This window comes from Nonomuraea sp. bgisy101, from assembly GCF_057708945.1.
This window is the reverse complement of record NZ_JBYITD010000013.1, coordinates 226758-277211: the sequence shown is the minus strand read 5'-3', so window position 1 is coordinate 277211 and position 50454 is coordinate 226758. Positions and strand designations below refer to the sequence as shown.

50 protein-coding genes (1 of these 50 cut by a window edge) are annotated in these 50454 nt (G+C 70.5%); 35 read left to right on the top strand and 15 right to left on the bottom strand.

Annotated features, from left to right (window positions below):
* Positions 1-218: 218 nt before the first annotated feature.
* A complete protein-coding gene (locus AC3EO4_RS25635) occupies positions 219-1145 on the bottom strand; it encodes an MBL fold metallo-hydrolase (RefSeq protein WP_431898214.1) in 927 nt (308 codons plus the stop codon).
* Positions 1146-1279: 134 nt separating this feature from the next.
* On the opposite strand from AC3EO4_RS25635, the gene AC3EO4_RS25630 reads away from it, so the two are divergent.
* Positions 1280-1705, top strand: coding sequence for a single-stranded DNA-binding protein (locus AC3EO4_RS25630; RefSeq protein ID WP_431898212.1), 426 nt, complete (start codon positions 1280-1282; stop codon positions 1703-1705).
* Between the two features lie 206 nt (positions 1706-1911).
* Here the strand turns inward: AC3EO4_RS25630 and AC3EO4_RS25625 are convergent, their stop codons facing one another.
* Positions 1912-2754 (bottom strand): NAD(P)H-binding protein, encoded by an 843-nt coding sequence (locus AC3EO4_RS25625; RefSeq protein WP_431898210.1) that lies wholly within the window; start codon positions 2752-2754, stop codon positions 1912-1914.
* 81 nt (positions 2755-2835) lie between these two features.
* Here AC3EO4_RS25625 and AC3EO4_RS25620 point away from each other — a divergent pair, with 81 nt between their 5' ends.
* Positions 2836-3330: a MarR family transcriptional regulator gene (locus tag AC3EO4_RS25620; protein WP_431898209.1), complete on the top strand. Its 495-nt coding sequence runs from the start codon at positions 2836-2838 to the stop codon at positions 3328-3330.
* Positions 3331-3531: 201 nt separating this feature from the next.
* Here the strand turns inward: AC3EO4_RS25620 and AC3EO4_RS25615 are convergent, their stop codons facing one another.
* The gene (locus AC3EO4_RS25615) at positions 3532-5034 is read right to left on the bottom strand and encodes a DUF1015 family protein (RefSeq protein ID WP_431898207.1); all 1503 of its coding nucleotides are present in this window, start codon (positions 5032-5034) and stop codon (positions 3532-3534) included.
* A gap of 119 nt (positions 5035-5153) precedes the next feature.
* On the opposite strand from AC3EO4_RS25615, the gene AC3EO4_RS25610 reads away from it, so the two are divergent.
* Positions 5154-5588 carry a tetratricopeptide repeat protein gene (locus AC3EO4_RS25610; RefSeq protein ID WP_379581496.1) on the top strand — a complete coding sequence of 145 codons (435 nt, stop codon included), beginning with the start codon at positions 5154-5156 and terminating at the stop codon, positions 5586-5588.
* A gap of 259 nt (positions 5589-5847) precedes the next feature.
* Here the strand turns inward: AC3EO4_RS25610 and AC3EO4_RS25605 are convergent, their stop codons facing one another.
* Positions 5848-6267, bottom strand: a complete 420-nt coding sequence (locus AC3EO4_RS25605) for a TipAS antibiotic-recognition domain-containing protein (protein WP_431898205.1) — start codon at positions 6265-6267, stop codon at positions 5848-5850.
* A gap of 89 nt (positions 6268-6356) precedes the next feature.
* Between AC3EO4_RS25605 and AC3EO4_RS25600 the strand changes: the two genes are divergently transcribed.
* Positions 6357-7316: an HAD-IIA family hydrolase gene (locus AC3EO4_RS25600; protein WP_431898203.1), complete on the top strand. Its 960-nt coding sequence runs from the start codon at positions 6357-6359 to the stop codon at positions 7314-7316.
* Positions 7317-7406: 90 nt separating this feature from the next.
* Here the strand turns inward: AC3EO4_RS25600 and AC3EO4_RS25595 are convergent, their stop codons facing one another.
* On the bottom strand, positions 7407-7754 hold the full coding sequence (locus AC3EO4_RS25595; protein ID WP_379581501.1) for an SCP2 sterol-binding domain-containing protein: 348 nt from the start codon (positions 7752-7754) through the stop codon (positions 7407-7409).
* Positions 7755-7909: 155 nt separating this feature from the next.
* On the opposite strand from AC3EO4_RS25595, the gene AC3EO4_RS25590 reads away from it, so the two are divergent.
* The 13 genes from AC3EO4_RS25590 (at position 7910) to AC3EO4_RS25530 (ending at position 20647) form a co-directional block, all read left to right on the top strand.
* A complete protein-coding gene (locus tag AC3EO4_RS25590; protein WP_379581503.1) occupies positions 7910-8068 on the top strand; it encodes a hypothetical protein in 159 nt (52 codons plus the stop codon).
* On the top strand, positions 8065-8877 hold the full coding sequence (locus AC3EO4_RS25585; RefSeq protein ID WP_431898201.1) for a TlyA family RNA methyltransferase: 813 nt from the start codon (positions 8065-8067) through the stop codon (positions 8875-8877). The genes AC3EO4_RS25590 and AC3EO4_RS25585 overlap by 4 nt, the downstream gene beginning before the upstream one ends.
* Positions 8874-9773, top strand: coding sequence for an NAD kinase (locus AC3EO4_RS25580; protein WP_379581506.1), 900 nt, complete (start codon positions 8874-8876; stop codon positions 9771-9773). Before AC3EO4_RS25585 ends, AC3EO4_RS25580 begins: the two co-directional genes overlap by 4 nt.
* A 74-nt stretch (positions 9774-9847) precedes the next feature.
* The gene (gene recN, locus AC3EO4_RS25575) at positions 9848-11557 is read left to right on the top strand and encodes a DNA repair protein RecN (RefSeq protein WP_379581508.1); all 1710 of its coding nucleotides are present in this window, start codon (positions 9848-9850) and stop codon (positions 11555-11557) included.
* Between the two features lie 73 nt (positions 11558-11630).
* Positions 11631-12827, top strand: a complete 1197-nt coding sequence (steA, locus tag AC3EO4_RS25570) for a putative cytokinetic ring protein SteA (protein WP_379581510.1) — start codon at positions 11631-11633, stop codon at positions 12825-12827.
* On the top strand, positions 12824-13786 hold the full coding sequence (locus tag AC3EO4_RS25565) for a copper transporter (protein WP_379581512.1): 963 nt from the start codon (positions 12824-12826) through the stop codon (positions 13784-13786). The genes steA and AC3EO4_RS25565 overlap by 4 nt, the downstream gene beginning before the upstream one ends.
* A 1-nt stretch (position 13787) precedes the next feature.
* Positions 13788-14621, top strand: a complete 834-nt coding sequence (locus tag AC3EO4_RS25560) for a hypothetical protein (RefSeq protein WP_379581514.1) — start codon at positions 13788-13790, stop codon at positions 14619-14621.
* 31 nt (positions 14622-14652) lie between these two features.
* Positions 14653-16350, top strand: a complete 1698-nt coding sequence (gene murJ, locus AC3EO4_RS25555; RefSeq protein WP_379581516.1) for a murein biosynthesis integral membrane protein MurJ — start codon at positions 14653-14655, stop codon at positions 16348-16350.
* The gene (locus AC3EO4_RS25550; RefSeq protein WP_379581518.1) at positions 16350-17582 is read left to right on the top strand and encodes a glycosyltransferase family 4 protein; all 1233 of its coding nucleotides are present in this window, start codon (positions 16350-16352) and stop codon (positions 17580-17582) included. Before murJ ends, AC3EO4_RS25550 begins: the two co-directional genes overlap by 1 nt.
* A 184-nt stretch (positions 17583-17766) precedes the next feature.
* A complete protein-coding gene (locus AC3EO4_RS25545; protein WP_379581520.1) occupies positions 17767-18759 on the top strand; it encodes a TerC family protein in 993 nt (330 codons plus the stop codon).
* Positions 18760-18856: 97 nt separating this feature from the next.
* Positions 18857-19507, top strand: a complete 651-nt coding sequence (locus AC3EO4_RS25540; RefSeq protein WP_379581522.1) for a phosphatidylserine decarboxylase — start codon at positions 18857-18859, stop codon at positions 19505-19507.
* Positions 19494-20324, top strand: a complete 831-nt coding sequence (pssA, locus tag AC3EO4_RS25535) for a CDP-diacylglycerol--serine O-phosphatidyltransferase (protein ID WP_379581524.1) — start codon at positions 19494-19496, stop codon at positions 20322-20324. Before AC3EO4_RS25540 ends, pssA begins: the two co-directional genes overlap by 14 nt.
* A 50-nt stretch (positions 20325-20374) precedes the next feature.
* The gene (locus AC3EO4_RS25530) at positions 20375-20647 is read left to right on the top strand and encodes a hypothetical protein (RefSeq protein ID WP_379581526.1); all 273 of its coding nucleotides are present in this window, start codon (positions 20375-20377) and stop codon (positions 20645-20647) included.
* 51 nt (positions 20648-20698) lie between these two features.
* Here the strand turns inward: AC3EO4_RS25530 and AC3EO4_RS25525 are convergent, their stop codons facing one another.
* Both AC3EO4_RS25525 and AC3EO4_RS25520 read right to left on the bottom strand, forming a co-directional pair.
* Positions 20699-21355: an MBL fold metallo-hydrolase gene (locus AC3EO4_RS25525; protein ID WP_379581528.1), complete on the bottom strand. Its 657-nt coding sequence runs from the start codon at positions 21353-21355 to the stop codon at positions 20699-20701.
* Positions 21352-22140, bottom strand: a complete 789-nt coding sequence (locus AC3EO4_RS25520) for a maleylpyruvate isomerase family mycothiol-dependent enzyme (RefSeq protein ID WP_431898198.1) — start codon at positions 22138-22140, stop codon at positions 21352-21354. The genes AC3EO4_RS25525 and AC3EO4_RS25520 overlap by 4 nt, the downstream gene beginning before the upstream one ends.
* Positions 22141-22318: 178 nt before the next feature.
* Here AC3EO4_RS25520 and uvrA point away from each other — a divergent pair, with 178 nt between their 5' ends.
* Entirely contained in the window at positions 22319-25159 is a 2841-nt protein-coding gene (gene uvrA, locus AC3EO4_RS25515) for an excinuclease ABC subunit UvrA (RefSeq protein WP_431898196.1), read from the top strand.
* Positions 25160-25207: 48 nt separating this feature from the next.
* Here the strand turns inward: uvrA and AC3EO4_RS25510 are convergent, their stop codons facing one another.
* Complete coding sequence (locus AC3EO4_RS25510; RefSeq protein ID WP_379569155.1) at positions 25208-25900, bottom strand: DUF2306 domain-containing protein; 693 nt, start codon at positions 25898-25900, stop codon at positions 25208-25210.
* A 168-nt stretch (positions 25901-26068) separates the two neighbouring features.
* On the opposite strand from AC3EO4_RS25510, the gene AC3EO4_RS25505 reads away from it, so the two are divergent.
* The 7 genes from AC3EO4_RS25505 to whiA all read left to right on the top strand — a co-directional run bounded on the left by AC3EO4_RS25505 (position 26069) and on the right by whiA (position 33065).
* Positions 26069-26506, top strand: coding sequence for a Rieske (2Fe-2S) protein (locus AC3EO4_RS25505; protein ID WP_379569154.1), 438 nt, complete (start codon positions 26069-26071; stop codon positions 26504-26506).
* 109 nt (positions 26507-26615) lie between these two features.
* On the top strand, positions 26616-27095 hold the full coding sequence (locus AC3EO4_RS25500) for a Rieske (2Fe-2S) protein (protein ID WP_379569152.1): 480 nt from the start codon (positions 26616-26618) through the stop codon (positions 27093-27095).
* A 49-nt stretch (positions 27096-27144) separates the two neighbouring features.
* The gene (locus AC3EO4_RS25495) at positions 27145-27612 is read left to right on the top strand and encodes a Rieske (2Fe-2S) protein (protein ID WP_431898193.1); all 468 of its coding nucleotides are present in this window, start codon (positions 27145-27147) and stop codon (positions 27610-27612) included.
* A gap of 133 nt (positions 27613-27745) precedes the next feature.
* Entirely contained in the window at positions 27746-29653 is a 1908-nt protein-coding gene (gene uvrC, locus AC3EO4_RS25490) for an excinuclease ABC subunit UvrC (RefSeq protein ID WP_379569148.1), read from the top strand.
* Between the two features lie 8 nt (positions 29654-29661).
* The gene (gene rapZ, locus AC3EO4_RS25485) at positions 29662-30549 is read left to right on the top strand and encodes an RNase adapter RapZ (protein WP_379569146.1); all 888 of its coding nucleotides are present in this window, start codon (positions 29662-29664) and stop codon (positions 30547-30549) included.
* A gap of 413 nt (positions 30550-30962) precedes the next feature.
* Positions 30963-32012, top strand: a complete 1050-nt coding sequence (locus AC3EO4_RS25480; RefSeq protein WP_379569197.1) for a gluconeogenesis factor YvcK family protein — start codon at positions 30963-30965, stop codon at positions 32010-32012.
* 72 nt (positions 32013-32084) lie between these two features.
* Positions 32085-33065 (top strand): DNA-binding protein WhiA, encoded by a 981-nt coding sequence (whiA, locus tag AC3EO4_RS25475; RefSeq protein ID WP_358138997.1) that lies wholly within the window; start codon positions 32085-32087, stop codon positions 33063-33065.
* Positions 33066-33961: 896 nt separating this feature from the next.
* On the opposite strand, the gene AC3EO4_RS25470 is transcribed toward whiA, so the two are convergent.
* The gene (locus tag AC3EO4_RS25470; protein ID WP_431898190.1) at positions 33962-34462 is read right to left on the bottom strand and encodes a hypothetical protein; all 501 of its coding nucleotides are present in this window, start codon (positions 34460-34462) and stop codon (positions 33962-33964) included.
* A 186-nt stretch (positions 34463-34648) separates the two neighbouring features.
* On the opposite strand from AC3EO4_RS25470, the gene gap reads away from it, so the two are divergent.
* From gap to AC3EO4_RS25445, 5 genes are all read left to right on the top strand, one after another.
* Positions 34649-35653 carry a type I glyceraldehyde-3-phosphate dehydrogenase gene (gap, locus tag AC3EO4_RS25465; protein ID WP_431898188.1) on the top strand — a complete coding sequence of 335 codons (1005 nt, stop codon included), beginning with the start codon at positions 34649-34651 and terminating at the stop codon, positions 35651-35653.
* On the top strand, positions 35653-36831 hold the full coding sequence (locus tag AC3EO4_RS25460; protein ID WP_431898186.1) for a phosphoglycerate kinase: 1179 nt from the start codon (positions 35653-35655) through the stop codon (positions 36829-36831). The genes gap and AC3EO4_RS25460 overlap by 1 nt, the downstream gene beginning before the upstream one ends.
* A 48-nt stretch (positions 36832-36879) precedes the next feature.
* On the top strand, positions 36880-37662 hold the full coding sequence (gene tpiA / locus AC3EO4_RS25455; protein ID WP_431898184.1) for a triose-phosphate isomerase: 783 nt from the start codon (positions 36880-36882) through the stop codon (positions 37660-37662).
* A gap of 98 nt (positions 37663-37760) precedes the next feature.
* Positions 37761-37991 (top strand): preprotein translocase subunit SecG, encoded by a 231-nt coding sequence (gene secG / locus AC3EO4_RS25450; protein WP_358139007.1) that lies wholly within the window; start codon positions 37761-37763, stop codon positions 37989-37991.
* A 69-nt stretch (positions 37992-38060) separates the two neighbouring features.
* Entirely contained in the window at positions 38061-38405 is a 345-nt protein-coding gene (locus AC3EO4_RS25445) for an RNA polymerase-binding protein RbpA (protein WP_183661989.1), read from the top strand.
* A gap of 839 nt (positions 38406-39244) precedes the next feature.
* Here AC3EO4_RS25445 and AC3EO4_RS25440 read toward each other — a convergent pair.
* Positions 39245-40882 (bottom strand): amidohydrolase, encoded by a 1638-nt coding sequence (locus AC3EO4_RS25440; RefSeq protein WP_431898182.1) that lies wholly within the window; start codon positions 40880-40882, stop codon positions 39245-39247.
* A gap of 10 nt (positions 40883-40892) precedes the next feature.
* The gene (locus AC3EO4_RS25435; RefSeq protein ID WP_431898180.1) at positions 40893-42287 is read right to left on the bottom strand and encodes an NAD(P)/FAD-dependent oxidoreductase; all 1395 of its coding nucleotides are present in this window, start codon (positions 42285-42287) and stop codon (positions 40893-40895) included.
* Positions 42288-42479: 192 nt separating this feature from the next.
* Between AC3EO4_RS25435 and AC3EO4_RS25430 the strand changes: the two genes are divergently transcribed.
* Positions 42480-43511 (top strand): GNAT family N-acetyltransferase, encoded by a 1032-nt coding sequence (locus AC3EO4_RS25430; protein WP_431898178.1) that lies wholly within the window; start codon positions 42480-42482, stop codon positions 43509-43511.
* Between the two features lie 89 nt (positions 43512-43600).
* Here the strand turns inward: AC3EO4_RS25430 and AC3EO4_RS25425 are convergent, their stop codons facing one another.
* Both AC3EO4_RS25425 and AC3EO4_RS25420 read right to left on the bottom strand, forming a co-directional pair.
* Positions 43601-44368, bottom strand: a complete 768-nt coding sequence (locus AC3EO4_RS25425; protein WP_431898177.1) for an intradiol ring-cleavage dioxygenase — start codon at positions 44366-44368, stop codon at positions 43601-43603.
* 114 nt (positions 44369-44482) lie between these two features.
* Positions 44483-45061, bottom strand: a complete 579-nt coding sequence (locus AC3EO4_RS25420; protein WP_488186356.1) for a Clp protease N-terminal domain-containing protein — start codon at positions 45059-45061, stop codon at positions 44483-44485.
* 71 nt (positions 45062-45132) lie between these two features.
* On the opposite strand from AC3EO4_RS25420, the gene AC3EO4_RS25415 reads away from it, so the two are divergent.
* The 4 genes from AC3EO4_RS25415 to add all read left to right on the top strand — a co-directional run bounded on the left by AC3EO4_RS25415 (position 45133) and on the right by add (position 48392).
* Positions 45133-45849: a hypothetical protein gene (locus AC3EO4_RS25415; protein WP_431898176.1), complete on the top strand. Its 717-nt coding sequence runs from the start codon at positions 45133-45135 to the stop codon at positions 45847-45849.
* 39 nt (positions 45850-45888) lie between these two features.
* Complete coding sequence (locus AC3EO4_RS25410; RefSeq protein ID WP_431898175.1) at positions 45889-46725, top strand: oxidoreductase; 837 nt, start codon at positions 45889-45891, stop codon at positions 46723-46725.
* A gap of 10 nt (positions 46726-46735) precedes the next feature.
* Positions 46736-47308 (top strand): TetR/AcrR family transcriptional regulator, encoded by a 573-nt coding sequence (locus AC3EO4_RS25405; protein ID WP_379569124.1) that lies wholly within the window; start codon positions 46736-46738, stop codon positions 47306-47308.
* A gap of 73 nt (positions 47309-47381) precedes the next feature.
* On the top strand, positions 47382-48392 hold the full coding sequence (gene add, locus AC3EO4_RS25400; protein WP_379569122.1) for an adenosine deaminase: 1011 nt from the start codon (positions 47382-47384) through the stop codon (positions 48390-48392).
* A gap of 52 nt (positions 48393-48444) precedes the next feature.
* Here the strand turns inward: add and AC3EO4_RS25395 are convergent, their stop codons facing one another.
* Positions 48445-49659, bottom strand: coding sequence for a S8 family peptidase (locus tag AC3EO4_RS25395; RefSeq protein WP_379569120.1), 1215 nt, complete (start codon positions 49657-49659; stop codon positions 48445-48447).
* 123 nt (positions 49660-49782) lie between these two features.
* Positions 49783-50454, bottom strand: the 3' portion of a protein-coding gene (gene pgl / locus AC3EO4_RS25390; protein WP_379569118.1) for a 6-phosphogluconolactonase. It continues 105 nt past the right edge of the window; the window shows 672 of its 777 coding nt (coding positions 106-777); its start codon lies beyond the right edge, outside the window — the gene reads right to left on this strand; the stop codon is at positions 49783-49785.

Here is a 50454-nt window from a genome sequence, read left to right as displayed (position 1 = left end):
GATCGATCTGTCGCGGCGCGAGCCGAGCAGCGTCGAGGAGGTCTGAGCGCCTCACGGCTTCTGGGCGCATTGTGGGCTGTCGAGCCACGGCCACGATCGCCATCCGGGGCACCTCCGCCACGAAAGAGCCGTCCCGCCGGTACCCGACCGGCCGGGACGGCATGGCGACGTCCACCCGAAACTCGTACGACGCGTGGTCGACGCGGCGTAGGAAGTGACTACGGAGAGACCTTGTCGAGCCAGTGGAGGATGCCCGCGACGTTGGACGGGGCGCCGCTGAGCAGTTCGAAATGCTCGGCTGTCTCGTCCTCCGCCTTCAGCGCCGTGTAACGCTCGCGGGTGCGGTCACGGACCATGGCGACCGCGTGGTCGAGGTCCATGCCCTGCTCGTGGGCCTGCTTGGTGAGATCGACCCAGATGCGGAGCTCTTCGGCCGACCGCTCGAGGGTCTCCTGTACGGCGCCGACCGGACCGTAGTGACTGAACAGCAGCCTTTGCGGGCCCAGCGCCTGGAACAGGGCGATCGAGTCGAGCGCCGTCTGGAGGTCGAAGTCCGGCGGTGGCGTGGCGGGGCGCAGGTCGCCGGTCTGGGGAAGGTAGACGCCTGCGGCGTCGCCGACGTACAGGTCACCGGTGCCGGAGTCGATCAGGCCGACGTGGTGCTTGGCGTGGCCGGGGGAGTAGTGGCTGGCGAGGGTGCGGCCGTTGCCCAGATCGATGGCGCCGGTGTCTCCGAGGGCGACGATGCGTTCGGCGTCGGTGGGGGACAACTCGCCGAACAGTGTGTCGAGCTGGTCGCCCCACACCATCCTGGCGCTCTTCATGAGCCTGGACGGATCGGCCAGATGCCGCGCGCCCTTCTCATGCACCACGATCTGCGCCTGAGGGAAGTACGCGGCCATGTCGCCCACGCCACCCGCATGGTCGAGGTGAATGTGCGTGACGACGACGGTGGCCAGGTCGTTCGGGCCGACGCCGAGCGATGCCAGGGCGTCGCGCACCACCGGGGCCGAGGTTGACGTGCCTGTCTCCACCAGGCATGGGCGATCGCCGAGGATGAGGTAGCCCGCCGTGATCCCGGCGTAGCCAGCCATCCGCGTGTCGATCTCATAGACGTCGCCGCCGAGCGCGGTGATGTTGTCCACAGGCACCCTCCCGAGCTGAACCACTGTCCCCAGAACGGCATTCTGTCCGCTCCGGTCTTCCCCACATCGTAAAGAGTGGTCCTCCCGACAAGCGCAGGCCCTGCGCGGCTCTGCCGAGTGAGGAGAAGGATCACGTGGACCGCAATGAGGTGACGCTGGTGGGGCGGCTGTCCGCCAAACCGGAGGAGCGGCCGATGCCGAGCGGCGACACTCTCACCAAGTGGCGGATCATCGTCCGCCGCCGTCCTCGGGCACGGCGAGGAGGGCTCGTCGACACCATCCAGTGCGTGACCTTCGATCCGGAGGTGGCCGCTGCGGTGACAAGGATGGCGCCCCGGGAGGGGATGGAGGTGAGGGGGGCGTTGCGCTGCCGGATATATGGACCGCCGGTGGCCAAGAGCTGGCGGTACGAGGTCGAGGTGCACTCCGTCGTCCTGGTGCCGGCCGCTCTGCCTTCGGATCCGGAGTCCATCGCGGAGCAACTTCCGGTGTCGGAGACGCCTGAGGACCTCGCGAGCGCGCCACCTCGCCCGGTGACGTACCTGGCCGCCGTCGGTTGACTCCTTCTCCTCCTCAGCCGATCGGGTCGCCCGGTCCTGTTCGTGCCGGGTTCTCGGCCCATCTGTCTGTACGGCCGCGCATGCCCATGGCCGGCGCCGTCGACGTGGCGGCGACGCCCGCCGGTTTGGCGGTGATCAGGAATGCGCGGAAGGCGGGGCCATCCCCCCAGGGACGACGACCCCCGGTCGCCGCCTGGGGTCGCCGGCTAGGAGCGGAAGGCGTCGGCGTGTTCGGCGGCCCATTCGGCGAAGGTGAGGGCGGGCCTGCCCAGGAGTCTGTCCACCGTGTCCGTGGACGGCCCGGCCTGCTTCGCGAAGTCGGCCAGCGACCCGAGCAGGCGCTCCGGCACGTCCTCGGGCACGCCTTGCGCGAGCATGCTCTGCCGCACCTGTTCGGGGGAGACCTCCTGGAAGGTCAGCTCTCTGCCGATCGCCAGGCCGATGAGGCGCACCTTGTCGCGCTGGGTGAGCGACTGCGGCCCCGTGAGCAGGTAGTGGCGGCCCGCGTGGGCTGTGTCGGTGAGCGCCTTGACGGCCACGGCCGCGATGTCGCGTTCGTGGATGGGAGAGGTGGCCGCGTCGCCGTACGCGCCTCGCACGATGCCCGTCGAGCGGATCTGCGGCGCCCAGCCCAGGGCGTTGGCGGCGAAGTCGCTGCAACGAAGGAAAGTCCATTGCAGTCCGGAAGCCTTGGCGGCGTCCTCGACCGCCTTGAAATGAGCCGCGAAACGTTCCTGTCCTGCGGGGTGCTCGACGGTCGTCGCCGACAGCACCACCACCCGCGTCACGCCGTGCTCGGCGGCGAGTGACAGCAGTTCGGCACCGGCGTCCGCCACGGCGCGCGGGCTGAGGAGGATGGCGTCGACGCCGTCCAACGACGTGGCGAGACTCTGGGGGGCGGAGGGGTCCGCGACCACCACGTGCGCTTCGAGCGGCAGGTCGGCGGCTGGTGCGTTGCGGGTGACAGCCGCCACCTGGTTGCCGTTGTCCAGCAGCAGTCTGATCGCGTGACGTCCTACGTTTCCCGTCGCTCCCGTAACCAAGATCATGGTTGGTCCTCTTCTCCTGCGCGGGTGTACTTCGCGGGTAGCCTGTCCTCTGCAGGCCATACAATACGAGGAACATATCATATGAATTCCATACGATCTGGCGCGGGGGGCGGCGAGGCGCGCCAACGGCGTCGGCTCAACACGGCGATCAGGGAGTCTCTGCGCGAGCTGAGCATCCAGCTGTCCCTGCTCAACCACCAGGTCGGCAGTCAGCTCGCTCTGAAGGACGTCGACATCGACTGCCTCGACCTGGTCAACCGGTACGGCCCGCTCAGCCCGAGCGCCCTCGCGCGGCAGGCCGGTCTGCACCCCGCCACGCTCACCGGCATCCTCGACCGGCTCGAACGCGGCGGCTGGATCGCCCGCGACCGTGACCAGTCGGATCGCAGGGCCGTGCAGGTACGGGCGCTGCGGGAACGGAACGCTGAGCTGGTGGGGCTCTATGCGGGGATGAACGCGTCGTTGGAGGAGATCTGCTCGGGGTACGGTGAGGCGGAGCTCGAGGTGGTGGCTGACTTCTTGAAGCGCACGGCCAACGCGGGCCGCACCGCGGCGGAGGAACTGGCCGGAGACTGACGGCTTCCCGTGCGTGCCTGGCTGTCCGACGTGAGGGCGTTGGCGTTCGCACCCCGGTATTCGTCGTGAGGGGATGGAACCGGCGCCTCGAACGACCCCTACCAGGCACCAAGCACGGTGATGTCGGCCGGTGGAAGGCGCTTGTGGAGCGGCCCCGCCCTCGTGAGGCGGTAGACGCTCTCGCGAGGGAGGGGCGGGGGATCAGACGAAGGTGCGGAGAACCAGGCCGGTGCGGGGCTTGGGACCGAAGGAGGTGGACTTGCGGGGAACACGCTCGCCCCCGGCGGCCACCGCGAGCACGGCTTCGACGGCCAGCGGCTTGAGGATGACAGCGGTGCCGCCGGAGAGGGCCGCCTGCCGTACCGCGGCCTGGGCGTCGTGGTGGACGATGCGGACGGCCTGCTCGTCGTCCTGCATGCCCCACACCCTCGGGAGGACGAACTCCGTCAGGACGGAGGTGTTGAGGGCGTTCCAGCGGTCGGAGCGGTCGGTGGGCATGGCGCGGGCGAGTTGCAGCGGGTCGGGGTCGCTGAGCAGGTGGCTGGCACCGCTGTCGCCGGCGAGCAGGAAGGCGGGCTCGGTGGTGGAGTCGAGGGCGGCGAGGCCCTCGGCGAGGGTGGTGAAGTCGCGGATCCGCCAGGAGCCTCTGGCCCGGGTGACGGCCTCGTCCAGGGGCAGGGAGGGGATGACGCGGTGGATCGCCTTCAGATCGGGCGGGTAGGCGGTCGAGTCGACCAGGAGGGCCAGGCCGAAGTCCCACGGGCCGTCCGTGCGGCCCGCGGCGTGTTCCTGACGCTGCAGGACGCGGTAGGTGGCGTAGCGGTGGTGGCCGTCGGCGATCAACGCCTGCCTGTCGCGCAGGTCGGCGTTGATGAGGCCGATCTCCTCCGTGGCGGTGACGGCCCACAGGCGGTGCCGTACGCCGTCGTCGGTCTTCGCCTCGACGAGCGGCGAGCGGGTGGAGGCGACGGTGTCGACGAGGTGGCTCGCCGGTCCGCCGCCGTCGTAGAGCAGGAAGATGGGCTCCAGGTTGGCCTGGGTGGTGCTCATGAGGGCCAGGCGGTCGGCGACGGGGCCCGGCATGACGTTCTCATGCGGCAGGATGACGTGCTGCTCGGGGGCGGTCAGGCCGATGTCCCCGATGAGACCGCGCTGCATGACACCAGGACCGGCCTGCTCGTAGACGTAGATCGCGGGGGCGGGGTCGCGGGTGAGGACGCCGGTGTCGAGCCAGGTGCGCAGGGTGTCTCTGGCCTGTCCGTATCGGGCGTTGGGCGCCACGCCGTCCAGCGGGCGGCCAGGGGGGTGCGGAGCCGCCGGCTGGGCGGAGGCGCCGGGGCCGGGGACGGCTTGGGCCGTGGAAGCCCCCGGGTGCGCGGACGCGCCGTGCGCCGGAGAGCGTGAACCGTCGGCCAGGGCTTCGGAGGCGTCGAGAGAGCGCGCGCCGACGGCCGGGCGCGCGGAGGCGTCGAGCGGGGGCGGCGGATCGGGTGGGCCGGAGTCCTTCGGCTGCGTAGGCGTGCGGGGAAGGATGAGACGGACGACGTTGTTGGGGTGAGCGTCCAGCAATGACTGCACGTCACCGTCGGAGATCAGGTCATAAGGCGGAGAGGTCACCTTCGCCGGATCGTCGACAGCGAAACGGACGCCACGGAAGGGGCGCAGCACCAGCCCATCAGGCACCGGCAGTTCAGGACTCGCCATACCGGGCATGCTCCCATAAAGGCCTGAATCACCAAGGGACTGCTCCAACGGCGCAGCGGTGCCCGGTTCATCAGGGAATCGGTCGGATCTGTCGTCTGTCGATTGAGGAGGCCTCACACATGACCCAAGGGAAAAACGACCCCGAAGATTCCCCATCCCCTGGTCAGGGGGCTCCCGTAGGGGATGTGTACGACTGGTACCAGCGCGGAGTCGGCCTGTTGAAGGACGGCAGTCCCGCGGCCGCGGCGGCGTTGCTCGAGCGGGCGGCCGAGGCGGAGCCCGAGTCGCGCAGCATCCGGGAGGCGCTGGCGAGAGCGCAGTTCAACTCGAGGCAGTACGCGGAGGCGGCGGACACCTTCAGGTGGATCGTCGATGCCAACCCGGCCGAGGACTACGCGTATTTCGGGCTGGGACTGGCGTTGTGGCGGACGGGGGACATGGAGGCGGCTCAGGAGCCGCTGGCCATCGCGGTGGCCATGCGGCCCGATGAGCGTCATTACGTATCGGCGTTGAAGAGCGTGCGCGCCACGCTGCGCGCCCGGCGAGAGGCCTGACCGAACAGCACGGGAAACAGCCAGGCGCCTGACGAGACGGCCGGGCGCGGAGGAAACAGCCAAGCGCCTCGCCGCGCAGTCGGGCGCTGACGAAGCGGCCGGGCGACCAAACGGCCGGGCGCTGACGAGACGATCCGATCCCTACGAAGCGACCAAACGGTCGGGCGCTGACGAGACGATCCGATCCCTACGAAGCGACCAAACGGTCGGGCGCTGACGAGACGATCCGATCCCTACGAACCAGTCGAATCCCGACGACCTAGCGGGCGGCGTTGGCGTTGATGGCGTCGCGGAGGTAGTGCGCGAGCCCCTTCGCCGCCTGGTCGAGGGAGGCGGTGAACCGGGCGTCGGTGACGTACAGCTCACCGAGCCCTTGGTGGATCTCGCTGGTGCAGTCGTAGAACCAGCGGGTGATGTGCCGGCGGTGCTCCTCGGCCAGGTCCATGGCCTCCTTGCTGGAGGCCGGGACCTGCGCGGCCATCAACGCGGCCAGCCCGCGGGAGATCTCGCCCGACTCGGCGAGGCACCGCCGCCACTCGTCCTTGCCGTAGGAGGACGTCCTGCGTTGCGACTCGGTCCACGCGGGCGTTCCGCCCCAGTTCGCGGCGGCCTCTTCGGCGTGCCCGTCGACGTCGAAGCCGCCGAACAGCTCGGCCTTGTCCGCTGGCGTCAGCGCCATGGGAGCTCACATCCTTCACTCGTGGGTAGGTGCAGCCAAGACGCTAAAGTCTCACGCGGCGTGAGAGTCAAACCGGGAGAAGAGACGCGGTGCTGATCGACGGATACGACACGTTGCTGCTGGATCTCGACGGCGTCGTCTACCTGGGTAAGCGGGCCGTTCCTCACGCCCCGCAGGCCCTGGCGAAGGCGGCGGAGCGGGCGAGGCTGGCGTACGTGACGAACAACGCATCGAGAACGCCGGCCGCGATCGCCGACCATCTCACCCATCTCGGTGTCCCCGCAACGGCGGAGGACGTGGTCACCTCGGCGCAGGCGGCGGCCCGGCTGATCGCCGAACGCGTGGAACCCGGCGCGTCCGTGCTGGTCGTGGGGGGCATGGGGCTGCGGATGGCGGTGAGGGACCGGGGGCTGCGCCCGGTGAGCGTGGCCGCGGACGATCCCGTGGCGGTGGTGCAGGGCATCGCGCCCGATCTGTCCTACGCCCTGCTGTCGGAGGGCGCGCTGGCCGTACGGCGGGGCGCGTGGTTCGTGGCCGCCAACGCAGACGCCACCATGCCCACGGCACACGGGGAGCTGCCCGGAAACGGCGCCATGGTGCGGGTGATCGCCGCCGCGACCGGCGTCGAGCCCGTCTATGCGGGCAAGCCCGCGCCGCCGCTGCACCGCGAGTCGATGATCCGCACCGGCGCCGAGCGGCCGCTGGTGGTGGGCGACCGGCTCGACACCGACATCGAGGGCGCGACGAACGCGGGCGTCGACAGCCTCCTCGTGCTCACCGGGGTCGCCACGCCACGGGAGGTGCTGACCGCCGCTCCCGAGCAGCGGCCGACGTATCTGGCGGAGGACCTGTCGGCGCTCCACCGGCCCTATCCGTCCGAGCGGCAGGGCTGGCGGGCCTGGTGGTCGGACGGCAGGCTGCACCTCGAGGGCGACGGCGAGTGGATCGAGGGGCTCAGGACGGCCTGCGAGGCGGCGTGGGCGGCGGCGGGTGAGGGCCGGCTCGACGAGGACCGGCTCAAGCCCGCCCTCGACACCCTGCGCGTCTGATTCCGGACGCGGCACGTCTCGCGGGGACACGTCGGGCGTGCCTGATGGACGGGTGAACGCGGTGGCCTCGCGTGCCTGCCGTACGGACGGTCAGAGCAGGCGGCGCAGCCGCAGCAGGTCGCCGAAACTCGCGTCGATCTTGACGCGGCCGCCCAGCAGCGCGCGCGCCAGGTCGAGCTCGCCCTCGACCAGCGCGATGAGGTCGTCGCTCATGATGGTCAGCTTGACGTCGGCTGGTCTGCCGCTCGCGGGTGGTTCGTCATGGAACGGGTCGAGGCCGTCGTGATGGATGCGGCCGTAGAACATGACGTCGAGGTCAGAGATGCGGCAGCTGAGCGTCCGTTCGACCACGTGCTTGGCCCTGGACTCGTCGTCGATCTCGTCGAACTGCTCGACGAGCTTGCCGAGCGCCGCCCTGCACTCCTCGAGGGTAGCCATGCTGGTCGTCCTCTCCGTTCTCGCCCGTTTCTACGGACGGTAGCGTTCCACATGAGGAGCCCGTGAAGTCCGGCACGCCAGAAAACCCGCTCCCACACTGCCTAACGCGCCAGGGGGTCCGCATAGTGTCGGCGGCGTCCGATACCGTCGAGAACATGAGTGAGCTGCCGGTGGAGACCGGTGACGAGCGGGTCGACGCGGTCGTGGGAGGCCTGGCCGCGACGGGCGACCTGCCTGTGCGCGATCATGTGGCGGTGTTCGAGGAGGCGTTCTCGGCTCTGGAGGAGACGCTCGCCTCCGTGGACGACCAGTGAGCCGTCGCGTCAGGCTCGACAGCGAGCTCGTACGGCGCGGCCTGGCCAGATCGCGCGAGCAGGCGGCCCAGCTCATCACCGACGGCAGGGTCAGCGTCGGCGGTCAGGTGGCGGGAAAGCCCGCGACGCAGGTCGACACCGCCTCGGCGATCGTCGTGGCCGAGTCGTCCGGCGGCCCCGACTACGTCTCGCGTGGCGCCCACAAGCTGCTCGGCGCGCTCGAAGCCTTCCCAGGGCTGCGGGTGGCGGGCCGGCGGGCGCTCGACGCCGGCGCCTCGACGGGCGGGTTCACCGACGTCCTGCTGCGCCACGACGTGGGCCACGTGCTGGCCGTCGACGTCGGCTACGGCCAGCTCGCCTGGTCGTTGCGCACCGACGAGCGCGTCACGGTGATGGAGCGGGTCAACGTCCGAGACCTGACGCCCGAGATGGTCGGGGAGGCGCCCTCGCTCATCGTGGGCGACCTGTCGTTCATCTCGCTGCGCCTGGTGCTGCCCGCCCTCGCCGACGTGGCGGCGGCCGAGGCCGACTTCGTGATGCTGGTCAAACCGCAGTTCGAGGTGGGCAAGGAGCGTGTCGGCGCCGGCGGTGTGGTGCGCGACCCTGAGCTGCGGGCCGGAGCCGTGCGCGATGCCGCGGCCAAGGCCATGGAGCTGGGGCTGACCGTGCGCGGCGTGACCGCGAGCCCGCTGCCCGGGCCTTCGGGCAACGTCGAGTACCTGTTGTGGCTGGGCAAGGGCGAGGGAGAGCCCGCGGTCGAGGATCTCGAGGCCGCGATCGGACGGGCAGTGTCGGAGGGGCCGCAATGAAGCGCACGGTGCTGGTCACCGCCCACACAGGGCGTGAGGCCGCTATCGAGAGCGCCCGCCTGGTGGTCGACAGGCTGCTCGAGGCAGGTCTGGCGGTCAGGGTGCTCGAGTCGGAGGCCGAGGACATCGGCCGTGACGGCGTCGAGGTGATGCCGTCCGACCCCACCGCCGCCAAGGACGCCGAGATGATGATCGTCCTCGGCGGTGACGGCTCGCTGCTGCGCTCGGCGGAGATCGCCAGGCCCGCGGGCACGCCGCTGTTCGGCGTCAACCTCGGCCACGTGGGCTTCCTCGCCGAGGCCGAGGTCGACGACCTGGCCGCGGCCGTCGACTCGGTGGTGCAGGGCCGCTACGACGTCGAGGAGCGCATGACGCTCGAGGTCACCGCCCGGCAGAACGGTCAGATCATCGCCGACACCTGGGCGCTCAACGAGGCGACCGTCGAAAAGCGCGACCGCATGCTGGAGGTCGTCGTCGAGATCGACGGCCGTCCGCTGTCGCGATGGGGCTGCGACGGGGTGATCTGCGCGACGCCGACCGGTTCGACCGCCTACGCCTTCTCCGCGGGAGGCCCGGTGGTCTGGCCCGAGGTGGAGGCGCTGCTGCTGGTGCCGATCAGCGCGCACGCCCTGTTCGCCAAACCGCTGGTGGTCTCGCCGCGTGCCACGCTCGCCGTGGAGATCCTGCCGAACACGCCGGGCGGGGTGCTGTGGTGCGACGGCCGCCGCCGCTTCGATCTTCCCTCCAGCACGAGGGTCGAGGTTCGCAGGTCCACCCATCCGGTACGGCTGGTCCGCCTGCACGGCCTGGAGGAGACCGGCGCGCCCTTCACCGACAGGCTGGTCGCCAAGTTCGAATTGCCTGTACAGGGCTGGCGCGGAAGGGTGCGTCCCTGAGTCAATAGGGGCGGGAGCGCGTAGGATCGCATGCGCACAGGTGTTCGGCAATGTCGATGGAACGGGAGTGACCAGTGCGACCAAGGGTCGAGGAGGTCCGCATCCAGGGGCTCGGCGTCATCGACGAGGCCGTCCTCGAGCTCTCGCCGGGCTTCAACGTCGTCACGGGCGAGACGGGTGCCGGCAAGACGATGGTCGTGACCGGGCTCGGGCTGCTGTTCGGTGGCAGGGCCGACCCGTCGAGGGTGCGTCCCGGCGCCGACAAGGCCACGGTGGAGGGCACGCTCGTCGTCGAGGCGGACGGCAGGGTCGCCCAGCAGGTCGAGGACGTCGGCGGCGAGGTCGAGGAGGGCGAGCTGATCATCTCTCGCACCGTCTCGGCGGAGGGGCGGTCCAGGGCGTGGCTCGGCGGCCGCACGGTCCCCGTCGGCACGCTCACCTACCTGGCCGACGACCTGGTGGCCGTCCACGGGCAGATGGATCAGCAGCGGCTGCTCCAGCCCGGCAGGCAGCGCGCCGCCCTCGACCGCTACGCGGGCGACGACCTGGTCAAGCCGCTGCGCGCCTACTCCCAGTCCTACAAGCGCCACAAGCAGGTCGCCGCGCTGCTGGAGGAGTTGACCACCAAGGCGAGGGAGCGCGCCCAGGAGGCCGACCTGCTGCGCTTCGGCCTGGAGGAGATCGAGAAGGTCGATCCCAAACAGGGCGAGGACGTCGAGTTGCGCGCGGAGGAGGAGCGGCTGTCCCATGCCGACGCGCTGCGCGGCGCCGCGACCACCGCGCACACCGCGCTGCTCGGCGATCCGATGGACCCCTCGGGCGGCGCCCGCGACGTCGTCTCCCTGCTGGGCGAGGCGCGTTCGGCCGTCGAGGCCGTGCGCGACTTCGACCCGCAGCTGGCCAGCGTGGCCGACCGGCTGGCGGAGGCCGGCTACCTGATCTCCGATGTGGCGACCGACCTGGCGGCCTACGCCGAGTCGATCGAGGCCGACCCCGCCAGGCTGGCCGTGGTGCAGGAGCGTCGCGCCGCGCTGGGCGCGCTGATCAGGAAGTACGCCGAGGACAGCGCGGGCGTGCTGGCGTGGGCGCAGAACTCGGCCGCCCGCCTGACCGAGCTCGAAGGCGACGACGACCGCATCGAGGAGCTCACCCGTGAGCAGGAGGAGCTGGCCAAGCGGCTGAACGAGCTGGCCGCCGAGCTCACCAGGGTCAGGACCGCCGCCGCCGAGCGGTTCGGCGCCGCGGTCACCGAGGAGCTGACCGCGCTGGCGATGCCCCACGCCAGGGTCGTGGTGCAGCTCACGCAGAGCGAGGAGTTCGGCCCCGAGGGCGTCGACGAGGTCGAGCTGCGCATGGCCGCCCATCCCGCCGCGCCGCCGCTGCCGCTCAACAAGGGCGCCTCCGGCGGTGAGCTGAGCCGCGTCATGCTGGCCATCGAGGTGGTCTTCGCCGGCGCCGACCCTGTCCCGACGTTCGTGTTCGACGAGGTCGACGCGGGGGTCGGCGGCAAGGCCGCGGTCGAGATCGGCCGCCGTCTTGCCAGGCTGGCCCGCACGGCCCAGGTGATTGTCGTCACCCACCTGCCCCAGGTGGCCGCCTTCGCCGACCAGCATCTGGTGGTGGAGAAGGCCGGCGACGGCAGTGTGGTGCGCAGCGGTGTGGTCACGCTCGACCACGACGGCAGGGTCCGCGAACTGTCGCGGATGCTGGCCGGATTGGAAGATTCCGAACTGGGCAGAGCACACGCCGAAGAACTCCTGGGAATGGCCGCGGCTGATCGGTGATCCTCCGTGACAAATCTGACACGCCGTGCAGTCCACGACCACCCCGCCCGTTCGCTCTGGCAGGATGGTCTTGATGAAGGTTCCGGCGAACAAGATTCCGGGCCTCCGCGGGAAGAAGGTCAATGACCTTCCTGGTGTCACGGCAGTGGCGAGAATCGACCGCAGGACGAAGAGACTGACAAAGCGTCTCAAGTCCGGTGAAATCGCGATTATCGATCACGTCGATGTTGACCGGGTGAGCGCGGAGGCGCTGGTCGCGTGTGGCGCGGCGGCTGTGGTCGACGTGGCTGCCGGTATCAGCGGCCGCTATCCCAACCTGGGTCCCCAGATCATCGTGGAGTCCGGTGTCCCCTTCGTGGACAACGCCACGCCCGAGCTGTTCGAACGGGTCAGGGACGGCGACATCGTCAGGATCCACGACGGCGTCGTCTACCTCGAGGACGAGGTCGTCGGCAAGGGCGAGGTGCAGAGGTCCGAGACGATCGAGGCCGCCATGGCGGAGGCGAGAGCAGGGCTTTCGGTGCAGATCGAGGCCTTCGCCGTCAACACCATGGAATACGTCAGAGGCGAGGGCAAGCTCCTCATCGACGGCGTCGGCGTGCCGGACATCCGCACGGTCATGGAGGACAGGCACGTCCTCATCGTGGTGCGCGGCTACCACTACAAGGAGGACATCGCCACGCTCCGGCCGTACATCAGGGAGTACCGGCCGGTGCTGGTCGGCGTCGACGGCGGCGCGGACGCGCTGCTGGAGGCGGGCTACCTGCCCGACCTGATCGTCGGCGACTTCGACTCCGTCTCCACCAAGGCGCTGACCTGCGGTGCCGAGCTGGTCGTGCACGCCTACCGCGACGGCCGGGCGCCGGGGCTCGAGCGGGTCCATCAGCTGGGCCGCGACGCGGTGATCTTCCCCGCCACCGGCACGAGCGAGGACATCGCGATGCTGCTGGCCGACGACAAGGGCGCCGAGCTGATCGTCGCGGTCGGCACGCACGCGACACTGGTCGAGTTCCTCGACAAGGGACGTTCGGGCATGGCCAGCACCTTCCTGACCAGGCTCAGGGTCGGCGGTAAGCTGATCGACGCCAAGGGCGTCAGCCGCCTCTATCGCAGCCGCATCTCCACCCCCCAGCTGATCCTGCTCGTGGTCACCGCGATGATCACCATGGGTGTGGCGATCTTCATGTCGCCCATCGGGCAGACCTGGCTGATCAGCGTGCAAGACGCCTGGAACTCCTTCATCTTCTGGTTGGTCGGACTCTTCTCGTGATCGATTTCCGCTATCACCTCGTCTCCATCGTCGCGATCTTCCTGGCGCTGGCCGTCGGCATCGTGATGGGCACCACCCTGCTGTCCAGCCCTGCGATCGAGTCCGCGCTGCAGACCGCGCAGGACCTGCGCAAGTCCAACAACGACTACCGCGAACAGCTGGGCGCGCTGCAGGCGAGGGAGACAGGCAACGACTCCTTCGTCACCGCCGAGATGCCTGCCGTCATCAGGGGGCAGCTCACCGGCGAGAGGGTGGTGCTGGTGGCGGCGCCGGGCAGCTCGGGCACGCTGCGCGAGCAGGCCGAACAGGTGCTGGTCGAGGCGGGCGCCACGATCAGCGGCCAGGTCACGCTGACCGAGAAGTACGTCGAGCCGAGCCAGGCCAACTTCATCGACCAGCTGACCAGCGGGCTCACCAGCCTCACCTCGCCCGGCACCGACCCCTACAAGAACGCGGCCTCGCTGCTGGCCGCGTCCCTCGTCACCGCCGACGACACCCAGGCCGGCACCGAGAACACCGCCACGGTCGGCGTGCTCGACGGCTTCGAGAAGGCCGGGCTGCTCACCGTCGACGGCACGCCGGCCAAGCGGGCCACGCTCGCGCTCGTCTTCGCCCCCGAGACGCTCTTCACGGGCGAGAAGGCGCAGGAGCAGGCGGGCGCGCTGGTCTCGCTGGCCGCCGGGCTCGACGCCGGAGCGCAGGGCGCCGTGGTGACCGGCACCATCGCCTCGACCCAGCCCGGCGGGCTCATCGCCGCCCTGCGCGACACCAGCGACGCCGCGGCCAAGGTCTCCTCCGTCGACACCCTCGACATGCCCGCGGGCCGTGCCGTCATCGTCTTCGCGGCGCGCGAGCAGCTCAGCGGGCGCTCGGGGCAGTACGGCATCGGCGCCGACGCGGCCGAATTCCAGCCGGCCTCGTCCGCGGCCACTCCTTCCCCATCCACCTCAGGGAGCTGACATGGCTCGTGCTCTGCTCGGTGCCCTCGCGGGCGTCGCCCTCGGCGTCGTCGCGGCCAGGGCCGCCTACGCCGCCCTCACCGCCAAGGCCGCGTCCAAGGAGTGGGAGCGCAACAACCACAGGGGCGAGACGCTCACCCTTCTCGAGGGGCCCGCGTTCGTGGCGGGCGCGAGCGGCGCCCTCGCCCTCACTCCAGGGCTGCCTCCCAAGGTACGGCTGGCGGCCGTGCTCGCCGGTGCGGGCAGCGGAGCGCTCGGCGCCTACGACGACCTGTTCGGCGGGACGTCGTCCAAGGGCTTCAAGGGTCACCTGTCGGCCCTGGCCAAGGGCCAGGTGACCAGCGGCGCCATCAAGATCCTCGGCATCGGCGGCACCGGGCTCGCCGCCGCCACCCTCGTCTCGCGCGGCGCTGTCGACACGCTCGTCAACGGCGCGACGATCGCGGGCAGCGCCAACCTGGCCAACCTGTTCGACCTGCGACCGGGGCGCGCCATCAAGGTGGGCCTCCTGGCGGGCGGGCCGCTCCTGGCGCTCTCGGTGCTCAGGCGCGACCCGGTGACCGCCGCGCTGGTGGCCGTGCCCCTCGGCGCGGGCGCCGCACTGCTGCCAGAGGATCTCGGCGAGAAGGCGATGCTCGGCGACGCGGGCGCCAACGCGCTCGGCGCTCTCCTCGGCCTGGCCGCGGTGACCACGCTCGGCAGGCGGGGACGGCTCACGCTGCTCGGCACCGTCGCCGCGCTGACCGCCGCCTCGGAGAAGGTCAGCTTCACCAAGGTCATCGCGGGCAACCGGGTGCTCAACACGATCGACATGCTCGGCCGCCGCCCGGCCTGACGCTGTCGGTGCGCTCTGCCATGATGGCCCCTTGAGATCGACGCGGAGGGGGGAGACGGTGGCTCGGGGCGTGGCGGGGGCTGCCCTGCTCATCGGCGCGATCACGATCCTCGCGAGGATCACGGGTTTCGCCAAGCAGTACGTGTTCGCCCAGACGGTCGGCCACACGAACAACTGCCTGGGCACCGCCTACATGACCGCCAACCAGATCCCCAACATCGTCTTCGAGATCGTGGTGGGCGGCGCGCTCGCCGGAATGGTCGTGCCCGTCGTGGCCGGAGCGGCGGGCCGCCTCAACGTCGGCAGGATCACCTCGGCGCTGCTCAGCTGGGTGCTGGTCGTCCTCGTCCCGCTGGGCGTCCTGACCGCCCTGCTCGCCGGACCGATCATCGGGCTGTTCCCCGTGGACGAGTGCGGGCCCGCGTTCGTCGACATCGCCACCCGCATGCTGGTGGTCTTCGCCCCGCAGATCCCCCTGTACGGCCTCGCCGTCGTCCTCTACGGCGTGCTGCAGTCCCACGGGCGTTTCGCCGGGCCCGCCCTCGCGCCGCTGGTGTCCAGCATCGTGGTCATCGTGGCCTACCTGCTGTTCGTGCCGCTCAGCGAAGGCCGTACCGCCCTCGACGAGATCCCCTCCGCCGCCGAACTGGCCCTGTCGGTCGGTACCAGCCTCGGCGTGCTGTCGCTGGTCCTCACCGTGATCGGGCCGGCCCTCGGGCTGGGGCTCCGGCTCAGGCCGACGCTGCGCTTCCCCGACGGCGTGGCCGTCAAGGTGCGCAGGCTCGCGCTGGCGGGGGTGGCGGCGTTGATCGCCCAGCAGGCCACGATGATCGTGGTGATGCTGCTGTCCAACAACTGGATCGGCGAGCCCGCGCTCCTCGTCTACAACTACGCGTGGGCGATCTACCTGGTGCCCTATGCGGTGCTCGCCGTGCCCCTCGCGACCAGTGCCTTCCCCGGCTTGTCCGCTCACGCGGCCGACGGGTCGTGGGAGGACTTCGCCGGCCTCGCCGCGCGCACGACGCGGGCGGTGGTGCTGATCTCCGGGCTGGCCGCGGGGGCGCTCGCCGCGGCGGCGGGGCCTGGATCGATCGTCTTCCTCGGCGCGGCGACCCGCGTGCCGCCGATCGAGATGGCGCGCACGGTGGCGCTCTTCGCGCCAGGCCTGATCGGCTACGGGCTGATCGCGCAGCTGAGCAGGGTCCTCTACGCGGAGGGCAGGGGCAGGGCGGCGGCGACCGGCACGGTCGTGGGCTGGCTGGTGGCGATGGCCGCGCAGACAGTGCTCGTGCTCACGCTGCCCGACGGGTGGAAGGTGGGCGGACTCGCGCTCGGCATGACGGTCGGCATGACAGCAGGCGGAGCGTGGCTGCTGGTAGAAGTGATGCGCGGTCCTGCGCGGCGCGCGGCGGTCCCTGAGGAGGGCCGGGCGCGTGCCGCGGTCACGCAGGCGCCTGCTCGCGCGGGCGAGCCCGCAGGCGGGGTCGCCCGCGCGCTGCTCGCCGCCGTCGTCGGGGGCGGGCTCGGGTTCCTGGCGGGCTCGGGGGTCGTGGCGCTGCTGCCCGTGACCGGTCTGCCCGCCCAGGCGGGGGTCGCCGTCCTGGCCGGGATCGTCGCACTGGGCGCCGGCGCTCTCGCGATCGCCGTGCTCGACAGGCCGGACGCAGTGGCGCTGGCGGCCATGGTGGCGCGACGCCGTCGCGCCGGTTCCAGGACGGGTGGTGAGTGATGCGGGTGGCCTTCGTGCTCGGCACGACCTCGGGCGGCACGGGCAGGCACGTCGGGATGCTCGCCGAAGGGCTGCTGCGGCGCGGACACCAGGTCCTGGTCGTCGGCCCGGCCGGCGTGGAGGAGCAGTTCGGCTTTCGCGCCATGGGGGCGGCCTTCGCGGCCGTGCCCGTCTCCGACCGGCCGCAGCCGATCAACGACGCCAAGGCGGTGCTGCGGATCAGGCGCCACCTGCGAGGGGCGGACGTGGCGCACGCCCACGGGCTGCGGGCGGGGGCGCTGGCGGCGCTGGCGGGAGCAAGGACGCCGCTGGTCGTGACGCTCCACAACGCGCTCACCGCGGGCGGGCTGATCGGCGCGGTCTACGGGACGCTCGAACGGATCGTGGCCAGGAGAGCCGATCGGGTGCTGGTCGTCTCGCCCGACCTCGGTGACAGGATGCGGGCACTGGGGGCTCGCGAAGTGGCGCCCGCGGTGGTGCCGGCGCCGCCCCTGCGCGCGGCGATCAGGTCCGAGGCGGCGGTGCGGGAGGAACTGGGGGCGGGGGAGCGGCCCCTGGTGCTGACCATCGCCAGGCTGGCCCAGCAGAAGGGTCTGGAAACCCTTCTCGACGTCGCCGCCACCTTTCCCTCGACAGGACACGCGGGCACCCCGGCGACCGAGACCTCGGGCGCACGCTCGACGGCTCCGGACCCCGGCGGGCAGGAGGCGAGCCGCGGCGTACCCGCGGGAGTCGCGGCTTCCGGTGGTCATGAGGGAGCTTCACGGTCTGGAGATCTCGGGGCGGGGCGGCCGCTGTTCGTCGTCGCGGGGGAGGGGCCGCTCAGGCAGGAGTTGCAGGCCAGGATCGAGGCGGAGAAGCTGCCCGTCCTCCTGCTCGGCAACAGGGACGACATCCCCGACCTGCTCGCCGCCGCCACTCTCGTGCTGTGGCCGAGCCGCTGGGAGGGCCAGCCGCTCAGCCTGAGCGAGGCGCTCATGGCGGGAAAGCCCGTCCTCGCCACCGACGTGGGCGGCATCCCCGCGCTGACAGGCGGGGCGGGGGTGCTGGTGCCGTACGGGGATGTGAGGGCGACACGCGCGGCCGTGCGCGAGCTGATCGACGATCCCGGCGCGCGGTCGCGGCTGGCGGAGGCCGCCAGGGCAAGAGGAGCGCGGCTTCCCCGCGCCGACGACGCGGTCGAGGCGGCGCTGACCGCCTACCAGGAACGATCACGCCCGGCGAAGGGATGATTAGGCGGCGCTAAGTCGTTCTCCTATACTGCTTTGGTTAGGGAGGGGAGTATCCCTTCGCGACAGCCTCGTCATCACGGTTCGCCCCGCGCCACGGGGCTCCCGGGGCTGCCGGTCCGGCTCGGTGAGTGGGCGGGAGAGACCTCCGGTCGTCTGTCATGCGCACCGGAGGGTTGGAACCACTGTGGGTGTACCTGTTTGGGCTTGGATCGCCGTCATCGCGGGACTGCTACTCGTCATCGCCGTAGACCTGTGGATCGTCGACAGGGGCGAGGCGCGGGAGTTCTCCATGAAGCAGGCAGGCTTCTGGGTCTCCTTCTACGTCATCCTTGCGATGCTCTTCGGGGTGATTCTCTGGGTCACCAGTGGAGGTGAAACGGCGGGGCAGTTCTTCGCCGGCTACATCACCGAGTACAGCCTGAGCGTCGACAACCTGTTCATCTTCTTCATCATCATGGGGCGCTTCGCCGTTCCCAAGGTCTACCAGCACAGGGTCCTTCTCGTCGGCATCCTGATGGCGCTGGTGATGCGCGGCATCTTCATCGCGCTCGGCGCGGCGGCGCTGCAGCGCTTCAGCTGGCTCTTCTACGTCTTCGGCGCCTTCCTCATCTACACGGCGATCAACCTGATCCGCCAGCACGGTCACGACGACGACGAGTTCAAGGAGAACGCCCTGCTGCGGTGGGTGCGCAGGGCCTTCCCGACCACGCCCGACTACGTCGGCCACAAGGTGACCGTCAAGATCGACGGCAAGCGCATGGTCACCCCGATGCTGATCGTCATGGTGGCCATCGGCACCACTGATCTGCTGTTCGCGCTCGACTCGATCCCCGCCATCTTCGGCCTCACCCAGGACCCCTTCATCGTCTTCACCGCCAACGCGTTCGCCCTGATGGGCCTGCGTCAGCTGTACTTCCTCCTCGGCGGGCTGCTGCAGCGCCTGGTCTACATCAGCTACGGCCTGGCGTTCATCCTTGGCTTCATCGGGGTTAAGCTGATTCTCGAGGCCCTGCACGCCAGCGAGGTCTCGTGGGCGCCGGAAGTGCCCATCTGGGTGTCCCTGACCGTGATCGGCATCACGATGGTCGTCACCACCGTGGCCAGCCTGCTCAAGTCCCGCAGCGATGCTCGGAAGGGGAAGGAAATTCCCACCTCCGCGAGCGCGAACGAAGGCTAGCGCGACGGTGGTCCAGGCGCTTTGCTTCGTGTAACAGTTGCGAATTATGTAACATCTCGACAAAGCGCCCGTCCGTAGTCACCATCAAAGGTTGTCAGTGTCAGACGATTCCGCAAGCCGCCAGCAGGGCCGCCGTGTACGGCTGGCCCGTGGCGTCTCTCCGTGGCTCTTCCCGACCGTGGCCGCCGCGGCGGCCACGACGTTCCTCAGCCGCCGTGACCGGCGCTGGGGCTTCGCGGCCGTGCCGCTGACCGCGCTCACCGGCGCCATGCTCTGGTTCTTCCGCGACCCCGACCGCGAGCCGGGAGAGGGCACGATCCTCTCGCCGGCCGACGGCGTCGTGCAGAGCATCGACCCGTGGCCGGACGGCCGCACCCGGGTGGCGATCTTCATGAGCCCCCTGAACGTGCACGTCAACCGGGCACCCCTTGCGGGAACTGTCACCTCCGTGCAGCATGTGGCGGGTGGGTTCCTGCCGGCTTTCAACAAGGACAGCGACCAGAACGAGCGCGTGGTGTGGCATTTCGAGACCGCGCTCGGCGACATCGAGATGGTGCAGATCGCGGGCGCTGTGGCGCGCAGGATCGTGCCGTACATGACCTCCGGCGTCAAAGTCTCGCAGACCGAGCGCATCGGGCTCATCAGGTTCGGTTCGCGGGTGGACATCTACCTTCCCGAAGGGATCTCGCCCGCGGTGAGCGTCGGCGAGAAGACGGTGGCGGGGGTGACTCGAATTGACCGCGGCTGAGGCTGGAGGCTGGCAGGCCGAGGAGGAGGAGCCGCGCGGTCCTGTGGGCAAGGCCTTCAGGCTGTCGGCGGCAGACTCTCTGTCCCTGGGCAACGCCCTGTGCGGCTTCCTGGCCGTCTGCGTGCTCGCCTCGTCGGCGATCCAGGCGCTGAAGGCGGGCGCCGGGTTCGTACCCGACCCGCGCTACTTCGCCACCGCCGTGGTGCTGCTGCTGATCGGCGCCACGTGCGACCTGTTCGACGGCCTGGTGGCGCGGCGCTTCCGTGCCTCCGCGATGGGCGCCGAGCTCGACAACCTGGCCGACGTGATCAGCTTCGGCTTCGCGCCCGCCTTCATGGTGGTGATCTGGGGCGGCTTCACCGGCAAACTCCCGCTCACGGCCGTGATCGTCGCGGCGGCGTCCGTGCTGATCGCCGGATGCGTACGGCTGGCCCGCTTCGCCTGCGTCAAGACCAAGAGCGGCGACTTCATGGGCCTGCCCATCCCGATGGGCGCGATGACGGTCGTCTCGATCGTGCTGCTGTTCCAGCCCAACTGGTTCTCGCTGGCGGCGGTGCTCGGCGTCGCGTGGCTGATGGTCAGCCGCATCGAGTACCCCAAGCCCAAGGGGCAGCTCGCGGCCGTGGTGCTCGCCTGGATCATGATCAACGTGGCCTGCCTCACCGCGTGGGCCGCCTGGCCGCAGGGCGGCGACACGCTCATCCAGGTCGGCGCCACCATGCAGATCACGCTGGTCGCCGCGATCCCGCTGAGGGTGCTGTTCTTCAAGCGCGAGCAGCGCAAGGAGCGCAAGGACGCCGCCCGCGTGGGCGACTGATCGAGGCTTTCCCCTCCTGCGGGTGGGCTCGCCCGGGTTTCAATGGAACCATGCGCGAGCACACCCGCACCTATTTTCTCGGCCGGTTGGCCAGGGAGTTGGAGCTTCGCGGCCTGGCGACGAGCCTGCGCGCCGAACCGCCTTCGCTGCGGGTCGGCGGCGAGCAGGGCTCGGGCCTGCTGACGGAGACCGTCGACTGCGTCGCGCTGGCCGACGGCTGGTTCTACCGGTGGTCGTGGGGTGAGGTGCTGGCCAGCACCGCCGATCCCGCGGCCGCGGCCGAGAAGGTGGTCCGCATCCTGTCCGCGAGGGAGGGCCCGTGACCGGCCCGGGATGAGCCCGGTACGGTGGGTGCCCGCCGTACCGGCGGGTTCTCACCAGCCGCGGGCCTTCCATTCCGGCAGAGAGGGACGCTCGGCGCCGAGCGTGGTGTCCTTGCCGTGGCCCGGATACACCCATGTCTCGTCGGGCAGCCGGTCGAAGACCCGCTCCACGACGTCGGAGTAGAGCTGCTCGAACCGTTCGGCGTCCTTCCACGTGTTGCCGACGCCGCCGGGGAACAGCGAGTCGCCGGTGAACAGGTGCCGCTCGCCCTCGCCGCCGTCGTACAGCAGGGCGATCGAGCCGGGCGTGTGGCCCCGCAGGTGGATCACTTCGAGCGTGACATCGCCCACGGAGACGTGGTCGCCGTGTTCCACGAGCCGGTCCACGGTGACGGGCAGCGCGCCCGCGTCGAGCGGGTGGGCGAGCGTCGTCGCGCCCGTCACCTTGACCACCTGCTCCAGGGCCTGCCAGTGGTCGCCGTGCTGGTGCGTGGTGACGACGGTGCTGATCGGCTGGTCCGACGTCAGCGCCAGGATCCTGTCGGCGTCGGCGGCCGCGTCGATGAGCAGCCCTTCGCCGGTCTCGGCACAGCGCAACAGGTAGGCGTTGTTGTCGAACGGGCCCACGGCGAGCTTGGAGATGGTCAGCTTGGGCAGCTCCCGGACGTCGGCGGGGCCGCCGACCTGGACATCGCCTGTGTAGGTCATGGGCTCTCCTCTGGATAGGTGTCAGGAGGCGCCGAGGGGAGGTCCGCCGGAGAGGGCATGGTCAGCCACGGCGGCGGTGGAGGTACCTCCTCACGTGGGGCGCCCGGCTCCTCTCGCACCACCCTAATCCCCTGTCCAGCCGACCGGCCGGTCAGCCAGGCGAGCACCTCACGGGCCTCTCCTCGCACCACCGGTCCCTTCCCCAGGTCGCTCCACTCATCCACGGGCTCGGTGAAGACGATGCCGCCCACCGTGCTCTCGCCGTACGGCCAGCAGGTCAGGGTGTCGTGCAACTCCCTGCGCACGAACGCGGCGGGCCAGTCGGCGGGCGTGTATCCCGCGTCCAGGTCCACATGGTGGAGCTCCAGCTCCCGCAGCCGCCGCACCAGGACGTACCAGGCGGGATGGGGCGGCGGACGCAGCGCGGCGACACGGGCCGACCAGGCGGCCTCGGGCAGCGACTCGACGGCGGCGGCCAGCCGCGCGGCGCTGTCGACCAGGTCGGCGCGCTGCTCGGCGGCCGGACGCGCGGCTCCCGCCTCGATGTCGGCCGCCCGCCGGCCCGGGTCGGGATACTGCGGCGTCTCGACGCCTGTCCTGGCCCAGGTCAGCAGGTTGCCGAGGCCGTCGGCGTTGCGGGCGACATGGGTGATGACGTGGCCCCTGCTCCAGCCGGGCAGCAGGGACGGCGCCGCGATGTCGGCGTCGTCGAGCTCGGCCGCCGTGGCGATGAAGCGGTCCGTCGCGGCGGCGAGCTCGGCGCGCAGCGTGGGGAGAACGGTCATGCGGGCATAATGCCGCAGTTCACGTGGTTGAACCTCCAAGGACCGGTACCGGCCGGGAAGAAAGCCGTACTCTGGTGAGGGAAGTTTCCGGCGGGGCGCCAGCGGACCCCCGAAATTGTCGGACCCTCCCTTTACCATCCCCCGTGGACCTATCAACACCTTCGACGTCGGGATCACCGTGGCAGACCGTTTGATCGTGCGTGGCGCACGAGAACACAACCTCAAGGACGTCTCGCTCGACCTTCCGCGAGACTCCCTGATCGTCTTCACCGGGCTCTCCGGCTCGGGCAAGTCGAGCCTGGCTTTCGACACGATCTTCGCCGAGGGTCAGCGCCGCTACGTCGAGTCCCTGTCGTCCTACGCCCGCCAGTTCCTCGGCCAGATGGACAAGCCCGACGTCGACTTCATCGAGGGCCTTTCTCCCGCGGTCTCCATCGACCAGAAGTCGACCAGCCGCAACCCCCGCTCGACGGTCGGCACGATCACCGAGGTCTACGACTACCTGCGACTGCTGTGGGCGCGCATCGGAAAGCCCCACTGCCCGGCCTGCGAGCGCCCCATCGCCAGGCAGACGCCGCAGCAGATCGTCGACAGGGTGATGGAGCTGGAGGAGGGCACCCGCTTCCAGGTGCTCGCCCCTGTCATCAGGGGCCGCAAGGGCGAGTACGCCGAGCTGTTCCGCGAGCTGCAGACCAAGGGCTTCGCCAGGGCGAGGGTCGACGGCACGGTGATCCGTCTCGAAGAGCCGCCGACGCTGAAGAAGTACGAGAAGCACGACATCGAGGTCATCGTGGACCGGCTGTCGGTGAAGGAGTCCTCGCGCAGGCGGCTCACCGACTCGGTGGAGACCGCGCTGCAGCTGTCCGGCGGCACGATCACGCTGGAGTTCGTCGACCTGCCCGAGACCGACCCCGGCCGTGAGCGCTTCTACTCCGAGCACCTCTACTGCCCCTACGACGACCTGTCGTTCGAGGAGCTGGAGCCGCGTTCGTTCTCCTTCAACTCGCCGTTCGGGGCCTGCCCCGAGTGCACGGGCCTCGGCACCAAGATGGAGGTCGACCCCGACCTCGTCGTACCAGACCCGGAGAAGACGCTCGGCGACGGCGCGCTCAACCCGTGGGCGGGCGGCCACACCAGCGAATACTTCATCCGCCTCATCGAGGCGCTCGGCCTGGCCATGGGCTTCAACCTCGACACCCCGTGGGAGCGGCTGCCGAAGAAGGCGCAGAAGTCGCTGCTGTACGGCCACGACGAGCAGGTCCACGTCCGCTACAGCAACAGGTACGGCAGGCAGCGCGCCTACTACACCACCTACGAGGGTGTGATCCCCTGGGTGCAGCGTAGGCACGCCGAGGCCGAAAGCGACTCCTCGCGCGAGCGCTTCGAGGGCTACATGCGCGAGATCCCGTGCCCGGCCTGCCGGGGGGCAAGGCTCAAGCCGGTCTCGCTGGCCGTCACCGTCGCCGACAAGTCCATCGCCGAGGTGTCGGGCATGTCCATCGGCGAGTGCGCCAAGTTCCTCGCCGCGCTGAAGCTGTCCGAGCGCGACATGCAGATCGCCGAACGGGTGGTCAAGGAGATCAACGCCCGGATGGGCTTCCTGCTCGACGTCGGGCTCGACTACCTCACCATGGACCGTGCCGCCGGCACGCTCGCCGGCGGCGAGGCCCAGCGCATCCGCCTGGCCACGCAGATCGGCTCGGGCCTGGTCGGCGTGCTCTACGTCCTCGACGAGCCGTCCATCGGCCTGCACCAGCGCGACAACATGCGGCTGCTCGACACGCTGATCAGGCTGCGCGACATGGGCAACACGCTGATCGTCGTCGAGCACGACGAGGACACCATCGCCGCCGCCGACTGGGTGGTCGACATCGGTCCCGGCGCGGGCGAGCACGGCGGTCAGGTCGTCGTCTCGGGCACCGTGCAGGACCTCCTCGCCAGCGAGGAGTCGATGACGGGCGCCTACCTGTCGGGCCGCAGGTCGATCGCCGTGCCGGCCAAGCGCCGCAAGCGGGACAGGAAGCGGCAGATCACGGTGAAGGGCGCGCGCGAGCACAACCTGAAGGGCGTCGACATCGACTTCCCCCTCGGCGTGTTCACCGCCGTCACCGGAGTGTCGGGTTCCGGCAAGTCGACGCTGGTCAACGACATTCTCTACAACGCCCTGGCCAAGGAGCTCAACGGTGCCCGCACGGTGCCGGGCCGCCATTCCAGGGTCAACGGCATGGACCAGGTCGACAAGGTCGTCCACGTCGACCAGTCGCCGATCGGCCGTACGCCGCGCTCCAACCCGGCGACCTACACCGGCGTCTTCGACCACGTCCGCAAGCTGTTCGCGGCGACCACCGAGGCGAAGGTGCGCGGCTACCAGCCGGGCCGGTTCAGCTTCAACGTCAAGGGCGGCCGCTGCGAGGCGTGCGCGGGCGACGGCACGATCAAGATCGAGATGAACTTCCTGCCGGACGTCTACGTCCCCTGCGAGGTCTGCCACGGCGCCCGCTACAACAGGGAGACGCTGGAGGTCCACTACAAGGGCAAGACGATCTCCGAGGTGCTCGACATGCCGATCGAGGAGGCGCTGTCCTTCTTCGAGGCGATCCCGGCGATCAAGCGGCACCTGCAGACGCTCAACGACGTCGGTCTCGGCTACGTACGGCTCGGGCAGCCGGCCACCACGCTGTCGGGCGGCGAGGCGCAGCGTGTCAAGCTCGCCTCCGAGCTGCAGCGGCGCCAGACGGGCCGCACGATCTACGTGCTCGACGAGCCGACCACGGGCCTGCACTTCGAGGACATCCGGCGACTGCTCGGCGTGCTCGGGCGGCTGGTCGACGGCGGCAACACGGTGATCGTGATCGAGCACAACCTCGACGTGATCAAGACCGCCGACTGGGTGATCGACATGGGTCCCGAGGGCGGATCCCGCGGCGGCACGCTGGTCGCGGCGGGCACCCCCGAGGAGGTGGCCCTGGTGGACGAGAGCCACACGGGTCGCTTCCTGCGGAAGATCCTTTCCGTCTGACGGTCTCGCGGAGGGGACGGCGCCGTTCGCGCCGTCCCCTCCACGGGCCTATCGGCGGCGGCGCTTCGCCGCGTCGCCGCGCTGCAGCCACCACTCGGCGACCAGCAGCGGGATCGTCCACCCCAGCCACGTGCTGAGGCCCGCGACCGTGTGCATGAGTTGCTGCTCGCCGCCGGCAGGGGTCGACGGGGACAGCAGCACCACCGCGAGCGCGCCCCAGAACCGGTTCGTGATGATCGACATGGTGAGGGCGAAGCTGCGGATCATCCAGCGCCTGTGCTCGGCGAACCTGCGCTGCCTGGCCATCCGCCATCCCGCGATCGTGCAGGCCAGCCACAGCGGCGCCATGAGCAGGGAACTGGCCATCGCCACGGGCCCGAACGGCGTGGCCCACGCCAGCACCAGTGCGAGCATGCCCGCCGGCAGCTGGGCGAGCACGTACACGCGGCCGATGACCCGGTGCGCCCGCCGGTGACGCTGCCTGAACCAGGGCCACACCTGCAGGCAGCAGGCCAGCATCGCGATCGAGCCCAGCACCACGTGTACCGAGAGCACGGCGTAGTACCACGGGTACGGCGCGGGCACCCGCGACAGCGAAGGGTCGAGAGAGAGGTAGGGCGGCAGCGAGAACGCGACGAACGCGATCGCCACGACGCCGAGCGGTGCCACCCACGGCCGCCGCCACCAGCGCGGACGGGAGGCGCGCTCTCTGCGGACAGGGGGAGTGGTTGTGGTCGTCATGCCCTCACCGTCCGCGCCCGCGCTGACCGTCGGCTCACCATCCGCTGACCGGATCGCCGTCAGCCTCCCGACGGGGCCGGATGCGGGACCGACGGGTGGTCTCAATAAGCTGAAGAGCAGGTAAAGGCCCGGCCTGGCATGGGCGTCGGGGGACGGTGGAGGGGCGACATGGCAGGCGAGGAGCGGGGTCGAGGCGTGCCCGGGATCGGGCGGCGCGAGATGCTGGGCGCGACGGGCGTGGCGGTGTGCGGCGTCGCGCTGGCGGGGTGCGGCGCCTCCGACGGATCGGCGAAAGCGGTGGTGCCGCCGGGCATCAAGGGCAAGGTCATCGCGCAGAAGGCCGACGTGCCCGTGGGCGGCGGCAAGGTGATCCAGGAGTGGAAGATCGTGATCACCCAGCCCACGTCGGGGGTGTTCAAGGCGTTCACCGCCAAGTGCCCGCACCGCGGCTGCGCGGTGGGCCGCCCCGAGGACGGGGTCATGACGTGCCCGTGCCACGGCAGCGAGTTCGCCGCCGACTCGGGCAAGTGCCTGAAGGGTCCCGCACAGGGCGCGCTGGCGGAGTTCCCGCTCAAGGTCGAAGGTGACGGCATCATCATCTTGTGATGTGAAACGGTAAATCTGCATGGATCAGGGGGCTGTCGAGGGAGACTCTGAACCGGTACGGCCGCGCCGGCCGTAACTGAGAGAGACAGCGAATCCTGGGAGGGTGACCATGGCAGAGACGACACGCCGCGCGGTGATGCTGGGAGCTGGGGGTGCGGGCCTGGGGGCGCTGCTCACCGCGTGCGCGAGCTACGGCCAGCCGGCGGGTGACACGGCGGCCGCGCCTGCGACGAGCGGCTCGGGCGAGGCGCAGCCCGCCGAGTCGGAGTCGGCGGCGCCGAAGTCCAAGAAGAAGCCGGCCGGTGACGAACTGGCCGGCACGGCCGACATCCCCGAGGGGGGCGGCAAGGTCTTCGCGAACCAGAAGGTCGTGGTGACGCAGCCCACGGCGGGCGAGTTCAAGTGCTTCACCGCCGTGTGCACCCACCAAGGATGCACGGTCGCCAGTGTCTCGAACGGCACGATCAACTGCCCGTGCCACGGCAGCAAGTTCAACATCGCCGACGGTTCCGTCGCCAACGGTCCCGCGGCCAAGCCCCTGGCCGAGAAGAAGATCACCGTCGAGGGCGACTCGATTTCGTTGGCATAGAGCACGTTCTTTCACAATTTTCTCAGCAGTCTGCGGTTGGTTGGACCGCATGTCAGCAGATCTTCAGAGCCGCAGGACCGTCATCGCCGGCGTGGGAGCGGGTGGCCTCGCCATGGCGCTCGCCGCGTGCGGCGGCGATGGCGGCGCGACCAGTGCGGCGCCCCAGGCGCAGGAAAGCTCGGCGGCACCGTCGGCCTCGGCCTCGGAGTCCGCCTCGACCGGCGCGGGCGGCGGCGCCCTCACGTCCGCGGCCGACGTCCCCGTCGGCGGCGGGACGATCTTCAAGGAGCAGAAGGTCGTCGTGACCCAGCCGACGGCCGGGCAGTTCAAGTGCTTCAGCGCGATCTGCACCCACAAGGGCTGTCCTGTGGCGTCTGTCGGCGACGGGACCATCGACTGCCCGTGTCACGGCAGCAAGTTCAGCATCGAGGACGGCTCGGTCAAGGGCGGGCCCGCGACCGCGCCGCTGGCCGAGGTGCCGATCAAGGTCGACGGAGACGCGATCACGCTGGCGTGAGGCGCCGCCCGCCGTACCCGAGGGCCTTCGGGTACGGCGGGCGGCTCCGTCACGGGTGCGCTGCCGGCGGGCTTGACGGTTCGGTGGGCCAAGGCTGGATCGCGCTTGGTTGTCGGTGGTGGCCTATAGGCTTTTGAACGTGGCGAGCACCTTGAGTTTCCGGCCGAAGCCGGGGTCGATCCCCGATTCCCCAGGGGTCTATCGGTTCCGGGACGCCAACGCCCGGGTGATCTACGTGGGCAAGGCGAAGAGCCTGCGCCAGCGGCTCAACTCCTACTTCGCCGACTTCGTTGGGCTGCATCCGCGCACCCAGACCATGCTCACCACCGCGGCGAGCGTCGACTGGACGGTCGTGGGCACCGAGGTCGAGGCGCTCCAGCTCGAATACTCCTGGATCAAGGAGTTCGACCCGCGTTTCAACGTCAAGTACCGCGACGACAAGTCCTACCCCTACCTCGCGGTCACCATGGGCGAGGAGTTCCCGCGCGTGCAGGTGATGCGCGGCGCGAAGAAGAAAGGCACCCGCTACTTCGGGCCCTACTCCCATGCCTGGGCCATCCGCGAGACCGTCGACCTGCTGCTGCGGGTCTTCCCTGTGCGCACCTGCTCGGCCGGCGTCTTCAAGAGGGCGGGACAGATCGGCAGGCCGTGCCTGCTCGGCTACATCGACAAGTGCTCGGCCCCCTGCGTCGCCAGGGTGACGCCGGAGGAGCACCGCGAGCTGGCCGAGGACTTCTGCGACTTCATGGCGGGCAACACGAGCCGCTTCATCAAGCGTCTCGAGCAGGACATGCGCGCCGCGGCCGGTGAGCAGGAGTACGAGCGGGCCGCGCGCATCCGTGATGACATCCAGGCCCTGCAACGCGCGCTGGAGAAGCAGGCGGTCGTGTTCGGCGACGCCACCGACGCCGACGTGATCGCCCTGTCGGAGGACCCGCTGGAGGCGGCCGTCCAGGTGTTCTACGTGCGCGCCGGGCGCATCAGGGGCCAGCGCGGCTGGGTGGTCGACAAGGTCGAGGAGACCACGCCTGGCGAGCTGGTCGAGCACTTCCTCCTGCAGATCTACTCCGAGGGCGAGATCCCCAAGGAGGTGCTGGTGCCCGTGCTGCCGCCGGACGCCGACGCCGTCACCGAACTGCTGACCGAGCAGCGCGGCGCCAGGGTGGAGCTGCGGGTGCCGCAGCGGGGTGACAAGAAGTCGCTGATGGAGACCGTCGAGCGCAACGCCAAGGAGGCGCTGGCCCAGCACAAGATCCGCAGAGCCAGCGACCTGACGACGCGGAGCAAGGCGTTGCAGGAGATCGCCGAAGCGCTCGACCTCGACCAGGCGCCGCTGCGCATCGAGTGCTACGACGTGTCCCACCTGCAGGGGGAGAACGTCGTCGCGTCGATGGTGGTCTTCGAGGACGGGCTCGCCCGCAAGAGCGAGTACCGGCGCTTCGCCGTACGGACGAAGGAGGGCGATGTCGCCTCGATCCACGAGGTGATCACCCGCAGGTTCAAGCGCTACCTGGAGGAGCGCTCGGCCACCGGCGAGCTGACGGCGGAGGACGAGCATGGGCACGGGCCGATCGACCCGGAGACCGGCAAGCCGCGCAAGTTCGCCTATCCGCCCAACCTGGTGGTGGTCGACGGCGCGGGGCCGCAGGCCGCGGCGGCACAGCGGGCGCTCGACGAGCTCGGCGTCGACGACGTCGCGGTGTGCGGGCTCGCCAAGCGGCTGGAGGAGGTCTGGCTGCCGGGCGACGACCAGCCGGTCATCCTGCCGCGCGCCAGCGAGGGCCTCTACCTGCTGCAACGGGTGCGCGACGAGGCACATCGCTTCGCCATCACCTACCATCGATCCAAGCGGTCCAAGACGGTGAAGGAGAGCGCGCTCGACGGCGTGCCTGGCCTCGGCCCGGCCCGTAGACAGGCGTTGCTCAAGCATTTCGGCTCCGTGAAGCGGCTGCGTGAGGCCACCGTGGCCGAGATCTGCGAGGTTCCCGGCATCGGCCGCGCGACCGCAGAGGTGATCGTGTCGAGGTTTGCCCAGGAGTAGTGAGGGTTATGAGCAGCCCAGAGCATCAAGGACGCGCCGAGACCGCGTTCGTCATCGTGACCGGCATGTCAGGCGCCGGGCGCAGCACCGCGGCCAAGGCGCTTGAGGACTTGGGCTGGTTCGTCATCGACAACCTGCCGCCGGGGTTGCTGTTCGCCATGGCCGAGGAGGCGGGAAGGGTCAAGCTGGCCGCCGACAAGGTGGCGGCCGTGGTCGACGTGCGGAGCCTGGCGTTCACCACCGACCTCAACGCGGCGATCGAGGAGCTGGAGGGGCGCGGGGTGCGCGTCCGCGTGGTGTTCCTCGAGGCCAGCGACGAGGAGCTGGTGCGCAGGTTCGAGAACGTGCGCAGGCCGCACCCGCTGCAGGGCGAGGGCAGGCTGGTCGACGGCATCGCGCGCGAGCGCGGCATCCTGCGCGAGGTGCGCGCCAACGCCGACCTGGTGATAGACACCTCGGCGCACAACGTCCACGAGCTGCGCAACAAGATCGTCGCCTATTTCGGCGGCGACAACAGGCCGGGGCTGCGGGTCAACGTGGTCTCCTTCGGCTTCAAGTACGGCCTGCCCGTCGACGCCGACCTCGTCGTCGACTGCCGCTTCCTGCCCAACCCGCACTGGGTGCCCGACCTGCGGCCGATGAACGGCCTCGACGCTCCCGTGCGCGACTACGTCCTCGGACAGGCGGGGGCCAAGGAGTTCCTCGACGCCTACGAGGAGGCGTTCAAGATCGTCGCGGCCGGGTACTCTCGCGAGGGCAAGAGCTACGCGACGCTGGCGGTGGGCTGCACGGGCGGGAAGCACCGCAGCGTGGCCATGGCTGAACAGCTCGGCGGCCGGCTGCGCGACCGCGGGATGGAGGTCCAGGTGAGTCACCGGGATGTGGGCCGGGAGTGACGGATGAGCAGCGGAACATAGCCAAGCAGGAAACGCAGCGGCCGGACCGGATGGTCCGGCCGGAGGCACGGCGTTCGTCGGGTGAGGCCGGGCTGGAGGCGTGGAGTCCGTCGGGCGAGGCTGGGCTGGAGGCGCGGCGTGCTGAGGACGAGGCGCGGTCGGACGCGCAGCGCTCGGGGTACGACGTGCAGGGCTCGGCACACGAGGTGCGGTCGGACGCGGAGGGCTCGGGGCGCGAGGTCGAGGCGATAGCGCGCGGACCGGTCGGTGAGCCTCGGAAGGTCGCCAGAGGCGTGGCCGGCCCTCAGGAGGACGCGGGTGGCGTGGCAGGCGGCTCTTGGGAGGACGCGGGCGGTGTGGCCGGCGACCCTCGGGAGGGCGCGGGTGGCGTGGTCGGCGGCTCTCGGCAGGACATGCGGGCTTCGGCCGGCGACGCTCTGGAAGCTCCGGTCGGTGAGGTCCGGGCAGACGCGCGGGCGGTGGACGGTGAGGCTCGTGAGGATGTGCGGGCCGCGGATGACGGGCGTGTGGGGCGGAGACCGAAGGTGGTCGCGCTGGGCGGCGGACACGGGCTCTACGCCTCCCTGACCGCGCTGCGGACCGTGACGGACGAACTGACCGCCGTCGTGACCGTGGCCGATGACGGCGGCTCCAGCGGCAGGCTCAGGCGCGAGCTCGGCGTGCTGCCGCCCGGCGACCTGCGGATGGCGCTGGCCGCGCTGTGCGGCGACGACGAATGGGGCAGTACCTGGAGCGAGGTGGTCCAGCACCGGTTCAGGAGCGAGGGCGACCTGCACGGGCACGCCGTCGGCAACCTCCTGATCGTGGCCCTGTGGGAGCTGCTGGGAGACCCGGTGGCGGGGCTCGACTGGGTGGGACGCCTGCTCGGCGCCCACGGCAGGGTGCTGCCGATGGCCTCGGTGCCGCTCGACATCGTCGCCGAGGTCGAGCTCGACGGTGTGACCTCGACCGTGCGCGGCCAGGTGGCGTGCGCGCTCACCCCTGGCAGGGTCCAGGCCATCTCGCTGGTGCCCGAGGACCCGCCCGCGCGTCCCGAGGCTGTGCAGGCGATCCTCGACGCCGACTGGGTCGTCTTCGGCCCCGGATCGTGGTTCACCAGCGTGCTGCCGCACCTGAAGGTGCCCGAGCTGGCCGAGGCGCTCCACGTCACCAGGGCACGGCGGCTGGTCACGCTCAATCTCGCCCCCCAGCCGGGCGAGACCGACGACTTCTCACCCCAGCAACACCTGGAGGTGCTCAGGCAGCACGCCCCCGACCTCACGGTGGACGTGGTCCTGGCCGACACGGGCGTGGTCGACGACCCCGACGCGCTGGAGAAGGCCGCGGCCGCTCTGGGCGGCCGGGTGGTCACGGCCGTCGTGGCGGCCGAGGACGGCTCGCCGAGGCATGACCCACGACGTCTTGCCTCCGTCCTTGACGAGATTTTCCTCCAGAAGCGTTGATCCTGGTCGGCGTCGCGCGAAGGTGCGAGAGACTTCTTGGGAGCCGGTCTGTATGGGGGAGGACTAACGCTTATGGCAATGACAGGTGTGGTGAAGGACGAGCTGAGCCGACTGCCGGTGCTCAAGCCTTGCTGCCGCAAGGCGGAGGTGTCCACGCTGCTGCGCTTCGCGAGCGGGCTGCACCTCGTGGGCGGACGCATCGTGATCGAGGCCGAGCTCGACACCAACGCCACCGCCCGCCGGCTGATCAAGGACATCGGCGAGGTCTTCGGCCACAAGGCCGAGGTGCTCGTGCTCGCTCCCGCGGGGCTGCGCAAGGGCTCGCGCTACGTCGTGCGCGTCTACCGCGACGGCGAGGCGCTGGCCAGGCAGACCGGCCTGATCGACAACCACGGCCGCCCTGTCAGGGGTCTGCCCCGCCAGGTGGTGGCAGGAGCCTCCTGCGACGCGGAGGCGGCATGGCGGGGAGCCTTCCTCGCCCACGGGTCGCTGACCGAGCCGGGCCGTTCGATGTCGCTGGAGGTGACCTGCCCAGGACCTGAGGCGGCGCTCGCGCTGGTGGGCTCGGCGCGGCGGCTCAAGATCCACGCCAAGGCGCGGGAGGTGCGCGGCGTCGACAGGGTCGTCGTGCGGGACGGCGACGCGATCAGCGCGCTGCTGACCAGGCTCGGTGCCCACGACAGCGTGCTCGCGTGGGAGGAGCGGCGGATGCGCCGCGAGGTGCGCGCCACCGCCAACAGGCTCGCCAACTTCGACGACGCCAACCTGCGGCGTTCGGCGCGCGCGGCTGTGGCGGCGGGTGCGCGGGTACAGCGGGCGCTGGAGATCCTCGGCGACGACGCCCCCGACCACCTGGTCATCGCCGGCCGGCTGCGGGTGGAGCACAAGCAGGCGTCGCTGGAGGAACTGGGCCAGATCGCCGACCCGCCGCTGACCAAGGACGCGATCGCGGGCCGTATCAGGCGGCTGCTGGCGATGGCCGACAAGCGCGCCTCCGACCTGGGCATTCCCAACACCGAGGCCAACCTGACCGTGGAGATGCTCGCCCCGTGAGCCGTGCGGGCGCCGTTCCCCCCGCGGTGCTCGAGGGGCACTCGGCGGAGATGCTCGCTGCGTGAGCCGTGCGGGTGCCGTCCCCCCGCGGTGCCCGAGGACCGTTCAGCGGTGGAGCGTCACGGACGGCGGCGGTCAGCGAGCGGCTCGCGGGCAGGACCGAACGGGACCTGGGCCGCTCGTAGGAGAGCGGGGCCGCGGCCCTCATCGGCTCCCGAGGGTGAGCAGGGCAGGCGTAGGCCGATCACCGGCTCGCAGGGCCGGGGCTGAACGGGGAGTCTTGGCTCGCCAGGCCGCTCATGGGGCGCTGCCGGGGCGGGAGTCGGCTGCTCAGCGGCTCGCAGAGGGCACGGCTGAACGGGGGAGGCCGGGCCGTTCGTCGGGTCGGCGGGGCGCGGCGATGAGCCGGGGACTGTCTCAGCGGGATGGACCCTCAACGGGCGGGATGGACCCTCAGTGGGATGGACCTGGGCGCCCGAGGGCCGCCTGAGAGCGGAGTGCGGCCGGCCTCGTGCTGCACAGGCGGGTCCCGGCAGCGGTTCGGCGTGGAGGCGAACGGGCTGTTCGTGCCGCTCAGGGGCTCGCGGCCGGGCGGCGGGCATCGCGTGCCGCTCAGTCAGGGGCTCGCGGGCGAGTGGCGGGCACCGTGTGCCGCTCAGTCAGGGGCTCGCGGGCGAGTGGCGGGCATCGCGTGCCGCTCAAGGGCTCGGGGCCGGGCGGCGGGCACCGTGGTGTGCCGCTCAGGGGCTCGCAGGCAGGCGGCGGGCGGCGGGCGCTGTGTGCCGCTCGCGACGGCTGCCAGGTGGGTGGGGGATGCCGAAGGCCGCTCGGCGGTGCTTCGGGGGCGGGGCCGTCGGGGCGTGCCGTTCCTCGGTGAAGCCGGCCTGCGGGCGGGGTCAGCGGTTCCTGGGAGTGAACAGGTCGACGGGCTCCTGCGGAGCAGCGGCGGGCGGCGTCTGGACGGCCTCGGCCCTGGCCGCCCTGACGGCCTTGACCCGCTTGTTCACGAACGCGAACGCCGCCACCGCGCTGATCACCCAGAACAGCGCGACCACCGGGTCGGCCTGGATCACCCTGTCGAACTGCGTGACGACCGTGCGGGCCGCGGTCACGTAGCCGGTACCCGGGGCGTCCTTCACGGTGAGCGCGATCACGCCGATGGTGGTGCCGAGGGCCGCGCCGACGAGGCCGAAGAGCGCTGCCAGCGACGGCAGGACGGCGCTGGACGGCTTGACGGCCGTCATGCCGAGGCCGACGAGCATGCCGACCAGCACGGCGACGATGCCGAGGTTGTACTCCGTGACGCCGATGACGGCCCCGTGGACGCCCGCGCCGACGAGCATGGCCACCAGGCCGATGAGGATGCCGGGGACCAGTCCTGACTTCTGCTGGGTCATTGTGCGGTCCTAGGGATAGAGACGTGTTGACAGTAACGAGTCGGGCACTTTACTCGAGTGGTGCAAATGACGTGTGGTGATCGACGAAAAACAGGGTGGGACCTCGCGTGGTCTAAACCAATTTCGGTCCGATAGTGTTTGCGTTTGAGGTTTCAGCCCGCCATTCATGTACGAGGAGACGGTTCCGTGAGCATCCGCGTAGGCGTCAACGGCTTCGGTCGCATCGGCCGCAATTTCTGGCGAGCGGTCGCCGCCAGCGGCAAGGACATCGAGATCGTCGCGGTCAACGATCTGACCGACAACGCGACGCTCGCCCACCTGCTGAAGTACGACAGCATCCTGGGCCGCCTGCCGTACGAGGTGAAGGCTTCGAGCGACGAGATCACCGTTGACGGCAAGGCCATCAAGGTCTTCGAAGAGCGTGACCCCGCCAAGCTGCCGTGGGGCGACCTGGGTGTCGACGTGGTGGTGGAGTCGACCGGCCTGTTCACCGACGCCGCCAAGGCCAAGGTGCACGCCGACAACGGCGCCAAGAAGGTGATCATCTCCGCGCCCGCCAAGGGCGAGGACATCACCATCGTGATGGGCGTCAACCATGACAAGTACGACCCCGCGTCGCACACGATCATCTCCAACGCCTCCTGCACCACCAACTGCCTGGCCCCGATGGCCAAGGTCATCCACGACGCCTTCACCATCGAGAAGGGTCTGATGACCACCATCCACGCCTACACGCAGGACCAGAACCTGCAGGACGGCCCGCACAAGGACCTGCGCCGCGCCCGCGCCGCCGCCCTCAACGTGGTGCCGACCTCCACCGGCGCCGCCAAGGCCATCGGCCTGGTGCTGCCCGAGCTGAAGGGCAAGCTCGACGGCTTCGCGATGCGCGTGCCGATCCCGACGGGCTCGGCCACCGACCTGACCGTCGACCTGGCCCGCGAGGTCACCGTCGAGGAGGTCAACGCCGCCGTCAAGGCCGCCGCCGAGGGCCCGCTCAAGGGCATCCTCACCTACACCGAGGACGAGATCGTCTCCAGCGACATCGTCACCGACCCCGCCTCCTGCATCTTCGACGCGGGCCTGACCAAGGTCATCGGCAACCAGGTGAAGGTCGTCGGCTGGTACGACAACGAGTGGGGCTACTCCAACCGCCTCGCCGACCTCATCCAGCTGGTGGGCGCTGACCTCTGATGCGCACGCTCGACGATCTCGACGTGAAGGGTCGGCGCGTGCTCGTGCGCGCCGACCTGAACGTCCCCCTCGACGGGGACACGATCACCGACGACGGCCGCATCCGCGCGTCGGTGCCCACGATCAGGACCCTGGTGGAGCGCGGCGCGAAGGTCGTCGTCTGCGCCCACCTGGGGCGCCCCAAGGGGGAGCGGAATCCCAAGTACTCCCTCAGGCCCGTCGCCAGGCGCCTGGGCGAGCTGCTGGGGCAGGAGGTCGCCTTCTCGCCCGAGGTCGTCGGGACCGAGACGGTGGAAGGACTCCAGGACGGCCAGGTCGCCCTTCTGGAGAACCTGCGCTTCGAGCCCGGCGAGGAGTCCAAGGACGACGCCGTCAGGCGTGCCTTCGCCGAGCGGCTGGCCGGCCTCGCCGAGCTGTACGTCGGCGACGGCTTCGGCGCCGTGCACCGTAAGCACGCCAGCGTCTATGACGTGCCCCAGCTGCTGCCGCACGCGGCGGGCAGGCTCATCGTGTCCGAGGTCGAGGTGCTCAAGAAGCTCACCGAGGACCTCGAGCGGCCCTACGTGGTCGTGCTCGGCGGCGCGAAGGTCTCCGACAAGCTCGGCGTCATCGCCAACCTGCTGACCAAGGTCGACAGGCTGCTCATCGGCGGCGGCATGGCCTACACCTTCCTCAAGGCCCAGGGTCACGAGGTCGGCAGGTCGCTGCTGCAGGAGGACCAGCTCGACCAGGTGCGCGGCTTCCTCGACGAGGCCGCCAAGCGCGGCGTCGAGCTCGTTCTGCCCGTCGACGTGCTGGCGGCCACCCACTTCGCCGAAGACGCCGACCACGAGGTGGTCGAGGCCACCGCGATCCCGGCCGACCGCCAAGGGCTCGACATCGGGCCCAGGAGCCGCGAGCTGTTCGCGGGCAAGCTCGCCGACGCGCGCACCGTCTTCTGGAACGGCCCGATGGGCGTGTTCGAGTTCGACGCGTTCGCCGGCGGAACTCGCGCGGTGGCCGAGGCGTTGGTCGCTTCCGAGGCCTTCACCGTGGTCGGCGGCGGCGACTCGGCCGCAGCCGTGCGCAAGCTTGGCTTGCCCGAGGACGGCTTCTCCCACATTTCCACCGGTGGTGGGGCTAGCCTCGAGTATCTCGAAGGCAAGACCCTGCCCGGCCTGGCCGTCCTGGAGGACTGACGTGCAGCGAACCCGACGCAGCGAGCGCGGACGCGTGGTGAGCGAGCATTGAGCACGCGCAAGCCGCTCATCGCCGGCAACTGGAAGATGAACCTCAACCACCTCGAGGCCATCGCGCTGGTCCAGAAGCTGGCATTCGCACTCAACGACAAGGACTTCGACAAGGTCGACGTGGCGGTGCTGCCGCCGTTCACCGACCTGCGCAGCGTGCAGACGCTGGTCGACGGCGACAAGCTGCGGATCGTCTACGGCTCGCAGGACCTGTCCCGGCACGACGCCGGTGCCTACACCGGTGAGATCTCGGGCGCGATGCTGGCCAAACTCGGTTGCACCTTCGTGACCATCGGCCACTCCGAGCGGCGGCAGTACCACCATGAGGACGACGATCTCGTCAACGCCAAGGTCCAGGCCGCCTACCGCCACTCCCTGACGCCGATCCTGTGCGTCGGCGAGACCCTCGAGATACGGCAGGCGCAGAACCAGACGGGCCACTGCGAGGCACAACTTGAGGCCGCCATGCGCGGAATCAGCGAAGAGCAGGCAAAATCGATAGTGGTGGCCTACGAGCCGGTCTGGGCGATCGGTACCGGCGAGGTGGCCACTCCGCAAGACGCACAAGAGGTGTGCAGCGCGCTTCGAGCACGACTCGCCGCGCTCTACACGCCCGAAGTGGCCGCCGGCATCCGTATCCTTTACGGAGGCTCGGTCAAGTCTGACAACATCGCCGGGATCATGGCTCAACCCGACATCGACGGCGCCCTCGTGGGCGGTGCAAGCCTCGATGCAGGGGAGTACGTCAAGATCTGCCGTTTCGGCGAAATGTCTGGCTGACTACAGCGTTCGGAGGGTGCGACTTGACAGCAGGTCGTACCCTCTAGAAGCAAGTTTGAATCGTCGCGCGAACAGAGCATTGAAAGAACGGGTCTACGGTGACTATCGGAATCTCCATCGCCCTCATCCTGGCGAGCTGCCTCATGATCCTGCTGGTGCTGCTCCACAAGGGTAAGGGCGGAGGTCTGTCCGACATGTTCGGCGGCGGTTTCTCGTCGAACTTCGGCGGTTCCTCGGTGGTGGAGCGCAACCTCGACCGGCTGACCATCATCACCGGCATCGTGTGGTTCGTCTGCATCATCGCCCTTGGCCTGCTGCTCAAGCCCTGACAGCACGTCAACGCGTGACAGTGATTCTCCCCCCGCCGCACGCGGGGCGATCGAGCGAGGAGTTCATCCGTGGGTAGTGGCAACGCGATCCGTGGCAGCCGAGTCGGCGCCGGCCCTATGGGGGAGGCCGAGCGCGGCGAGGCAGCTCCGAGAGTGCGGGTCTCGTTCTGGTGCGCCAACATGCATGAGACGCGCCCCAGCTTCGCCAGCGACGCGGCGGTCCCCGAGACATGGGACTGCCCCCGTTGCGGCCTCCCGGCCGGCCAGGATGAGGCGGCGCCGCCGGCTCCCCCGAGGAACGAGCCGTACAAGACGCACCTGGCGTACGTGAAGGAGCGCAGGAGCGACAAGGACGGCAAGGCGATCCTCGAGGAGGCCCTCGAGCGCCTGCGCGCCAACAAGTCCCCCTGGTAGGACTTCCGAACCCCGAAGACCCCGGCCCGCGACAGGCCGGGGTCTTCGCGTTGTCGGCCCTTTCGGCTCGCCCGCGTCCTGGGAGTCCTGGGCCGGCACCGGGTCGCTCGGGTCTTCGTACAGGTCATCGACCGGATCGTCGGATCGTCGCTCCCGGGGGCCCGCTTTCCGCTGGAAGCTCTCCTGCCGGGGCGGGCTTCCCCTCGTTCGACCCGTCGGCCTCCGGGGTTGTCGGGCGGCGTTCCGTCGTCGTCGCCGGGCGCCTTCGTGCCGTGCCCGCTCGGGGTGCGGGGCCGCCTTCCCTGGCCCTGGGGCGGTCTTTCGGTTCCTGCCTTCCGTGCGGTGCCTCTGGGCGGTCTTACGGTTGCTGTCTTTCGTGGGTCGGTTCCCGTTTTTCGCGGCCTGGGGGCGGTTCGGTTCCCGCCTTCCGTGGGCTGCGGTCGCCTTTCGGTTGTGACGCGGGCCGTCGCGCGGCGGGGTGTTCGGGCGGCCTTCCGGTCGTCGGTGGCGGTCGCCTCCTGTCGTCGCCCGCCCGGGGTGCGGGTTCTCCCAGGTGAGGCAGGTGTTCCCCCGGCGGCGTGGGGCGGTCTCTCGCCGTGGCGCCGGGGCGGCTCACCTCGTCGCTCAGTGACCGATCGTCTGGAACCGCCCGGCGGGCCGGGTGACCCGCCCAGACCGCCCGGCGGGCCGGGTGACCCGCCCAGGCCGTTCGGAGTCGTGTACCCGCCCAGGCCGCTCGGGGGCCGTGTACCCGCACAGGCTGTTCGGGGCGGTGTACCCGCCAAGGCGGTTCGGGGTCGGGCGAGCACGCCGGGCGGGTGCGTTCCGCGGGGTCGGGGCTAGCGCTGGTAGACCGGTTCGCCGTCGACGAAGGTGAGCCGCACGCGCGCCGTCCAGATCTCGGACGAGGGCAGCTCGAACGGGTCACGGTCGAGGACGACCAGGTCGGCGGGACGGCCCGGCTCGATCGTTCCCGCGGGCGAGCGGTTGATCCACGCCGAGCCCGCCGTGTAGGCGGTCATGGCGGTCGCCAGGTCGATCCGCTCGCCGGGCAGGAACGGTGTCTGCGCGGTCGGGTAGCCGGCGTGGACCGAACCTCCCGGCTCGGTACGGTTGACCGCCACGTGCATCCCCTGGATGGGGTCGGCGTTCGAGACCGGCCAGTCGCTGCCCGCGCACAGGCGGGTCCCGTGCGACAGCAGCGACGCGAACGGGTACTGCCAGCCCGAACGCTCCTCGCCGAGGAAGGGCAGCGTCAGCTCGTCCATCTGCGCGTGGTGGGTGGCCCACAGCGGCTGCAGGTTCGCGGTCACCCCGAGCGTGGCGAAGCGCGGCACGTCGGAGGGCTCGATGATCTGCAGGTGCGCGATGTGGTGCCGGTTGGCGGGGGAGGTCCCCTCGAAGCTGTCCAGCGCCTCGCGCACGGCCCGTTCGCCGATGGCGTGGAAGTGCACCTGGAAGCCGTGCCGGTCGAGCTCGGCGACGTACTCGCGCAGCTTGGCGGGGTCGATGTAGGACAGGCCCGTGCCGCCGCACCTGCAGTACGGCTCGATCACCGCGGCGGTGAAGTTCTCGGTGATTCCGTCCTGCATGATCTTCACCGCGCCGGCGCTGAACCTGTCCAGGCCCTCGGCCATGGCCCTGCGCTCGATCAGCGAGTCGATCTGCTCGGCCCCCTGGGCGCGGTCCCACCACAGCGCGCCGACGACGCGTGCCTTCAGCCGTCCCGCCTTGGCCGCTGCCAGGTAGGTGGGAAGCTGGTCGTCGGAGCCCGCGTAGGAGCCGACGATCGCGTCCTGCCAGCCGGTGATGCCGAGCGAGAACAGGTGCCGCTGCGCCGTCACGAGAGCGGCGTCCATGTCGTCGGCGGTGGGGCGGGGGGTGAGCAGGCCGACCAGGTCCATGGCGCCTTCGTGCAGGACACCGCTGGGGGTGCCGTCGGCGTCGCGCTCGATCCTTCCGTCGGCGGGGTCCGGGGTGTCGCGGGTGATGCCCGCCAGCTCCAGCGCGCGGGTATTGACCCAGGCGGCGTGGTGGTCGCGCTGGATCAGGTAGGCGGGCCGGTCGAGGAAGTCGAGTTGGGAGCGGTGCGGCAGGCCGCCGGGGAAGGCGGACATGTCCCAGCCACCGCCGTCGATCCACTCCTTGTCGCAGCGGCCGGCGTAGGCCGCGATCCCCGCCACGTAGGCGTCGAGCCCGTAGATCTCCGACAGGTCGCACTTGGCGTGTTCGAGCCCTGCCTGCACCGGGTGGATGTGCGCGTCCGTGACGCCCGGCATGAGCAGGCCGCCCTCGAGGTCGACCGTCTCGTGGGCCGGCGCCTGCCGTACCAGGTCGGCCTCGTCGCCGACGGCGACGATCACGCCGTCGCGCACGAGCACGGCGTCGCCGGTCGAGGAGGAGCCGGCCGAGGGGGAGCCGGCCGAGGGGGAGCCGGTGGCGGTGAAGACGCGGCCGCCGCGGAAGAGGGTGTGCAACGAGTACTCCTTAGTGACCGGTGATGAGATCGGCGATGCGGGCCAGGGAGGACGTGCGGCGCATCGAGCGTTCGCGGGCGTCGGCCGCGCGGTAGAGGCGGTACATGGAGTGGACGCCGAGCCAGCGCAGCGGCTCCGGCTCCCACGCGCGCACCTCGCGGCCCACCCACGGCAGCCCCGTGAGCGGGCTCGGCTCGTCCAGGATCAGGTCGCGCAGGGTACGGCCTGCCAGGTTCGTCGTGGTGACGCCGTGGCCGGTGTAGCCGCCGGCCCACCCGAGGCCGGTGGAGTGGTCCACGTGGACGGTGGAGCACCAGTCGCGCGGCACCCCGAGCACGCCCGACCAGGCGTGGGCGATCCTGGCGGGGGCGGCGGCGGGGAAGAAGTCGACCAGCAGCGACCACAGCGCCTCGATGGTCCAGTCGTGGGTGTGCCCGCGGGCGTCCACGCGCGAGCCGTACAGGTAGGGCCTGCCCCTGCCGCCGAAGGCGATGCGGCCGTCGGCGGTGCGCTGGGCGTACATGTAGTAGTGGGCCATGTCGCCGAGCAGTTCGGAGCCCTCCCATCCGACCTGCTCCCAGAAGGCGTCCGGCAGGGGCTCCGTGACGATCATGGAGCTGTTCATGGGCAGCCACTGCCGCCGCAGGCCCTTGATCGTGGCGGTGAAGCCCTCGGTGGCCCTGATCACGTAGTCGGCGGTGACGTTGCCGTACGGCGTGACGGCCCTGTGCGGCGCGATCTCGGCGACCGGCGTGCGCTCGAAGATCTCCACCCCCGACTCCCTGACGACCTTGGCGAGCCCCCGCACCAGCTTGCCGGGGTGAATCCTGGCACAGTGCGGGCTCCAGGAGGCCTGGACCGCGCCCGCCACGCGCAGCCTGGCCTCACGCTCCTCGGGGGTCAGCAGCTCGGCCTCGACGCCCCACCTGGAGCCGGTGGCGACCGACGCGCGCAGCCTGGCCGCCTGCGCGCTGCCCCTGGCGACGTTGAGCACCCCGCCCTTGACGATGTCGGCGTCGATGCCTTCCTTGCCGCAGACCTCGATCACCTCGTCGATCGAGGAGTACATCTCCTGCTGCAACAGCCTGGTGGCCTCCACGCCGTGCGTCTTGGCGTAGCGTTCGTGCGTGCCCGCCAGGTCGCCGGTCAGCCAGCCTCCGTTGCGTCCTGAGGCGCCGAATCCGGCGAACTCCTTCTCCAGCACCACGATGTCGAGCGACGGCCTGGCCCGCTTGAGGTAGTACGCCGTCCAGAGGCCCGTGTAGCCCGCGCCCACGATCACCACGTCCGCCCTGCGGTCGCCGTCGAGGGCGGGAGCGGGGGACGGGTCGCCGAGGGAGCGATGCCAGAAGGAGACGTCTCCGTTGACGAAGTCGTCGCTGAACGAAGGAACACGCGTACTCATGAGGCAACATCCTGCTATATCCGCACATCTTCGCGCATCCCGCCACGGATTCGGGCGTCGGCCGACCGCGGTCCCGCCCGGCACCGCACCCGGCGGGCGAATCCGGCAGACGAAACTGCGGGGCCACCACCGCGTAGCAGGCGCGTAACAGATCTCCCGCATCCTGGAACGGCAACGGAGGGGAGCACTCACATGGCATTTCTGCGCATCCGCACCACGGTCGACGAACGACCGGGACGCCTCGCCTCGCTCACGGCCGCGCTGGCCGCGCGCGGTGGCAACATCCTGGGACTGTCCGTCCAGCCCGACACCGACGGCACCGTCGACGAGTTCGTCGCCGAGGTCCCCGCCTCCGCCCAGGACGTCGCCGCGGCGATCGAGGCCGCAGGCGGCCGACGCGTCCACGTCGTGCCCGCCGCCGCCCACGAGCTGGCCGACGAGCCCACCCGCGCCCTGCTCCTCGCCCTGCGGTTGCGCGCCCAGCCCTGGCGCCTGCCCGAGTTCCTCGCCGAGCTACTGCGCGCCGATTCCGCCCGGTGGTCCTACGGTGATCACGTGAGTGATCTGCCCGACCCGCATCAGCTCGTCGTACCCGTCGCCCCCAAGCGGGCGATCCGGTTGCGCCGCGGCGAGCTGCCCTTCACCCTCACCGAGGCCGCCCGCGCGGCCGCCCTCGTACGGCTGGCCCAGCCCCCCGTCGAGCCGAGCCCGGCCGACCGCGCGCTGCGTCTGGCCGACGGCGTCGAGGTCGAGGTGCGCCCGCTGACGGAGGCCTTTCGCGAGGCCGTACGCGACCTGCACGACCGCTGCTCGCCGGAGTCGCGCCGCTTCCGCTACTTCACCGCCATGCCTGCTCTGCCACCGCGCCTGTTCGACCGGCTGTGCGACCGTGACCGCGGCGAGTCGGTCGTGGCCTGCCGTGACGGCCAGGTGGTCGCTCTGGCCTCCCTCATGTACACGCAGGACCCGGGCAGCGCCGAGATCGCCGTCCTGGTCGAGGACGGCTGGCAGGGCCGCGGGCTGGGCGCCAGGCTCGCCCGCATCCTCGTCGATCTCGCCCGCGACCACGGCTTCGCCGAGATCCGCGCCAGCATGCTGTCGGACAACACCCGCATGCGCCGCCTGATGATCAGCCTGGGCGCTGACCTGCACTACACCGACGATCCCGGCGTGGTCGAGGCCCGCATGGCCACCGGCCGGATGGCGCCGACGGCTCAGGTCTGAGGCCACCGCGACCGCCGCCGAGCCCGAAGGTCACAGGGGCGAGCTCGGCGGCGCCGCCGCACTCCGAGGCGATCCGATGGAGCGCCCGGTCAGACCGGCACGGCCAGTCTGGCGGTGTAGCCGCCCGAGACGTCCCCGCTCAAGGTCGCCAGCTGGCTTTCGTAGCCGTCGCCGAAGACGTTGTCGTCCTCCAGCGACGACCGGGTCAGGTTGGTGACGCTCTGCTCGTAGCCGGAGGTGGCGTACACCGTCGTGCAGACGTCCTCGGGGAAGGCCAGCTGCGAGGTCTTGACCTGCTCGCCGGCCTTGGTCGCCTCGGCGAGGCTGCCGTACACCTCGAAGTGGACGTGCGGCCAGCGTCCCGCGTAGGCGCCGGGGAAGACGCTGGTGAAGCGGACCAGGCCGTTCGCGTCGGCCTCCTGGACGCCACGCAGGTAGGTCTCGCCGGTGACCCCCTCCGAGTACATCGAGTACCGGCCCTCGCGGTCGCAGTGCCACAGGTAGACGGCCGCGCCCCGGTAGGGGGCGCCGTCGTCGGTGACGGTGAGCTCGATGGTCAGCGGCACCCCCTCGGCGGTCGCCGACCCCGAGCCGAAGCCGGCGCGGATGTCCTGGCGGACGACGCCGCTCTGGGTGAGGATGTTCGGGCCGTTGGAGCCGTCGCCGGGATACGGCCCTGTCGTCTCGTCGGGGATCTCCCCGGCGGCTGCCCGCGCGGCCGAGGAGCCGGCCTCGCCCGCGCACCCGACTGCGCCGAGGAGCACCGCGCCACCGAGGAGCCCGAGCGCCCCGCGCCGGTCGAGCAGCCCCGGCAGGTCGAAGGCGAGGCCCCGGTCGTGGTTGTCGTCAGCGTGCATGTGGCGCCCTCCGGTCTGTCCGAATACCGGCAGGTTGCACCGCGTTTCTGAGAATCACCTGACAGCGGGGTGAGGCGCGTCTGTGGAGGCGAGGCGGGCGACGGACGTCTCGCTCTAGCCTTCGCTCGCGTCGCCGAGCCGTCCGGTGTCCTTGACGTCAGCGGGCGCGCCCAGGGTGTCCAGGCGCCGCTCGATCCTGTCGAGGCTCTCCTGGATCTGCTGGAGCCTGTGGTCGAGGTGCAGCCGGTCCCTCGGGGACGCGGAGCCGAGCTTCAGGACGACTCGCTGCCTGAGCCTGTTCAGGTCGAGCCCTCTTTCGACGAGCACCTGGGCGGCGACGCCCTGGCCCTCGTGGATGAGCCCCAGCAGGACGTGCTCGGTGCCGATGTAGTGGTGTCCGAGCTGCAGGGCCTCCCGCAGCGAGAGTTCGAGCACCTTCTTGGCACGCGGGGTGAAGGGGATGTGGCCTCCCGGAGGGGAGGAACCCTGCCCGATGATCTCCTCGATCGCCTCGCGCAGCTCGCCGAGGTCGGCGCCGCAGTCCTGCAGGACCATCCCCGCGATGCTGTCGTCCTCGTGGAGCAGCCCCAGAAGCAGGTGCTCGGTGCCGATGTAGTCGTGGTTGAGCGTCCTGGCCTCTTCCTGGGCCAGGACGACCACCCTGCGGGCACGGTCGGTGAAGCGCTCGAACACGGGGGCCTCCGCTCGAGTTGGCTGCTTCCACTATGCGCTACAAATCCGGCCATGTGGGGTACTTGTCAAGTGTGGATCTTGACGAGATCGCCGACCGGCTCTATTCGCTTCCCTTGGCCGAGTTCATCGCCGCCCGCGAGGCCGAGGCTCGCGCCGCCAAGCAGGCGGGACGTCCTGATCTCGCACGTCAGGTGGCCGCGCTGCGCAAGCCCACGGCCGCCGCGTGGGCGGTCAACCAGCTCTCCCGCGAGCATCCCGCCGAACTGGCCGAGCTGCTGGAGCTGGGCGAGGAACTGCGTGCGGCCTGGGCGGCGCAGGACGCCGACGCGCTGGGCGAGCTGACCGGCCGGCGCTCCAAGCTCTCCCAGCGGTTGATGCGGCTGGCGTCCTCGGCGGGGACCGAGGTGGAGCAGACGCTCGATGCCGCCACCGTGGACGCCGGCGCCGCCGAGGAGGTACGGCGCGGCCGCCTGGCCAAGCCCCTCAGCTACAGCGGTTTCGCTCCCGCCCCGATCCCCGCGTCCCGCCCGGCCCGCAAGCCGTCGGAGGAGGACAGGCGGGCCGCGGAGGAGCGCAAGGCCAGGGAACTGGCCGAGGCGACCGCCGCCCACGAGGAATGGCGGGCCACGCTGGCGCAGGCGGTCAAGGACAGGGACGAGCGGGCCGCGAAGGTCGCCGACCTGGAGAGGAAGCTGGCGAAGGCGCGCAGGAAGCTCGCCGAAGCCGACCAACGGGCGGAGGTGGCCAGGAGGGAGGAGGCGCACGCGCGGGCGCGGCTCGACCGTTAGAGTGGTGTACGAAACCGTTTCGTACACCTGGAGGGTTCCATGTCCGAGCTCGCAGCGATCGTCACAGGCGCCAACAGCGGCATCGGCCTGCCCACGGCGCGTGAACTGGCCAGGCGTGGCGCGACCGTCACCGTCGCCTCCCGCGACCCGGAACGCGGCAGGGCCGCCGTGGCGGGCATCCTGCGCGACGTCCCCGGCGCCGACGTCGGCTTCCGCAGGCTGGACCTGGCCGACCTGTCCTCGGTGAGGGAGTTCGCCGCGGGTGTGGAGCGCGTCGATCTGCTGATCAACAACGCGGGCCTCGGAATGATCCCGCGCGGCGAGACCAAGGACGGCTTCGAGCTGCAGCTCGGCACCAACCACCTGGGCCACTTCGCTCTCACCGGGCTGCTGCTGCCCCTCCTGCTGGCCGCGCCCGCCCCTCGGGTGGTCAACGTGGCCAGCGACGCCCACAAGTTCGGCAAACTCGACTTCGACGATCTCGGCCTGGAGCGCGGCTACGGCAAGGTGAGCTCCTACGGCCGCTCCAAACTGGCCAACCTGCTGTTCACCTTCGAGCTGCAGCGCAGGGCGAGGCGGGCGGGCTCGGCGCTGCTGTCGGTGGCCACCCACCCCGGCGCCACCGCCACCAACTTCTTCAGCGTGGGCCCCTTCCGGCCGCTGCTGAAGCTCTTCCTCCACAGCGCCGAGGACGGGGCGGTGCCCTCCCTCTACGCGGCCACCTCGCCGCTCATCAGGGGAGGTGAGTACCTCGGGCCCAGGTCCAAGCCGCTGACCCCCAGCAAGGACGCTCTCGACGAGGCGCTGGCCGCGCGGTTGTGGGAGATCTCCGCCGAGCTCACCGGCGTACGATTCCAGGAGTTCGCCTACAACTAAGGACCCACGCGTGCCATCACTGGATCCCGGCAGGGAGAAGGCCATTCTCGACGCCACCTTCGACCTGCTGTCGGAGATGGGCTACGACCGGATGTCCGTCGACCAGATCGCCAAGCGCGCCAAGGCCAGCAAGGCGACCATCTACCGGCGCTGGGCGGGCAAGCCCGAGCTCGTCGTCGACGTCATCTGCCGCCGCTTCGACATGGACGTGCCGCCGGTTCCCGACACAGGATCGCTGCGCGGCGACCTCGTCGAGGTCGTCAGGGGCCTGTCGGCGGCGGCCGAGCGCAAGCACGGGCTCATCATGGGGCTGTCGTCCACACTCGTCTCCCACCAGGAGCTGGCCAGAACGCTGCGCGAGCACATGCCGGTGCGCGACCTGGCCGGCACCTCGCTGCTGATCGAGCGGGCGGCGGCGCGGGGGGAGCTTCCCGCGACTGTCGAGGCGGGACGGCTGTTCGAGATCGTGGAGGCGCTCGTCTGGCACCGGCTGATCTTCATCGGGCCGCCGCTCGACGACGCCTTCGCCGCCGAGGCGGTCGACGGCGTGCTGCTTCCCCTCACCCGCGCGTGGGCGGGCTGAACCTTACGAGTTGTTGTCAGATTCGCGCCCAAAGCCTTTCTGGCAGCGGGAGCGCATGCCTAGGGTCGTCGACATGACGATCGACGACTTCATCGACCGCCTTCCCAAGGTCGAACTCCACGTGCACCTGGTCGGCTCCGCCTCGGTGCCCACCGTGCTCGAACTGTCCCGCCGCCATCCCGACAGCGGCGTGCCCACTGGTGAGGAGGAGCTGCGGGCCTTCTACACCTTCCGCGACTTCCCGCACTTCGCCGAGGTCTACCAGGCGGTCAACGCCCTGGTGCGCGAGCCTGAGGACGTCGCGTCGCTGGTGGTGGGACTGGCCCGCGACCTCGCACCGCAGAACTGCCGCTACGTCGAACTACAGGTCACGCCGTACGCGCACTGGGTCCGCGGGCTGCCGATGCGCGCGGTCACCGAGGCGCTCGACGTGGCCGCGCGCCGGTCGCTCGACGAGCACGGCGTCGAGATGGCCTACATCTTCGACATCCCCGGCGAGTACGGGACCGAGGCGGCCCGTGTCACGCTGGACCACGCGCTCAACGAACCTCCCGCCGCGTTGGTAGGTTTCGGCATCGGCGGGATCGAGCAGGAGCGGCCCGCCTACCGGGACGCCTACCGTGACGCCTTCACCGCCGCCCGCGCGGCCGGACTGCACAGCGTCCCGCACGGTGGCGAGATGTCCGGGCCCGAGACGGTGTGGGAGGTCATCGAGGGCTACGGCGCCGAGCGGATCGGGCACGGCATCAACTCCCTCGACGATCCCCGCCTGGTCGCCCACCTGAGGGAGACGCAGCTGCCGCTCGACGTCTGCCCGACCTCCAACGTCTGCACGGGACAGGTGAAGCGGATCGAGGATCACCCGCTGCCGCGCATGCTGGAGGAGGGGCTGTTCGTCACGCTCAACAGCGACGACCCGCCGATGTTCGCCACGACGCTGGCCGCGGAGTACCGCGTCGCCGCCCACGTGTTCGGGATGGGGCAGGCGCAGCTCGCGCAGTTCGCCCGCAATGCCGTACAGGCCTCCTACCTGGGGCAGGACGGCAAGCGGGCACTGCTGGCGGAGATCGACGCCCTGGCCTGACACCCGGGCGCCCCGCGGACAGGGGCGCGTCCGCGGGGCTGGGACCGCGGGGCTACAGTCCCGGGATGTAGAGCAGGCGGTTGGGCGAGCCGCTGCCGGGACTCTTGACGACGCCGGTCGTGGCGTTGTTCACGATCGCGTCGCGCACCTGCTGGGGAGTGGCTCCCGTGTGGCCCTGCAGGTAGAGGGCGGCGGCGCCGGTGACGTGCGGGGTGGACATCGAGGTGCCACTGATCGTGCTCGAGGCGGTGTCCGAATCCTTCCACGCCGAGGTGATGTTGTAGCCGGGCGCGAACAGGTCCACGCACGTGCCGCGGTTGCCCCACGACGGCTTGGTGTCGGAGCTGTTGGTGATCGATACGGTGATCGCCTCAGGGACGCGGGCGGGTGACTGGGTGCAGGCGTCCAGCGCGAACAGTCCGAACAGGCCGTTGCCCGCCGCGATGGCGTAGGAGACGCCCGAGGCGATGGAGTTCTTGACCGCGGTGTCGAGCACGGCGTCGGCGCTGCCCCCGAGGCTCATGTTGGCGACGGCGGGCTTGACGGCGTTCGCGGTGACCCAGTCGATGCCGGCCACGACCTGGTCGGTGGTGCCCGAGCCCTCGCAGTTGAGGACCCGGACGCCGACCAGCGTCACACCCTTGGCCACGCCGTAGGAGGAGCCGCCGGTCGTCCCTGCCACGTGAGTGCCGTGGCCGTGGCAGTCGTTGCCGTTCTGGCCGTCGCCGATCGCGTCGAAGCCGATCGAGGCCCGGCCGCCGAAGTCGCTGTGGGTGGGCCTGATGCCGGTGTCGATGATGTAGGCGCGCACGCCCGCACCGGTCGGCCCGTAGGTGTAGGAGGCGTTGAGCGGAAGGTTGCGCTGGTCGATGCGGTCCAGGCCCCACGAGGGCGGGTTCGGCTGGGTGTCGGAGGCCCGGTGCACCACCACCTGCTGCACGTACTCGACCGACGGGTCGGCGGCCAGGCGCTTGGCCTGCCGCTCACTGGCGTGGACGGCGAAGCCGCGCAGCGCGTGCCGGTACTCCCTGAACGTGGTGCCGCCGTGTTTGGCGGTCAGGTCGGTGGCGGCCCTCGACACCTCGGGCCTGTTCCTCAGGACCACGATGTAGGTGCCGGGAACGAGGTTCTCTGGCTCCGCGCTGGGGGTGACCAGCTTGCCCGAAGGCTCGGGGTCGGCGAGGGCGGGAGCGGAGCCGGCGAGTACGGCGGCGGCCGCGGCGATGACCGCGGCCCAGCGACGTAAGGCCACGTTGCGTAAGACCATGGGGGGCGTTCCCTTCGTAGGTCGATGACCATGAAGGTAAAAAACACGCCCGGGGCTGACAAGACCTAAAATTTAGTGTCAAATCCGCTTATGGCCCGGTGGTTGTGGCGACGACGCCCCGCTTCACGGCGAGGCGATCCTGCCCAGTCCCGGCGGGATCTTCGCCGCCGAGGCCCTGTCGAGCAGGAAGAGCGTGCGCTGCCGCCCCCTGGCGCCGGCGGCCGGCACCTGCATCCGACCCGAGTCCTCCGACAGCGCCAGCCGTACGGCCCCGGCCTTCTCCTCGCCCGCGGCCACCACCCACACCTCGCGCGAGGCCTGAAGGGTGGGGAAGGTCATCGAGATGCGCACCGGCGGCGGCTTCGGCGATCCGTGCACGGCCACCACGGGACGGGTGTCGTAGACGGCGGGGTTGCCGGGGAACAGCGAGGCCACGTGGGAGTCGGGCCCCATGCCGAGCAGCATCACGTCGAACGAGGGGACGGGCCCGTGGTCCTCGGGACGCGCGGCCTTGCGCAGCTCCTGCGCGTAGGCGTCGGCCGACTCCTCGGCCGTCATGCCGGAATCGGGCCCCCGCATGACGTGGACGCGCTCGGGGTCGAGGTCGACGTGGTCGAGCAGCGCCTCGCGGGCCCCGGTCTCGTTGCGCTCCTTGTCTCCGGAGGGCAGGAAGCGCTCGTCACCCCACCAGATGTCCAGCTTGCGCCAGTCGACCGCGTCACGCGCGGGCGTCTCGGCGATCGCGGCCAGGGTGGCGATGCCGACCGTGCCACCGGTCAGCACCAGCGACGCCGA

Coding starts and splice junctions, on each gene's coding strand:
- AC3EO4_RS25410 (WP_431898175.1), top strand. CDS start 45,889: ATGTCCGAGCTCGCAGCGATCGTCACAGGCGCCAACAGCGGCATCGGC.
- AC3EO4_RS25480 (WP_379569197.1), top strand. CDS start 30,963: ATGCGGGCTTCGGCCGGCGACGCTCTGGAAGCTCCGGTCGGTGAGGTC.
- whiA (WP_358138997.1), top strand. CDS start 32,085: ATGGCAATGACAGGTGTGGTGAAGGACGAGCTGAGCCGACTGCCGGTG.
- AC3EO4_RS25460 (WP_431898186.1), top strand. CDS start 35,653: ATGCGCACGCTCGACGATCTCGACGTGAAGGGTCGGCGCGTGCTCGTG.
- AC3EO4_RS25550 (WP_379581518.1), top strand. CDS start 16,350: ATGCGGGTGGCCTTCGTGCTCGGCACGACCTCGGGCGGCACGGGCAGG.
- add (WP_379569122.1), top strand. CDS start 47,382: ATGACGATCGACGACTTCATCGACCGCCTTCCCAAGGTCGAACTCCAC.
- AC3EO4_RS25580 (WP_379581506.1), top strand. CDS start 8,874: ATGAAGCGCACGGTGCTGGTCACCGCCCACACAGGGCGTGAGGCCGCT.
- AC3EO4_RS25470 (WP_431898190.1), bottom strand. CDS start 34,462: ATGACCCAGCAGAAGTCAGGACTGGTCCCCGGCATCCTCATCGGCCTG.
- AC3EO4_RS25505 (WP_379569154.1), top strand. CDS start 26,069: ATGGCAGGCGAGGAGCGGGGTCGAGGCGTGCCCGGGATCGGGCGGCGC.
- rapZ (WP_379569146.1), top strand. CDS start 29,662: ATGAGCAGCCCAGAGCATCAAGGACGCGCCGAGACCGCGTTCGTCATC.
- AC3EO4_RS25435 (WP_431898180.1), bottom strand. CDS start 42,287: ATGAGTACGCGTGTTCCTTCGTTCAGCGACGACTTCGTCAACGGAGAC.
- AC3EO4_RS25520 (WP_431898198.1), bottom strand. CDS start 22,140: ATGACCGTTCTCCCCACGCTGCGCGCCGAGCTCGCCGCCGCGACGGAC.
- AC3EO4_RS25620 (WP_431898209.1), top strand. CDS start 2,836: ATGAATTCCATACGATCTGGCGCGGGGGGCGGCGAGGCGCGCCAACGG.
- AC3EO4_RS25510 (WP_379569155.1), bottom strand. CDS start 25,900: ATGACGACCACAACCACTCCCCCTGTCCGCAGAGAGCGCGCCTCCCGT.
- AC3EO4_RS25560 (WP_379581514.1), top strand. CDS start 13,788: ATGGCTCGTGCTCTGCTCGGTGCCCTCGCGGGCGTCGCCCTCGGCGTC.
- AC3EO4_RS25395 (WP_379569120.1), bottom strand. CDS start 49,659: ATGGTCTTACGCAACGTGGCCTTACGTCGCTGGGCCGCGGTCATCGCC.
- AC3EO4_RS25530 (WP_379581526.1), top strand. CDS start 20,375: ATGCGCGAGCACACCCGCACCTATTTTCTCGGCCGGTTGGCCAGGGAG.
- AC3EO4_RS25590 (WP_379581503.1), top strand. CDS start 7,910: ATGAGTGAGCTGCCGGTGGAGACCGGTGACGAGCGGGTCGACGCGGTC.
- AC3EO4_RS25615 (WP_431898207.1), bottom strand. CDS start 5,034: ATGGCGAGTCCTGAACTGCCGGTGCCTGATGGGCTGGTGCTGCGCCCC.
- steA (WP_379581510.1), top strand. CDS start 11,631: ATGAAGGTTCCGGCGAACAAGATTCCGGGCCTCCGCGGGAAGAAGGTC.
- AC3EO4_RS25430 (WP_431898178.1), top strand. CDS start 42,480: ATGGCATTTCTGCGCATCCGCACCACGGTCGACGAACGACCGGGACGC.
- AC3EO4_RS25595 (WP_379581501.1), bottom strand. CDS start 7,754: ATGGCTACCCTCGAGGAGTGCAGGGCGGCGCTCGGCAAGCTCGTCGAG.
- AC3EO4_RS25525 (WP_379581528.1), bottom strand. CDS start 21,355: ATGACCTACACAGGCGATGTCCAGGTCGGCGGCCCCGCCGACGTCCGG.
- AC3EO4_RS25495 (WP_431898193.1), top strand. CDS start 27,145: ATGTCAGCAGATCTTCAGAGCCGCAGGACCGTCATCGCCGGCGTGGGA.
- AC3EO4_RS25500 (WP_379569152.1), top strand. CDS start 26,616: ATGGCAGAGACGACACGCCGCGCGGTGATGCTGGGAGCTGGGGGTGCG.
- AC3EO4_RS25625 (WP_431898210.1), bottom strand. CDS start 2,754: ATGATCTTGGTTACGGGAGCGACGGGAAACGTAGGACGTCACGCGATC.
- AC3EO4_RS25605 (WP_431898205.1), bottom strand. CDS start 6,267: ATGGCGCTGACGCCAGCGGACAAGGCCGAGCTGTTCGGCGGCTTCGAC.
- AC3EO4_RS25610 (WP_379581496.1), top strand. CDS start 5,154: ATGACCCAAGGGAAAAACGACCCCGAAGATTCCCCATCCCCTGGTCAG.
- AC3EO4_RS25425 (WP_431898177.1), bottom strand. CDS start 44,368: ATGCACGCTGACGACAACCACGACCGGGGCCTCGCCTTCGACCTGCCG.